The following is a 56,592-nucleotide window of genomic DNA, read 5'->3' on the forward strand; positions in this document are numbered from 1 at the left end:
ACCCCGCCGAAGCCCAAGCCGACCCGCTCGCCGTCGCACACCGGCTGCCCGCAGGGCGAGCACCAGCGCGCGGTGGAGACGTACCTCGCGCAGCTCGGCGGGTTCGGCACGCTGACCGCGGACGGCCGGCAGTCCGCCGCCGACTGCGCCGCCATCAAGAAGTTCCAGAAGCGGTACGACATCCGCCCCGCCGAGGGCCGCGCCGGCCCGACGACGTACGACGTGGCGAAGCGGCTGGCCACTACCGACACCAGCCGCTGCAAGGCCGGCTCGGGCACCACCTTCTGCATCGACCTGACCCGGCAGACCACCTGGGTGATGCGCAACGGCAAGGTGCTCGTCAAGCCCACGGTGACCCGTACCGGGATGCCCGGCTACCGCACGCCGGCCGGCACCTTCACCATCAACTACCGCAACATCAAGGAGTGGTCCAACCCGTACGAGGTCTGGCTGCCCTACTGGCAGCACTTCACCCAGGGGATGGGCTTCCACGAGACCACCACCTACCTGCACAACAAGTCGATCGGTTCGCACGGCTGCGTCAACCTGCTGCACGCCGACGCGGTCCGGTACTGGGAACTCGGCAAGGTCGGCAGCAAGGTGGTGCTGGTCGGTCGCCGCCCCGGCACCTGAGGTCGACCCGCCCCTGAGCCGGATCGGGGTCGCACATCACGTCCGATCGGGGTTTTATCCCCTGTCACTCCGGTCACCCGAGTGACACGCTGGGACGGCAGGGGCCGGACCGGACGGGGAGGGGCCGAGCATGACCGTCGACCGTGAAGCGATCCCCCAGCACGACGACGCGCCCGCCGACGAGGTCTCCACGGCCACCGTCGTCGCGTACACGCTCGCCGCGGTGGTGCTCGTCGGGTGGTTCCTCTTCGGCTGGCTCGTGCTCCAGCAGGGCTTCGTCGACTCGGTCGGCGAGTCGGCCGGCGCCGGCTTCGCGCTGCTGCTGATCGTCTCCGTGGTCGGGACGGTGCGCCGCAGCCGGCGCTGACCCCGACTACTCCTCCAGCACCGCCGCGGTGACCCGGTGCAGCGCGAAGGTGTGCAGCATCTCCGTCCGCTCGTCCTCGGCCCGCAGGTAGCCGGCCCCGATCGACACCGGCCGGACCAGCCGGGACGCGGTCGCCCCGTGCGCGTCGACGTACCCGACCCAGACCAGCGCCTTGTCCCGGACCGCCTGCTGCAGCACCGCCAGGGCGTCGCTGTGGCTGGGCACCGCCACCGGACCGGTCGGCGCGGCGCCCCGGACCACGGCCGGCGCGCGCCGGGCCGCCCGGGCCGCCGCGTCGCCGCGCCGGATCTGCTCCACCACCCCGAGCATGCGCGGCATGGACAGCTTCGGCGTGGCCAGCGGGTCGAGCGTCCGGGCGGCCACCGACACCCGGGCCGGCGCCCGCCGGGTCTTCGGCCGGGCCAGCACGGTCGCCCCGCTGGCGTCCTCCGGCACCGGCGCGTAGCCGGCGTCGCGGAGCGCGAGCAACATCCGGTTCACCTGGTACGGCGTGACCAGCACCGTCGGCGCCAGCCGGCGCAACGCCAGCGACTCCAGCCGCCGGTCGGCCAGCACCTCGGTGAGCAGCGCCTCGTCGTCGCTGCGCACGTACCCGCCGGCCGAACCGACCCGCAGCCCGCCGTGCTTGCGGGCCACGTCGTCGATCAGGTACGTCAACCCCTGCGGCACGGGCGTGCGGGAACGCCGCCGGAACAGCCCGTGCAGGTCGTCGGCCGAGAAACCGGCGTCCAGGGCGCGGCGCACGCTCGCCGTGGTGACCCGGTACACGCTGGCCCCGCCGGCCGACTCCTGCTCCGCCACCACCTCCAGTTCGGCGGCGAGCGCCGGGTCGGGCGGGCCGGGCACCACCACCGACAGGTCGGCCTGCACCAGGAAGTGGTCGACCGGGGCGGGCAGCAGGGCGTCCAGCGCGCGTACCGCCGTCGACGGCTCACCCTCCTCGGCCTCCACCCGCAGCCCGAGCGGGTCGTCCCCGCCCCGCTCGTCGCCCGCCGTCACGTCGGCCAGCAGCAGCCGCCCGTACGAGGTGAGCGCGCCGAGGCCGGTGACGCCCAGCGTGGCCGCCTCGGCCAGCACCTCGCGGTGCGCGGCCTCCCGGCCCCGGCTGCGCCGCGGCGCCCGCCAGTCCAGCAGCTCCTGCACCTCCTCCGGGGTCGGCGCGGTGGCCGGCTCCAGGTCGGCCAGCACGCCGAGCACCGACCGCCGGGCCAGCGGCGCGCCGGCCCGTTCCGCCTCGGCGGAGAGCACCGTGATCGGGCGGTCCCGGTCGTCGCGCTGCCCGACCAGGCCGACCTGCCGGGTCATGGTCAGCCACGCCCGGGCCAGCTGCTCCCAGCGCTGGGCCAGCGAACTGGCCCGCCACACCTCGTAGCCGGCCGTCGGCAGCACCTGCTGGTCGGCCCCGTACCGGGCGGTGGTCGCGCCGGGCAGGTCCATCTCGCCGAGCAGCCCGGCCGCGTACGCCACCTCCAGCAGCAGCGCCGCCGTCGGCTCGTCCGCCCCGCCGACCCGGGCCAGCCGGCGCAGCTCCCGTACGCCCAGCCCGCCGGAGCGGAGCACCGGCACCGGCTCGGCGGCGAGGTTCTCCAGCAGCGCCTCGGTGAGGCGTACCACCTCCATGGTCTGGCCGGCGCCGGCGGAGTCGGCGGCCTTCGGCTCCCGGGGCGCGGCCGTCACCGGCGGCGGGCTGGTGCGCAGCGGGCCGAGCGGGCCGGTGTCCCGGCGCAGCAGCAGGCCGATCTCCCGGGGCAGCTCGACGGTGCCGGTGCCGCCCGCGCCGCCGGAGATCCGGACCAGCAGCCGGTGGTCGACCAGCCAGCGCACCGGCGAGCCGGTCGGGGCCCCACCGTTGGTCGGGTCGGGCGGCAGCGCGTCCTCCGCGCCGACCGGCGGGGCCTGGAGCGCGCCGGGCGGCACGCTGCCCACCGGCGGGCCGGCGGCCAGCCGGTCCAGGATCGCCCGGGCCGAGGGCGGCGCGGCCAGCAGCGTGCGCCGCAGCTTCGCCGGGTCCGCGCAGAGCGCGGCCGTCCGCGGGTCCAGCTCCGCCGCCGGTCGGCCGAGCCCCGCCGGGTACGGCGAGATCTCGTCGATGCCGCCGACGATCTGCAGACCGCTCTCCGGGCCGTACAGCAGGAAGAGCGCGCGCAGCCGGTTGACCGCGGCCCGGACCGCGGTCGGGGCGGGCGGGTGCGGCCCGGCGGTGGCCATGGCGAGCACCGCCTCGGTGGAGGTGCTGCCGTCGGCCGGGTCCCGGGTCAGCCGGGCGGCGTCCAGGATCTGCAGGGTGAACTGGTCCAGCCCGTCCAGGGCGCGGGCCACCGAGACCCGCGACTGGGCCCGGATGGCGAGCGCGGAGACGTCGGCCGGCACGGGTACGACGAGGTCCGGCCGCAGCTGGAGCAGGGCGGCGAGCGACTCGTCGGGCAGCGACCGGAGGTGGTCGGCGAGTGAGGTGGTCATCGTCGTTCCACGCTAGCCCGGCCGGGGGCCGTCGCGCCCCTCGGACGTCCGGCTCGACCGGGTTGACCGGGTACCTTCTCGGCATGCCCGCACCTACGGTCGGTTTCGACCTCGACATGACCCTGGTCGACTCGCGTCCCGGCATCGCCGCCGCCTACCGGGCGTTGACCGCCCGCACCGGCGTGCCGGTGGACGCCGAGCTGGCGGTGTCCCGGCTCGGCCCACCGCTGCGCACCGAGATCGCCCACTGGTTCCCGCCGGAGCAGGTGGACGCGGCCGTCCGCACGTACCGCGAGCTCTACCCGGCGTACGCGATCACCCCCAGCGTCCCGCTGCCCGGCGCGCTGGCCGCCATCGAGGCGGTACGCGCCCACGGCGGCCGGGTGCTGGTGGTCACCTCCAAGCTGGGCCGGCTGGCCCGGCTGCACCTGGACCACCTGGGGATCACCGTCGACGAGGTGGCCGGCGACCTGTTCGCCGAGGAGAAGGCGACCGCCCTGCGGAAGCACGGCGCGACCCACTACGTCGGCGACCACGTGGCCGACATGGTGGCCGCCAAGGCGGCCGACGTGCCCGGGATCGGGGTCGCCACCGGCCCGTGCTCGGTCGACGAGCTGCGCGCGGCCGGGGCGGAACTGGTGCTCGATGATCTCACCGGATTCCCGGCGGCGCTGGACGGCATGATCCGGCTAGCCTTGGAGCAGTAGACGGTTCAACCGAAGCAGGGGATCTCAGGTGCCTACGGGTCGAGTGAAGTGGTACGACGCGGCCAAGGGATACGGGTTCGTCACCAGTGACGAGGGTGGCGACGTGTTCCTGCCGAAGGGCGCGCTACCCGCTGGTGTCACCGACCTCAAGGGTGGTCAGCGGGTCGACTTCAGCGTGGTGGACAGCCGCCGGGGCGCCCAGGCGATGGGGGTCAAGCTGCTCGAGGCCCCGCCGTCGGTGGCCGAGCTGCGCCGCCGGCCGGCCGAGGAGCTGCACGGCCTGGTCGAAGACATGATCAAGGTGCTGGAGGCGAAGGTCCAGCCGGACCTGCGCCGGGGCCGGTTCCCGGACCGCAAGACCGCGCAGAAGATCGCTCAGCTGGTCCACGCGGTGGCGCGCGAGCTGGAGGTCTGAGGCACCAGCCCGGCGTCGGCGGCCCGGCCGAGCAGCGCCTCGACGGCGGCGAACCCGGCGTCCCCCAGGTCGGCGGTGAACTCGTTGACGTAGAGGCCGATGTGCCGGTCCACCACGTCGGGCTCCATCTCCTGCGCGTGCGCGAGCACGTAGTCCCGGCTGGCCGCCGGATCGGCCCAGGCTCGGCGTACCGAGTCGCGGATCCACCCGGCGGCGGCCTCCGGGTCGACGGCGCCCCGCCGGGCCAGGATCGCGCCGAGCGGGATCGGCAGGCCGGTGTCGGCCTCCCACCACTCGCCGAGGTCGACCAGGGCGGTCAGGCCGTGCCGCGGGTAGGTGAACCGGGCCTCGTGGATGACCAGGCCGGCGTCGTACCGGCCGGCGGCCACGCCCGGCATGATCTGGTGGAACGGCACCACCTCGATCCGGGCCGGCGGGCGGCCGGCCGACCAGAGCCGGAAGAGCAGGTACGCGGTGGTCCGGTCGCCCGGCACCGCCACCGTGGCGCCGGTCAGGTCGGTGCGGTCCGGGCCGCCGGCTCCGTTGCCGTTGCCGTTGCCGTCGCCCCGGGTGAGCACCAGCGGCCCGCAACCGCGCCCGAGCGCACCGCCGCACGGCAGCAGGTGGTAGTCGTCGAGCAGCCACGGCAGCGCCGCGTAACTCACCTTGACCAGGTCGAACGCCCCGCGCTCGGCGGCGGTGTTGGTGACGTCCACGTCGGCGTAGGTCACCTCGACCGGCGGGGCGCTGGGCACCTGACCGTGCACCAGGGCGTGGAAGACGAACGTGTCGTTGGGGCAGGGCGAGATCGCCAGCGAGAGCGCCACACCCCCACCGTAGCCCGGCCCCCCGGACCGGTCGCTCGCCCGGCTGCCCGGTTGTGACGCGGACCCGCCCGTTCCGTTAGCGTGCCCGGCTGCCCGGCTGCCCGGCTGCCCGGCTGCCCGGCTGCCCGGCTGCCCGGCTGCCCGGCTGCCCGGCCGCCCGGCCGCCGGCGGGTTGTCCTGCGCCCTCTGCCGGACCATCCCACTTCCACACCAGTCGCCGTCCCGCCAAGCCCCAGAGGACTCCCGCTGCGTGACCCTTGCCGGTTGCCGGTTGCCGGTTGCCGGTTGCCGGTTGCCGGTTGCCGGTTGCCGGTCGCCCCGGTAGAGCCATCCTGCCCTTTGGAGCTGATGTCGCTAACGACTCAGAACCGCTCAGGCGCCGGGGCGTCGGCTGTCGCGTGACGGTTGCCGGTTTACCCGAGGACGACTGTCGGGTGCCGTGCCCAGACTTGGCGGCTGCCGGGCAGCCGAATGTGGCCGGTCGCCGGTAGCGGCCTTGCGCCCTTTGGAGCTGATGTCGTAAACGGTTCAGCCGTGCTCGGTGCGAGTCGGCGGGTGCGGGTAGCCGGATGTTGGGTGACCCGGAGGCTGGGTGCCGGGGCCCTGGCTGTCTGTGGCGGTTGCCGGCTGTGGCGAGTGTGTGTCGGCTGTGGGGTGGCAGGTGCCGGTGGCCGGTGCGGGTACCGGAGTGGTGCCAGACGCCGGGCGGCGGGTGCTGGATCGCGGGTGGCAGGTGCCGGGTGGTCGGTGCGGGTACTGGATGTGGTGCCGGACGCCGGATGCCGGACGCCGGATGCCGGGCGGCGGGTGCTGGTGCGCGGATGGCAGGCGGGGCGCGGCGGGGTCCGATGCGAAGCCCGTCCATCGGGTTTGATGTCGTAAACGACTCAGCTCCAAAGGGCCCGTATGAGCAGGTGGTTACGTCTGCCGCATCTGTTGTCCACAGCTTTGTCCACAGGTTGTCGCGGGGTGTTGAAGAGGCAGTCGGGCCTGGGGAATATCGACGGGTGGCAGAGCGGACGACGGCGGCCAACCTGGGCGAGACGGAGCTGGGCGGGGTGGAGCTGGGCGGGATGGAGCTGGGCGGGGTGGAGCTGGGCGGGACGCTGCGGGCCCTGCGTCGCCGAGCCGATCTGAGCCAGCGGGAGCTTGCAGCGAAGGCCGGCGTGCCGCAGGCGACTCTCGCGCGTATCGAGTCGGGGCGGGCGGCCGATCCTCGGTTCCGCACGGTGCTGCGGCTGGTCCGGGCTGCCGGGGGTGAACTCGCGGTGGGTGTCGTGGCTGATGAGAGGGCCGACGCGCCCCTCGTGCCCGTACCGCCGGTGCCCCATGACGACATGCGGGACGAGGCGGACCGCCGCTATCCGGCCCACCTCGACGTGCGGGAGGTGCGGCGGCCGCGGGACTGGCCGGGTGCCTGGTGGGCGTCGTGGTGCAATCTGCCACCGCGACTGTGGCCGTGTCCGGTGCCGGCCGCCACCTACGACCTGGACCGTGGCTATCGGGACCGCCGCCGACAACGCGAGGAGATCCGGCGGGCCGTCCGGCTGCGCCGGGTGTGGGGTGACGGCCTGCCGACCACCTCGTGGCGCTTCGTCGCTGAGCTGCCCGATGGTGAACTGGTCGGCGAGCTACGCGCCCACGAGCGGAGCCCGCATCTGTTCGACGGCGAGGAGCCGAGCGACGAACGCGAGATCGTTCTCGACGGCGTCCTCGTCGCGGCGCCCTGCCGCGGGCTGGGCATCGGTCGGCGGCTGGTCGAGCTGCTCACCGCCGAAATGGAACGGGCCGGCGTCCGGCGGGCCCATGCCGTCGCCGAGCTGGAGGGTGTCGACTTCCTGTTGGCGTGCGGCTACCAACTGGAGACGAGCCGGCCGTCGGCGTTGCGGTTCGACCTGCCGCGCCACTGACCGGGCGCCGTCCGAGGTCGGGCCGGGAGGGTGGCGGTCGGGGTCAGGCCAGGGCTGCGGCGGCGGTGGTGAGGGCGGCCAGTGCCTCGCGCATCCGCCAGGCGTCACGGTCGCGGGGGCCGATCGGGTTCGAGACGGTACGCAGCTCGACGAAGGGCAGGCCGGCGTGGGCGGCGGCGACGCCGACCCCGTACCCCTCCATGGCCTCGGCCACCGCGTCCGGGTGCCGGCGGCGCAGCTCCTCGGTGCTCCGAGCGGTGCCGGTCACCGTGCTGACCGTCAACACCGCGCCCACCGTCGCCTCGGGCAGGTTCGACTGGAGGGTGGCCAGCAGGTCGGGGTCGGCGGCGATCGCGACGCCGCCGCCGAGCAGCTCCGGCGGCATGCCGAGCTCGTCCACCGGGATGAACCCGGCGGGGGACTCGGCGCCCAGGTCGGCGGCGACGCTGCGGGTGCCCAGCACGGTGCCGCCCACCGCCACGGCCCCGGCGAAGCCACCAGCCACGCCGGCGCTCACCACGCCCTGGTACGGCCGTCCGGCGGCCTCGGCGAGCGCCAGCAACCGGGCGGTGGCCGCACCGGCGACGGCCGGGCCCACGCCCACCGGCACCACCACCATGTCCGCGTCCGGCAGGCCGGCGCGGACCGCCTCCGCCTCGGCCGGTACCGCGGTCACCACGAGCAGCCCGGTCACGACACCGGCCCCCGCGGCTCGCGTCGGGTCTCGTCGTCGGTTCCGCCCGGCCCGCCCACCGCTGACGACGGGCGGTAGATGTGGAAGCCCGGCGGGGCGAGGTCGGGGTCGTCCAGGAAGCCGGCCTGGGCGGGTGCCGGCGAGGTGGGAGCGGCCTCCGCCGGCCGGCCGTTCCGGTCGCCCTCGCCAGACTCGTCCTCGGTCAGCTCGTCGTCGCCGAGCGGGCGGCCGACCAGCCGCTCGGCGCGCAGCCGACCGGCCATCACCACGGCGCGGGCGGCGGCCAGTGCGCCCACCCCGGCCACCACCGCGATCCCGACCCGGCCCTCGAACGGCACCAGCCCGAGCCCGCCACCGGCGACGAAGGCCAGCATCAGCACCGTCTCCGAGTGCGCGAACGAACTGGCCCGCAGCCGCTCCGGGATGCGCTCCTGGATCGAGGCGTCCACGGCCAGCTTGGCGATTCCGCTGATCAGCGCGGCCACCAGGCAGAGCAGCGCGACCATCGGCAGCGAGAACTTGAGCGCGGCGAGCACCCCCACGCCGGCCACGATCACCATGCCGCTGGACTGGATGGCGGCGGGGCGGTGGATGCGCAGCCGGGTGCCGACCGCGGTGGCCAGGAAGGTGCCCACCGCGAGCGCCCCGCCGACCAGCCCCAACGCGCCCTCGGCGCCCAGGTCACGACCGAACACCACGGTGGTCAGGTCGCCGGCCTTGATGGCGAAGGCGAGGAAGAGCAGCAGGAAGCCGTAGATCGCGCGCAGCCCGGCGGCGCCGACCAGGGTGGCGATCACCAGCCGGCCGGCGGGCCGGCCCCGGCCCAGCGGGCGGTCACCGGAGCGGCCGTACAGCGCCCGCAGCGGGCGCGGCACCCGCTCCGGCGGTTCCGAGTCCGCCTTCGGCGGCAGCCGCAGGGAGATCACCATGCCGACCAGGAAGATCACCGAGGCCACCCGCAGCGGCCACTGCGGGCCGAACCAGAACGCGGCCAGCCCGATCGGGGCGACCAGCGCGCCGGCCACCGTGCCGTAGACGCTGGCCCGGGCGCCCACCTGGGACAGGCCGAGCCCCTCCGGCAGCAGCCTCGGCACGGCCGCCGAGCGGGCCACGCCGTACGCGCGGGAGAGCGCCAGCACCCCGAACGCCGCCGGATAGAGCCCGAAGCCGTGGATGTAGTCCGAGATCAGCCAGGCCAGGAACGCCCGGCCGAGCATGGTGGCGGCCAGCGCGTACCGGCGGCCGTGCCGGAAGTGGTCGAGCAGCGGCCCGACCACCGGGGCCAACATGGCGAACGGCACCATGGTCACCAACAGGTAGAGCGCGACCTTGCTGCGCGCCTCGCCGAGCGGCACGTTGAAGAAGATCGTCCCGGCCAGGCCGATGGCGATCAGCGTGTCACCGGCGCAGGAGATCGCGTGCAGGTCGAAGAGGCGGACCATGCCGACCTCGCCGCCCGCGCCCCGGGCCCGGGCCCGGCCGGCCCGCCGGGTCATCCAGCGGCCACCGCTGAACGAACCGCGCAGCAGCAGGCGTACGCCCTTGATGCCGGTACCGACGGTCCGCCCGAGGAGGGACCGCTCGGAGCGGGAGAACAGCGGCATGTGCACCATCCTCGCCCATCCGTCCGGCGTACGCCGCACCACTGCGCGAGAACGTCTGCGGGGAGTGGCTGACAGTCGCCCGTCCGGATGGGGAACAATGGTGAGGTGACCAGGCCCGCCTCCGCCCGCGCCGCCCGCCTCGACCAGGTCTGCGCCGCCGCCGTCGAGCTGGCGCGCGAAGCCATCACCGAGGTGGAGCCCAGCGACGTCGGCGACCACCTCCAGGCCGTCGCCGAGGGCGACCGGCTCGTCACCCACTACTTCGAGTGCCGGCTGGCCGGCTACCGCGGCTGGCGCTGGGCGGTCACCGTCACCCGGGTGCCCCGCAGCCGGAACGTGACGATCTGCGAGACGGTGCTGCTGCCCGGCCCGGACGCGCTGCGCGCCCCCGGCTGGCTGCCCTGGCAGGAGCGGCTCAAGCCGGGCGACCTCGGCCCCGGCGACCTGCTGCCCACCCCGCCCGACGACGAGCGGCTCCAGCCCGGCTACCTGCTCTCCGACGACCCGGGCGTCGAGGAGACCGCCTGGGAGCTCGGCCTCGGCCGGTCCCGGGTGCTGTCCCGGGAGGGGCGCAGCGAGGCCGCCCAGCGCTGGTACGACGGCGACCACGGCCCGTCCGCGCCCATCTCCACCGCCGCGCCGGCCGCGGCCCGCTGCGGCACCTGCGGCTTCTATCTGCCGCTGGCCGGCGCCCTGCGGCAGTGCTTCGGCGTCTGCGGCAACTTCTACGCCCCGGACGACGGCCGGGTGGTCAGCGCCGACCACGGCTGCGGCGCGCACTCGGAAACCCTCGTCGAGGCCACTGAGACGCCGGTCGACGAGCTGCCCACCGTCTACGACGACAGCGCGGTGGAGGCGGTGGCGGTCAGCCGGGCGCCCGGTTCGGTCGAGGCCGCGGAGCCGGCGGAGCCGTACGGGCACCCCTGACGGGTCGGTCGACGCCGCCGGTCAGCGGCCGGCGGCGCGGCGGCGGCGCCGGTTCGCGTCGTGCCGCATCATCACCGCGAGACCGGGGAAACCCCACAGAAAACCGGCCAGGCAGGTCCAGAGCCAGTTCTCCCGCCCGTGCTCGGTGAGCCAGTCACGGAAGAAGACCAGCAGCACCAGCCCGACGACCGCCCAGATCGCCATCCCGGCGAGGGCGAACGGCACCATCGGCGGGTCGAGCGGCTCCGGCCGCGGCGGTTGCTGCTTCGGCACCCGGCAAGCGTACGTGACCGACTTTCCCTGCCCGCCGGTGATCTGGGACGATGCGCGCGACAACGGAAGATCACCTGCGAGGACCTGATGGCAGTAGAGCCGCCCGAGAACGGCACACCACCCGACCCCGCTCACCCGCGTAACGGTTTCGACCGGTTCTTCGAGATCTCCGCCCGCGGCTCGACGATGAGCCGCGAGGTACGCGGTGGCCTGGCGACCTTCTTCACGATGGCGTACATCGTGGTGCTCAACCCGCTCATCCTTGGTGGTGCCGTCGACGGTGACGGCAAGTCCCTGCCCATTCCCGCGCTGGCCGCGGCGACCGCGCTGGTCGCCGGCCTGATGACCATCCTGATGGGTGTGGTCGGCCGGTTCCCGCTGGCGCTCGCCGCCGGCCTCGGCGTCAACGCGCTGGTCGCGTACGAGATCGCCCCGGAGATGACCTGGGCGGACGCGATGGGCCTGGTGGTGATCGAAGGTGTGATCATCGCCGTGCTGGTGCTGACCGGCCTGCGGACGGCGGTGTTCCGCTCGGTGCCGACCCAGATGAAGACGGCGATCGGCGTCGGCATCGGCCTCTTCCTGACCATCATCGGCCTGGTCGACGCCGGCTTCGTCCGGCGCATCCCGGACGAGGCGAACACCACCGTGCCGGTCGGCCTGGGCATCGGCGGCAAGCTGGTCAGCTGGCCGATGCTGGTCTTCGTGGTGGGTCTGCTGCTGACCCTGGTGCTGGTGGTACGCCGGGTCAAGGGCGCCATCCTGATCGGCATCCTGGCCTCCACCGTGCTGGCGGTGATCGTCGAGGCGGTGGGGAACATCGGCCCGTCCTTCGTCGACGGCAAGCCGAACCCGAAGGGCTGGTCGCTGAACGTCCCGGAGCTGCCGACGAGTTGGGTGGACGTGCCCGACCTGTCGCTGCTCGGCAAGTTCAACGTGCTCGACTCGTGGAGCCGGGCCGGCTGGCTGGTCGTGCTGATGTTCGTCTTCACCCTGCTGATCACTGACTTCTTCGACACCATGGGCACGATGGTCGCGGTCGGCCAGGAGGGCGGCATGCTCGACGAGCGGGGCACCCCGCCGCGGGCGAAGGAGATCCTGCTGGTCGACTCGATCGCGGCGGCGGCCGGTGGTGCGGCGAGCACCTCCAGCAACACGTCGTACATCGAGAGCGCCGCCGGTGTGGCGGAGGGCGCCCGGACCGGGGTGGCCAACCTGGTCACCGGCGCGCTCTTCCTGCTGGCCATGTTCCTGGCGCCGCTGGTGGTGGTGGTCCCGTTCGAGGCGGCCTCCACCGCGCTGGTGGTGGTCGGCTTCCTGATGATGACCGCGGTGCGGACCATCGACTGGTCCGACTACGAGATCGCCATCCCGGCGTTCCTCACCATCGTGCTGATGCCGTTCACCTACTCGATCTCCAACGGCATCGGCGCCGGCCTGATCACGTACGTCGTGGTCAAGCTGGCAAAGGGCAAGGCGCGGGAGATCCACCCGCTGCTGTACGGCGTGGCCGCACTCTTCGTGCTGTACTTCCTGCGCGGGCCGATCGAGTCCGTGGTGCTCTGAGGCTCCGCTCCGGGCCGGGTGACCAACCGGTCACCCGGCCCGGAGCAGGGCGAACTTCTCGTGAGCGTGGTCATATCAGGTGTCGTTAGCCAGGCTCATTAGTTAGGCTAACTATCGTGACGGAGCGGACGGTGACGGCGAAACGCGTGCCACCGGCGCAGCTGGCACCGCAGCTGCGTGATGCGATCACCCGGCTCAACCGACGGGTCCGCCAGGCCCGGCCGGTCGGCGACCTGACGGTCACCCAGCTCTCCGCGCTCACCAGCCTCAAGCTGGCGGGCGCGCTGACGCCTCGGGAACTGGCCGACATCGAGCGGGTGCAGCCGCCGACGATGACCAAGATCGTCGCGAAGTTGGAGGAGCGCGGCCTCGTGCAGCGCAGCCCCCATCCGACCGACGGTCGGCAGGTCATCCTGGCGGCGACCGAGGGGGGACGGGCGGTGCTCGACCAGTTCGAGCGGGCCCGCAACTCGTGGCTGGCCGACCGGCTGGCCGAACTCACCGAAGCCGAACGGGACACGTTGCGGCAGGCCGCGGAGATCCTGCAACAGATCGCCCGCGGCTGACCGCGCCACCTTCGCCCGCGCCGTCCGACGTCGATGACGCGTACCACGGCGAGGAGGCGCACCAAGAGTGCAGGCGAAGCTGAGCACGATGTTCCAGTCCCTACAGGTCCGCAACTACCGGCTATTCGCGTCCGGGCAGCTGATCAAACTGATCGGCGTCTGGATGATGTTCATCGCCCAGGACTGGCTCGTCCTCGAGCTCTCCGACAACTCCGCCACCGCGCTCGGCGTGGTGACCGCGCTCCAGTTCACCCCGGTGCTGCTGCTCACCCTGATCTCCGGGCGGCTGGCCGACCGCTACGACAAGCGGATGCTGCTCTTCGTCGCCAACGCGTTCTGGACCGTGCTGGCGCTCGCCATGAGCCTGCTGGTCATCACCGGCCTGGTCGAGCTGTGGCACGTGTTCGCGTTCGCCGCCCTGCTCGGTACGGCGAACGCGGTGGAGACCCCGGTCCGGCAGGCGTTCGTCTCCGAACTGGTCGGCACCTCGCTGCTGCCCAACGCGCTCTCGCTCAACGCGGCCACCTTCAACTCCGCCCGGATCGTCGGGCCGGCGCTCGCCGGCCTGGCCATCGCCGCGTTCGACGTCGGGCCGGTCTTCCTGGTCACCGCGCTCAGCTCGATCGCCCCGCTGGTCAACGTGGTCCGGATGCGTACCGCCGAGCTGCACCGCGAGGCGCTCCCGCCGCGCGACGAGCGGGCGCAGGCGAAGGTGATCGACGGGCTGCGCTACGTCCGGCGCCGCCCCGACCTGCTGCTGCCGATGGTAATGATCTCGATCATCGCGACCTCGCTGTTCAACTTCCAGCTCACCCTCGCCGCGCTGGCCAAGACGGTCTTCAACACCGGGGCGGCGTCGTTCGGCCTGTTCAGCAGCGCGCTCGCGGTCGGTGCGCTGATCGGGGCGCTGGCCGGCACCGGACGGCGCAGCCGGCCGTCGGTCTGGCTGGTGCTGGGCGCCGCCGTCGCCTGCTCCACCTTCGGCACCCTGGTCGGGCTCGCGCCCGCGTACTGGCTGGTGGTGGCGCTGCTGCTGCCGACCGGGTTCTTCATGGTGTTCTTCGCCCAGGCCGCCAACCAGCGGATCCAGCTCGGCACCGACGCCGCCTTCCGTGGCCGGGTGATGGCGCTCTGGGTGCTGGTGTTCCTCGGCACCAACCCGGTCGGCGCGCCGGTGATCGGCTGGCTCGCCGAGACCTACGGCGCCGGCGCGAGCATCTGGATCGGCGGGCTGATCTCGCTGGCCACCGCCCTGCTCGCGCTGACCTGGCAGCTGCGCCGTTCCGGGGCCCGGCTCCGGTTCCGGGTGCTGCCGATGCCCCGCTTCTACGTCACCTCCACGGACTGCTGATCCCGGCCGGCCGGTGGGAACGTACCCACCGGCCGGCCGATCCGTCCCGATACACGGATGACGCGGATGCCGCCAATCCGGTGGCGGGGCGGCACGATGCGGCCTAGCGTCTATGTGTGGAGCTCGGACGCGTGCTGCTGCTGGCACTGGCGTTCATAGCGGTGGCCAGCCTGCCGGCGGCGATCGCCCTGCTCTTCTGCGCCGACGAGATCATCGACCGGGTGGTCTGCGGCTTCGCCGAGTGGCGCGAACGCCGCCGGGAGCGGCGCACCATCGCCCGGCTGGACCGGGCGATCGAGGCCGACTCGCTCACCCGCGACATCGACCTCAGCGACTTCGACCGCACCGACCGGCGCCCGCTGGAGCAGCTCGCCGCCGACCTGCGCCGGCTGGGCAGCCAGCGGATCGGCGTGGGTGGTCGCTCGATGGTCTGGCACGGCGCGGTCCTCCAGGCGTACGACGACCGGCTCCGCCGGGCCTGCCAGGCGCTGGGCATCCCCGAGCACCTCACCGAGCTGACCGGCGTAGACCTGGAGATCGAACGGGTCCGGGTGGAGGGGCTGCTGCACGCCGCCGGGCTGGCCCTGCCCGCCGCCCGGGCCGACGACCGCCAGCGCCACCGGTGAGCGGCGGTTGAGGCTCTTCGTCGCGGTCTACCCGCCACCCGAGGCGGTCGACCACCTGACCACGCAGGTGGCCCGGCTACGGACCGGCGCGGCGGCCGCCGCCGGCATCAACGTCCGGCTCGCCGACCCGGCCCAGGCGCACGTCACCCTCGCCTTCCTCGGCGACGTGGAAGCCGACCGGCTGGTCGACGTGGAGAGTTCGCTCGGGCTGGCCGCCGAGTGGTCCCGGGACGCGCGCGCGGCGACCCCGCGACTGCGGCTGGCCGGCGGCGGCACGTTCGGGCAGGGCCGGTTCACCGTGCTCTGGGTGGACCTCCGGGGCGAGGTGGAGGCGCTGGTGGTGCTCGCCCGGCTGGTCCGGTCCCGGCTGCGCAACGCCAAACTGCCGCACGACGACAAGCCGTTCCGCCCGCACCTGACCATCGCCCGCCCCGGCGACCGGATTCCCCCGGAGGACGTCGCGGCCGACGTGGAGACGTTGCACGGCTACCAGGGCCCGGCCTGGCCGGCCACCGAGATGGTCCTCATGCGCAGCCACCCCGGCCCCAACCCCACCTACGACCGCCTCGCCGCCTGGCCCCTCTGACCCCGCCCACCCCGCCCACCCGGCAGATCCCGACCGACCCGCCCGCCCGGCCGGCCCACCGACCGGCCCCGGTGTTCAAGGGGTTCGGGTCAGCTCCGGCCGGGATCCTGACGCAAAACCCCTTGATCAACGTGGCGGTGCGGAGGTGGGGGTCACCAGGCCCAGGCTTCGGGGCCGGGGCCGCCGTTGCCGAGCGGGGGGAAGAGTTCGTCGAGGCGGTTCAGGGCGGGCTCGTCGAGGCGGACGTCGAGCGCGCCGAGGGAGCGGTCGAGCTGCTCCACGGTGCGCGGACCGATGATCGGGGCGGTCACCCCGGGCCGGGAGAGCAGCCAGCCCAGCGCCACGTCGGCCGGGTCGTGGCCCAGGTCGGCGCAGAGCTTCTCGTACGCCTCGATGGTCGGCCGGTGCGCGGCCAGCGCCTCGGCCGAGCGTCCGCTGGTGCCCCGCGCCGCGCCGCCCTCGGCCATCTTGCGCAGCAGCCCGGCGAGCAGCCCGCCGTGCAGCGGCGACCACGGGATGATGCCGAGGCCGTGGTGCTGGGCGGCCGGCACCACCTCCAGCTCGACGTGCCGGGTCAGCAGGTTGTAGATGCACTGCTCGGAGACGAGGCCGAGGAAGTTGCGCTTCCCGGCCGCCTCCTGCGCCACCGAGATGTGCCAACCGGCGAAGTTGGACGATCCGACGTAGAGCACCTTGCCCTGCGCGACCAGCGTCTCCATCGCCTGCCAGATCTCCTCCCACGGCGTGGTCCGGGAGATGTGGTGCATCTGGTAGAGGTCGATGGTGTCGGTCTGCAGCCGGCGCAGCGAGCCCTCGCAGGCCCGGATGATGTGCCGGGCGGAGAGGCCGCGCTCGTTGGGCCAGTCGCCCATCTTGCCGTAGACCTTGGTGGCCAGCACGACCTTCTCCCGCCGGCCGCCGCCCTGGGCGAACCAGCGCCCGATGATCTGCTCGGTGATCCCCTCGCCGGTCTGCCAGCCGTAGACGTTGGCGGTGTCGAAGAAGTTGATCCCGTGGTCGAGCGCCCGATCCATGATCGCGAAGCTGTCCGGCTCGCTGGTCTGCGGCCCGAAGTTCATCGTGCCGAGGCAGAGGCGGCTGACGGACAGGCCGGTGCGGCCGAGGTTCGTGTAGTCCATACGCCCCACCCTGCCACGGTGGCACTTCGAGTGCCTCGCGTCGGCCCCAACGACCGGATGGCCGCCGGAGCCGAGCGCGGGTCAGGAGGACTCGCGGGCCGCCGGGCCGCTGCCGAAGAGCACGTCGTCCCAGCTCGGCAGGCGCTTGCGCGGCTTGCCACCGGCCTCGGTGGACTCGCCGCCGGCGGCCGCCGCGGCACCCGTGCGGCGGGGCCGGAGCACCGCCAGCGACGGCACGGCCGGCACCTCCTTCGGCGCGTCCGAGTCGTCGTCGAAGGCCGAACCCTGGCCGCCGCCGAGCAGCGCCGCGGCGCCCCCGCCGACCGCCCGCTGCCGGGGCGCGTCCGGGCCGGCCAGCGCGGCCGGGGAGCGCGGGTCGAGCCCGCGACCGGAGGACGCGCCGAGCGGCCGGTCGAGCGAGGCGAGCAGGGCGTCCCGCCCGGCCCGGATCGGGTCCCGCCCGGGGCGGGCGTGCTCGGCCGGCGTCGGCAGGCCGTGCCCACCGCGACTCGGCTCGCCGCGCGACGGGCCGGGCAGCGCGTGCCCGCCCCGCTCCGGCGCCGGCTCCTGGCCGAGGATCGGCGTGGGACGCTCGGCGCAGAGGTACTGCGCCATGTCGTCGTGCGGGCTGACCGCCTGCCGGGTCTTGTCCAGATCCCAGACGGCCTGCGCGGTGGCCTTGCCCGACGGCCAGGTGGCGACGATCCGCCAGGTGCCGTCGTCGCGCCGCCAGGCGTCCCAGGAGATCTTCTCGGTGTCGATGCCGTGCTGGGCCAGCCGGCCGTTGACCACCTCGGCCAGCGGGGTGGGCTTCTCCGCGCCCTTGAGCCGGGTGCGCCGGGCGTGCTGGGCGAGCATCGCGCGCTCCTGCAGCACCGGGCCGGCGTAACGCAGCACCCGGTCGACCGGCACACCGGCGATCCGGGCGACGTCCTCGGCGGACTCGCCGGAGCGGATCCGGGCCTGGATGTCGCGCGGGGACAGGGACGGTGCCGGGTCGGCGGCGGCGGCCGGCGCCACCGTGAGCGGCGGCGCGCCGGGCTCGGCGTGCAGCACGCCGGCGACGCGCTCGTCGATCGGCAGGGCGAGCAGTCGCCCGACCTCGTCGGCGAGCACCAGGGCCTGGCCGTCCTCGGAGAGGGCGACGAAGCGTACTGGGCGCATTAGCGTTGCCTCCGTCCCGCTTCGCTGGCCGCACGCCACGAGTCGGCCACCCGGGCGTCTCGCACCACGGTACGCGGTTCCGTGCCGGGGTGGGGGATGCGACACCCCGCATGTCGCGGATGAGCAGGGGCGATGATCACAGTCGGTGGCCGCCACCGGGGGTGACGACCACCGACTGTGAAGGACGCGCTAGAGCCGCTCGACCACGTAGTCGATGGACGCGGTGAGCGCCTCCACGTCGGCCGGCTCCACGGCCGGGAAGAGCGCCACCCGCAGCTGGTTGCGGCCCAGCTTGCGGTAGGGCTCGGTGTCCACGATGCCGTTGGCGCGCAGCGCCTTGGCGATCGCGGTGGCGTCCACCCCGTCGGCGAAGTCGATGGTGGCGACCACGTTGGACCGCAGCGCCGGGTCGCTGACGTACGGGGTGGCCACCGCGGAACGCTCGGCCCAGCCGTAGACGATGGCGGCGCTCTCCGCGGTGCGCTTGGCCGCCCAGGCCAGCCCGCCCTGCGAGTTCATCCAGTCGGTCTGCTCGGCGGCCAGGAAGATGGTGGCCAGCGCCGGGGTGTTGTACGTCTGCTCCAGCCGCGAGTTGTCGATCGCGGTGACCAGGTCGAGGAACGCCGGGATGTAGCGGCCCGACGACTTGATCTCGGCGGCCCGCTCCAGCGCGGCCGGCGACATCAGCGCCAGCCAGAGGCCGCCGTCCGAGCCGAAGCACTTCTGCGGGGCGAAGTAGTAGACGTCGGTCTCGCCGACGTTGACCTCCAGCCCGCCGGCGCCGGAGGTGGCGTCGACCAGCAGCAGCGAGCCCTCGTCCGCCCCGGGCACCCGGGAGATCGGCACCGCGACACCGGTCGAGGTCTCGTTGTGCGGGGTGGCGTAGACGTCCACGCCGGCCTCGGCGACCAGGGTGGGCGCGCTGCCCGCGTCCGACTTGCGGATGGTCGGCTCACCGAGGAACGGCGCGTCCTTGACCGACTTAGCGAACTTGGCACCGAACTCGCCGAAGCTGGCGAACTGCGCCCGGTCGCGGATCAGGCCGAACGCCGCCACCTCCCAGAACGCGGTGGTGCCGCCGTTGCCGAGCACCACCTCGTAGCCCTCGGGCAGGGAGAAGAACTCGGCGATGCCGCGGCGCAGCCGGGCGACCTGGTCGCGGACCGTCTTCTGCCGGTGGGAGGTGCCCAGGTAGCTGGTCGCCACGTCGGCGAGGGCGGACACCGCCGCTGGACGGACCTTGGACGGCCCGCAGCCGAACCGCCCGTCGGCGGGCTTGATCTCGTCGGGAATCCGGATGGTCGGTGCGTCAGCCACGGTCTTCAAGATCCTTCCGCATGGGCCGGGGCCCGGTGAGCTGGCGGGCACGGACCGGCGGCGGCGTGTAAACACACGGCGGCCGGGATCCGAGCCTGGTCCGGCGGCACTGCCGAGCCCTCATCCTCCCATCCCCGGCGGGTCGCCGGCCGGTCGGTCCCAGCTCAGCGGCTGAGTCCTGCACCACACACCCGCGAGCTCCGGGTGCATATCCGTTGCTGCGCCGACGACCACAGCCGCACCCAGAGCGGCCGGGGCGGGCGCCGGAGCGGGCAGGACGGGCGCCGGAGCGGCGGGGGCGGGTGCCGGCGTGGCGGGAAGGGCGGCCGGGTCCGGCGGGAGACGCGCGAGGGGCCCCGCCCGGCATCGGACGGGGCCCCTGGGCGTACGCGGTCAGCCGGTCAGACGCCGTGCGGGATGGCGTCCCAGCCGTCGACCTCCTGCGGCTTGCGGCTGCCGGGCCCGACGTACCGGGCGGACGGGCGGACCAGCCGCTGGAGCTTCTTCTGCTCCAGGATGTGCGCGCTCCAGCCGCCCATCCGGGCACAGGTGAACATCGAGGTGAACATGTGCGCCGGCACCTCGGCGAAGTCGAGCACCACGGCCGACCAGAACTCGACGTTGGTGGCGAGCACCCGGTCCGGGCGGCGGGCCTGGAGTTCGGCCAGCGCGGCCTTCTCCAGCGCCTCGGCCACCTCGAAGCGCGGCGCGCCCAGCTCCTTGGCGGTGCGGCGGAGCACCCGGGCGCGCGGGTCCTCGGCCCGGTAGACCCGGTGGCCGAAGCCCATCAGCCGCTCGCCGCGGTCGAGCACGCCCCGGACGTAGCCCTCGGCGTCGCCGCTGCGCTCGACCGCCTCCAGCATGCTGAGCACCCGGGACGGTGCGCCGCCGTGCAGCGGGCCGGAGAGCGCGCCGATGCCGGAGGAGATGCAGGCGGCGGCGTCCGCGCCGGTGGAGGCGACGATCCGGGCGGTGAAGGTGGAGGCGTTCAGGCCGTGCTCGGCGGCCGAGATGAAGTACGCGTCGACGGCCTTGACGTGCCGCGGGTCGGGCTCACCCCGCCAGCGCTTCATGAAGCGCTCGACGATGGTGGAGGCCTTGTCGATCTCCTTCTGCGGCACGGCCGGCAGACCCAGGCCGCGGGCGGACTGGGCGACGAAGGAGAGCGCGGTCACCGAGACCCGGGCGAGGTCCTCACGGGCCTGCTCGTCGGAGATGTCCAGCAACTGGTTGAGCCCCCAGTACGGGGCCAGCATCGCCACCGCGGACTGCACGTCGACGCGGATGTCGCCGGAGTGCACCGGCACCGGGAACGGCTCGGCCGGCGGCAGGCCGGGGCCGAACCGCCCGTCCACCAGCAGCGCCCAGACGTTGCCGAAGGAGACCTGGCCGATGAGATCCTCGATGTCCACCCCGCGATAGCGCAGGGCGCCACCCTCACGGTCGGGTTCGGCGATCTCGGTCTCGAAGGCTACGACGCCTTCCAGCCCGGGTTTGAAATCGGCCATGTCGCTCTCCTGGATCTGGTCGTCGCGCCCGGGCGGGCTCTCCTCCGGCCCAGCCGGCCGAGCGCCTCAGGCGACCCCTCAGGGATGTGTTCGTGACATCTTGCCTGCTGGGTAACCGGCTCCGCGACCCGCGGCGGATGTGCCGCACGCGACATCCCCCGCCGCACGAGGCCCGGACGGACGAGGAAGACAATGTGACGTGGGTTGGCCTGCGCCGGGTGGCGCCGGCAGGCGCCACCGGGAGGGGAGAGAACGTGACGGGCGACACAGTGCCCCCGGCCGACATGCGTAACGAGTACGACGGCGACCTGGGCCTTTCCGAGGCCGAGTTGGCCGGCGACTGGCACAGCCAGTTCGACCGCTGGTTCGCCGACGCGGTGGCCGCCGGGCTGCCCGAGCCGAACGCGATGGTGGTCGGCACCGCGGACCCGGCCGGCCGGCCGAGCGCCCGGACGGTGCTGCTCAAGGGGTACGACCCGGACGGTTTCGTCTTCTTCACCAACTACGGCTCCCGCAAGGGCGTCGAACTGACCGGCAACCCGTACGCCAGCCTGGTCTTCCCCTGGTTCGCCATGCACCGGCAGGTGGTGGTCGCCGGCCCGGTGGAGCGGATCGACCGGGCCGAGACCGAGGCGTACTTCGCCAGCCGGCCGCGCGGCTCCCAACTGGGCGCCTGGGCCAGCGAGCAGTCCCGGGTGATCCCGGACCGGGCCGCGCTGGACGCCGGCTACCGGGCGGTGGCGGAGCGCTTCGCCGACGTCGACCCGATCCCGGCCCCGCCGCACTGGGGCGGGCTGCGGGTGCGGCCCGAGTCGGTGGAGTTCTGGCAGGGCCGGGCCAGCCGGCTGCACGACCGGCTGCGGTTCCGGCGCACCGACACCGGCGCCTGGACCGTGGAGCGGCTGGCGCCGTGACCCAGCTCAAGGGCTCCCGGCCGCGCGGGCTGCGCCGCTGGGCGATCGACCTGCGCCCGCTCGCCGTGCCCGCGTACCGGCGGATCTGGCTCGGCAATGGCATAGCGATGTTCGGCATGCAGTTCACCGCCGTCGCGGTGCCGGTGGAGATGTACGAACTGACCCGCGACTCGCTCTGGGTCGGGTTGATCGGCATCGCGGCGTTCGTACCGCTGCTGGTCTTCGGGCTCTGGGGCGGCGCGGTGGCCGACGCGCGGGACCGGCGCAGCGTGCTGCTGGTCACCTCGGTGCTGCTCTGGCTCTCGACGCTCGGCCTGCTGGCGCAGGCCCTGCTGCGGGTCGGCAGCCCGGTGCTGCTGCTCGCGCTGATCGCTGTGCAGTCGATCGCGTTCGCGATCAGCTCGCCCACCCGCAACGCGATCCTGCCCCGGCTGGTGCCGCTGGAGCTGGTGCCGGCGGCCAGCACGCTGAACTTCACCACCTTCACCGCGACCGCCGTGTTCGGCCCGCTGGCCGCCGGTCTGATCTTCGCCACCTGGCAGGACCCGGGGGTGGGGCTGCCGATCGCGTACGGGGTGGACGCCCTGCTCTTCACCGTCTCGCTCTGGGCCACCCTGCGCCTGCCCGCGCTGCCGCCCGAGCCGGACCCGGACGGCGACGGCACTCCGCGCAAGGCCGGGCTGGTCAGCATCGTGGACGGACTGCGCTACCTGTCCACCACCCCGGTGCTGCTGCTCTCGTTCGCCATCGACCTGATCGCGATGGTGCTGGCGATGCCCCGGGCGCTCTTCCCGGAGATCGCCGACGAGCGGTTCGGCGGTGGGGCGGCGGTGGGCTGGCTCTACAGCTCGATCGCGATCGGGGCGATGGTCGGCGGGCTCACCTCCGGCTGGATCGGCCGGTTGCACCGGCAGGGGCTGGCGCTGGTGGTCGCGGTGGTCGGCTGGGGGCTGGCGGTGGCGGCCGCCGGGCTGGCCGGCCAGCTCTGGCTGATGGTCGTGCTGCTCGCGGTGGCCGGCGCGGCCGACCTGGTCAGCGCGGTGCTGCGGCAGTCGATGCTGCTGGTCTACGCGCCGGACCGGATGCGCGGCCGGCTCCAGGGCGTGAACACGGTGGTCATCGCCGGTGGTCCGCGGCTGGGCGACCTGCGGGCCGGCGCGATGGCCGCCGGGTTCGGCGGCGGGGTCGCCTGGATCAGCGGCGGGCTGCTCTCCGCCGCGCTCGCCGTGCTGCTCGCGGTGGCCTTCCCGGCGCTGCTGCGCTACCGCGCGGCGACCGCGTCGAGCGGGGACCGGACCTGAACGGTTAGGGTCCCCCGCATGGACAGCCCCGACCGGCGCCCGCTCTCGGGCGCGCAGTGGACCATCGCCGCCGCCAGCCACGAGGCGGTCGTCGTGGAGGTGGGCGGCGGGGTGCGGGCGTACCGGCACGACGGCGTCGACTACCTCGACGGGTACGCCGAGGACGAGCTCTGCCCGGGCTGCGCCGGCCAGGTGCTGGCGCCCTGGCCGAACCGGATCCGGGACGGGCAGTACGCCTTCGGCGACCGGTCGTTGCAGCTGACGCTGACCGAGCCGGAGCGCGGGGTGGCCATCCACGGGCTGGTCAACTGGGTGCCCTGGCAGCTGCTGGAGCACTCCGCCGACGCGGTGACGCTTGGCTACGACCTGCCGGCGCAGCCCGGCTACCCGTGGCCGCTGCGGCTGCGCAGCCGGTGGAGCGTCGGCCCGGCCGGGCTGCGGGCCGAGCACGAGGTGACCAACACCGGCGGCGAGGCGGCGCCGTTCGGCTTCGCCGTGCACCCGTACCTGCGGCTGCCCGGGGTGGCGGTGGACGATCTGGCGATGCTGCTGCCGGCCCGCAACCGGCTGCTGCTGGATTCCCGGCTGCTGCCGATCGGGGCCACCCCGGTCGCCGGCACCGAGTACGACTGGACCAGCCGCCGCCGGATCGGCGCCGCCCGGCTCGACCTGACCTTCGGTGACGTGGCCCGGGACGACGACGGCGGCTCCGCGGTGAGCCTGGCCGCGCCGGACGGCTCGGCCGGGGTGCGGATCTGGGCCGACCGGGAGTTCGGCTGGTGGCAGGTGTTCACCGGCGACACGCTCACCGGGGAACGGCACCGCCGCTCGGTGGCGATCGAACCGATGACCTGCCCGCCGGACGCGTTCCGCTCCGGCCGGGACATGATCACCCTGGCGCCGGGCGAGACCTGGCGGGGCGCCTGGGGCGTCCGGCCGGGGGCCTGACGGGGGCGGCATGGAGTTCGCCGAGGTGGTCCGCCGACGCCGGATGGTGCGCAACTACGACCCGGACCGCCCCGTCCCGCCCGACGTGGTCGAGCGCCTGCTCGACCACGCGGTTCGCGCGCCGTCCGCCGGGTTCGCCCAGGGTTGGGGCTTCCTGGTGCTGGAGACGCCGGCGGACCGGGACCGGTTCTGGGCGGCGACCACGCCGGCGGGCGGCGGCCGGGAGCGCTGGCTGGCCGGCATGCGCCGGGCGCCGCTGATCGTCGTCCCGCACGCGAACCGCGACGCCTACCTGGACCGGTACGCCGAGCCGGACAAGGGCTGGACGGACCGCTCGCCGGAGCGCTGGCCGGTGCCCTACTGGTACGTCGACGCCGGCTTCGCCGCGCTGCTGATGCTGCTGACGGCGGTGGACGAGGGGCTGGGGGCGTGCTTCTTCGGCATTCCGCCGCAGCGGCTCGACGCCTACCGGGAGGCGTTCGGGGTCCCGCCGGAGTACCGGCCCGTCGGTGCGATCACCATCGGTTACCGGGCACTCGACCATCGGTCACCATCGCTGCGTCGGGGTCGGCGTCCGGTCGATGAAGTGGTCCGACGCGGCCGGTGGAGCTGACCGGTTGGTGCGGATTCGCCGGGTTGAGGAACGGACCAGCGGTAGCGAAACTGACATCAGGGAGCAGAACGCGGTGTGGTGCGGCCGGCTAGGCTGGCACGGTCATCGGTGCCGCGCGGGTCGCGGTGCCACGCCGCGACCCGGCACGGTGCCGCGGGTCGGCCCGGCCACGGGGAGGGGAGCGTGCCGTCGTGATCTTCAGAGCGGTTCGGGACGGGCGTCCCTACCCGGAGCACAACCTGACGCTCAAGCAGTGGGCGGAGATCCCGCCGCGGCCGCTGCGCCTGGACCAGTTGATCACCACCAAGCGCGAGCTGGCGCTGGACAAGCTGCTCGCCGAGGACTCCACCTTCTACGGCGACCTCTTCCCGCACGTGGTGCAGTGGAACGGCGGGCTCTACCTGGAGGACGGGTTGCACCGGGCGCTGCGCGCCGCGCTGCAGCAGCGCAACCAGATCCACGCTCGGGTGCTGGTGCTCTCCGAGCCGGTGGAGTGACCGGTCGCGGCTGAGCCTTCGTTAGGGTGGCTGCCATGAGCCCTACCGCCCCGCTCGACCTGCTCGACCTGGACTCGTCGCTCAGCGAGGAGGAGCGGCAGATCCGCGCGGTCGTGCGCCAGCTGGTGGACGACCGGGTCCGCCCGCACGTCGCCGGCTGGTACGAGGAGGGCCGGGTGCCCGCCCGCGAGCTGGCCCGCGAGTTCGGCAAGCTCGGCCTGCTCGGCATGCACCTGCACGGCTACGGTTGCGCCGGCGCGTCCGCGGTCGCGTACGGGCTGGCCTGCCTGGAGCTGGAGGCCGGCGACTCGGGCCTGCGCTCGCTGGTCTCGGTGCAGGGCTCGCTCGCCATGTACGCGATCTGGCGCTACGGCAGCGAGGAGCAGAAGCAGCGCTGGCTGCCCTCGATGGCCACCGGCGAGGCGATCGGCTGCTTCGGGCTGACCGAGCCCGACCACGGCTCCGACCCGGCGTCGATGACCACCCGGGCCCGGCGCGACGGCGCCGACTGGGTGCTCACCGGCGGCAAGATGTGGATCACCAACGCGCCGATCGCCGACGTGGCGGTGATCTGGGCCCGCACCGAGGACGGCGTGCGGGGGTTCGCCGTACCGATGGACACGCCGGGCGTGACGGCGCGGGAGATCACCCGCAAGATGTCGCTGCGCGCCTCGGTCACCGGGGAGATCTCGCTGGACGACGTCCGGCTGCCGGACGCCGCGCGGCTGCCCGAGGCGGTCGGCCTGAAGGCGCCGCTGAGCTGCCTCACCGAGGCCCGGTTCGGCATCGTCTGGGGCGCGCTCGGGGCGGCCCGGGACTGCCTGGAGACCGCCCTGGCGTACGCCGGCACCCGCACCCAGTTCGGCCGGCCGCTGGCCGGTTTCCAGCTCACCCAGGCCAAGCTCGCCGACATGGCGGTCGAGCTGCACAAGGGCTACCTGCTGGCGCTGCACCTGGGCCGGCTCGCCGACGCCGGCCGGCTGCGCCCGGCGCAGGTGAGCGTGGGCAAGCTGAACAACGTGCGAGAGGCGCTGGCGATCGCCCGGCAGTGCCGCACCATCCTCGGCGCGAACGGCGTCTCCGGCGAGTACCCGATCATGCGGCACGCCAACAACCTGGAGAGCGTGCTCACCTACGAGGGCACCTCGGAGATCCACCAGTTGGTCATCGGGCAGCAGCTCACCGGCGTCTCGGCCTTCGCCTGACCGGCGGCGGCACCCCGGCGCTCCGGCACCCCGGCGCTCCGGCGCTCCGGCGCTCCGGCGCTCCGGCGCCCCGGCATCCCGGCATCCCGGCGCCCCGGCCGGCGACCGGTCGAGCGGTGCCGCGCACCGGTGCTGAGCTGGGCGGACGAGCGGCTCGGCCGCTCGGCGAGCGCGTGTCGTACCGGGGACGTACCGTCATTTCAAGACGACCTGTCTGACGAGGACGGTGAGGGCGATGGCCCGCGACGCTGGCATCAACGAGCCCACCAGGGAGTTCCCGGGATACCCCACGGGCGACGACCTGCGCGACCGGTCGGGCGCCCCGACCGAGCCGGCCGACGGCACACCGCCGTCACCCGGTGGTCCGGCCCGTGGCCTGCTCTGGGTGCTCGGCGCGGCGGCGCTCGCCGTGGTCGTGCTGCTCGGCGTGCAGGCGACCGGCATCCTGCCGGACTTCCGCAACCCGTTCGCCAAGGAGCAGACCGACCGCAGTCAGCCGCCGCTGCTCAAGTCGATCCAGGATCTCAGCCGTTACGTGGCCGCCGAGGGCAACTTCCAGGTCGTCGTCGACCTGCAGAACGACCGGCGCAACGTGCCGGACTGGCTGCTCAACCAGCGGACGCTCTTCGTCGGGGCGGGCAGCGTCGAGGCGTATGTCGACTTCACCAAGATCTCCGAGGGTGCGGTGGTCGAGTCGGCCGACGGCAAGTCGGTGGAGATCAAGCTGCCGGCGCCCCAGCTCGGCAAGACCAACCTCGACCTGGAGAAGAGCTACGTCTTCGCCGAGCAGCGTGGCCTGCTCAACCGGGTCGGTGACCTGGTCGACGGCGACCCCAACCGCCAGCAGCAGGTCTACCAGCTCGCCGAGGAACGGATCACCGCCGCCGCCCGGGACAGCGGCCTGACCCAGCGGGCCGAGGAGAACACCCGCAAGATGCTGGAGGGCCTCCTCCGCTCCCTCGGCTACGAGAAGGTCACCGTCACCTACACCGCCCCCTGACCCCACCACCCCACCCACCCCACGCTCCCGGACCCGGCACGCCCCGCCGCACCACCCGGGTGCCGACGGGTGGGCCAGGGCGGGTGCGGGTCAGTGGCGGGTGGTGGCGAGCTAGCGGTCCTCGTTCGGCATCAGGATCCAAAGCACCAGGTAGACGACCACCTGGGTGCCGGGCAGCAGCAGCGACAGCAGGAACAGCAGCCGGACGAAGTTGGCGGACGTGCCGAACCGCTGGGCCAGGCCGGCGCAGACACCGGCGAACATGCGTCCCTGGCGGGGTCGGACCAGTTTGCGACTCATCGTCGTACTCCCACTCTGCGGCGGATCCGCCGCGTCTGACATCAACGCTAGGAACGGGGGCCGGCCCTGCCCTCGGCCTGCGGGAGGATCGGCCACCCGTTCACCCGTAGGTGGTTACCCGGCCGGGTCCGACCCGACGCGCCACCGGTCCGACGCGCCGCCGGCGTCGTGCCGGATCGTGCGCCGTCGGTGCCGGGCCGGGCGGCGGCTGACCTGGGCAGGTAGGGTGGCAGGTCGGGCGTCCACACCCTGCGATGCCCGACCGCCGCCCGACCGGGGCGGCCACCACCGGGCCGGGCCACCACCCCCGCGCGAGGCGGACGACGGCGAGGAAGAGCAGCCATGATCAGCGTTTTCGACCTGTTCAGCGTGGGCATCGGGCCGTCCAGCTCGCACACCGTGGGGCCGATGCGGGCCGCGCGCACCTTCGTCGCCGGCCTCAAGGCCGACGGGCTGCTCGCCGACACGACGCGGATCCAGGCGGAGCTGTTCGGCTCGCTGGGCGCCACCGGGCACGGCCACGGCAGCGACCGGGCGGTGCTGCTCGGGCTGGCCGGCGAGGCGCCGGAGACGGTCGACACCGACTCCGTCGAGCCGCGGGTCGCCCGGATCAGGGCGGAACGGCGGATCAGCCTGCTCGACGCGCACGAGATCGACTTCGAGCCGGACCGGGACCTCGTGCTGCACCGCCGCCGGTCGCTGCCGTACCACCCGAACGGGATGACCTTCGCCGCCTACGACTCCGCCGGCGAGCCGGTCCGGACGCGGACGTACTACTCGGTCGGCGGTGGGTTCGTGGTGGACGAGGCGGCCGCCGGGGCGGACCGCATCAAGCCCGACACCACCGCCGTGCGGTACCCCTTCTCCACCGGCGGGGAGCTGCTCGCGGTGACCCGCGAGACCGGACTGTCGATCAGCGAGGTGATGCTCGCCAACGAGCTGTCCTGGCGCAGCGAGCGCGAGGTGCGGGCCGGCCTGCTGGAGATCTGGCGGGTGATGCGGGAGTGCGTCACGCGCGGCTGCGAGCGGGACGGCGTACTCCCCGGTGGGTTGAAGGTCCGGCGGCGGGCGGCCGAGCTGTACCGCGGCCTGATGGCGGACGCGGACCCGATCCGGTCGGCGGCCGGCGCGGCGGGCCGGGGAGCGGCGGACCCGCTGCGGGCGATGGACTGGGTGACCCTGTTCGCCCTCGCGGTCAACGAGGAGAACGCGGCCGGCGGCCGGGTGGTGACCGCCCCGACCAACGGCGCGGCCGGGATCATCCCGGCGGTGCTGCACTACTACGACCGGTTCTCCCCGGGCGCCTCCGAGGACGGGGTGGTGCGTTTCCTGCTCGCCGCCGGCGCGATCGGCGTGCTGTTCAAGGAGAACGCCTCCATCTCCGGTGCCGAGGTGGGCTGCCAGGGCGAGGTCGGGTCGGCCTGCTCGATGGCCGCGGCCGGGCTGGCCGAGGCGCTCGGCGGCACCCCGGAGCAGGTGGAGAACGCCGCCGAGATCGGTATGGAGCACAACCTCGGGCTCACCTGCGACCCGGTCGGTGGCCTGGTGCAGATCCCCTGCATCGAGCGGAACGCGGTGGCTAGCATCAAGGCGATCACCGCCGCCCGGCTGGCGCTGCGCGGCGACGGGGTGCACGCCGTCTCGCTGGACAAGGTCATCAAGACCATGCGGGAGACCGGCGCGGACATGAAGGTGAAGTACAAGGAGACGGCGCGCGGCGGCCTGGCCGTCAACGTGATCGAGTGCTGACCGGGCATTCGTTCACCGACTGCTAACCTGTCGTCCGTTCACTGAGGCGGGAGGCGGCGGTGACCTCGGGCGTCGGCGCGTTGTGGTCGCACCGCAATTCGCTGCGCATCCTGGTCAGACGCGACCTCGCCGTGAAGTACCAGCAGTCCGTGCTCGGCTACCTGTGGTCGCTGATCGAGCCGCTCGGCATGGGTGCCATCTACTGGTTCGTCTTCGGCGTGCTCTACTCCCGGGACACCACCCGGCACCTGGGCGAGGCGGCCGACTCGTACCCGCTCTTCCTGATCACCGGCATCTTCGCCTGGATGTGGACCAGCTCCGCGCTGAGCGAGGCGACCAACGCGCTGACCGGCCAGTCGCGGCTGATCACCACGATGAACGTGCCGCGTCAGGTCTTCCCGATCGGCCGGGTCGCCGGCCGGTTCGCCGAGTACGCCGCCGGCCTGCCGATCCTGGTCGCGGTGGCGCTGGTGTACGCGGCGCAGGGCACGGTCACCCTCGGCTGGTCGCTGCTCGCCCTGCCGCTGGCGGTGACCGTGCAGGCGGTGCTGCTGGTCGGGCTGGCGCTGCTGCTGTCGGCGTTCAACGTGCTGATGCGGGACGTCGAGCGGTTCATGCGGCTGATCATCCGGGTGCTCTTCTACGCCACGCCGATCATCTATCCGCTGAGCCTGGTCCGCGACTCCGACCTGCCCGGCTGGCTCAAGCTCGGCTACGAGCTGAACCCGCTGGTCGGCATCTTCCAGCTGCACCACGCGATCTGGTACCCGGCCGAGTTCCCCGACGCCCGGCTGCTCGCCACCACCGTCGGCGGCAGTCTGCTGGTGCTGCTCGCGGGCTGGTGGTCGTTCCGCCGGCTGGAGCCCGCCGTGCTCAAGGAACTGTGAATGGCCGACCCGATCATCGAGGCCGAGGGCCTCGGCATCCGGTTCGTCCGCAACCGCCGCCGGCAGTTGCGGCTGCGGGAGCTGTTCATCCACCGTGGCGCCCGGGGCGCGGCGAGCGGGCAGTTCTGGCCGCTGCGCGAGGTGTCGTTCGCGATCTCCGCCGGCGAGACGGTCGGCGTGATCGGCCGCAACGGCACCGGCAAGAGCACGCTGCTGCGGCTGATCGCCGGCGTGCTGATCCCGGACGAGGGCCGGATCCGGGTCCGCGGTCACGTCGCGCCGTTGCTGGAGCTCTCCGCCGGTTTCTCCAACGACCTGACCGGGCGGGAGAACCTGTACCTGGTGGGCGGGCTGCACGGGCTGTCGTCGAGCTACCTGAAGCGGCACTTCGACGACATCGTCTCGTTCGCCGGGGAGCAGGTGGAGCGGGCCATCGACACCTCGGTGCGGCACTACTCGTCGGGGATGAAGGTCCGGCTCGGCTTCGCGATCATCTCCCACCTGCCGCACCCGATCCTGCTGATGGACGAGGTGACAGCGGTCGGGGACGCGGAGTTCCGGAAGAAGTGCTATGCGACGATCGACCGTCTGCTCGGGGAGGGGCGCACTCTGGTGCTGGTGTCACACAACGAAAAGGACCTGACCCGGTTCTGCCGTCGGGGGCTCTTCCTCGACGGCGGCCGGCTGAGCGTCGACGGGACGATCGCCGAGGCGCTGGACGCGTACCACAGCGCGGTCCCGCGGTGACCCTCGCGATCGTGCTCGCCGCCGGAGCGCCGGCCGCGAGCCTGCCCACCACGACGCCCGGCGCGGGCCTGCCCACCACCACACCGGCGGCGAGCCTGCCCGGCACGACGGGCGGGTCGCTGGCCGACCGGCTGGCCGCGCAGTTGCGCCGGGCCGGGGCGGCCGAGGTGCGGTTCGCCGCCGACCTGGACGAGCTGGCCGCGCTCGCCGACGCCGCCACCGGGCCGGTGCTCGTCACCGGCGCCGACCTGGTCGCACACACCGCCGTGCTGCGGCACCTGGCCACCAGCCCGGTCGGGCCGACCGTGGCGCTGGTGCTCACCGACCCGCCGGACGCCGGGTGGGTCGCGGTGCGCGAGGAGCGCGGCCAGGTGGTCGACGCCGGGCCGGCGGAGCGGTTGGCCGGCGAGGCCACCGGGATCTTCGGCGGCGCGCTGCGGGTCGGCGCCGACGACCTGCCAGTGCTCGCCGCCGCCGCCCGCGCGGTCGCCGCCGGCACCGCGCCGACGGTCGCCGGGCCCGCCGTGGACCGGCTCTTCGCCGGCCTCGCCGGGCTGGGCACGCTGACCTTCGCCCACCGGGTACGCCTGCTCGTCGCGCACCGGGTCACCGACGCCGCCGGGTTGGCCGCCGCGGCGGCGGCGGTGGCCGCCGTCGACGAGGACCGGGCCGAGCTGAAGCTCTCGGTCAAGGAGCGGGACGACTTCTTCACCACCTTCTTCGTCAGCACCTGGTCGCCGTACGTGACCAAGGCGGCGGCCCGGATCGGGCTCGGCCCGACCGCCGTCACGATGATCTCGGTGGCCTTCGCGGCGGCCGCCGCGGTGCTCTTCGGCGTCGGCGGCCGGCCGGCGCTGGTCGCCGGGGCGGTGCTGCTCTACCTCGGCTTCGTCCTCGACTGCGTGGACGGCCAGCTGGCCCGCTACACCCGGCACTTCAGCGCCTGGGGCGGCTGGCTGGACACGATGGCCGACCGGGCCAAGGAGTACCTGGTCTACGCCGGCCTCGGCTACGGCGCGACCCAGGCCGGGTTCCGGTACGGCTGGGCGCTGGCGATCGCCGCGATGACCCTGCAGACCGTGCGGCACATGACCGACACCTGGTACGGCGTGCTGCACGACGAGGCGGCCCGCCGTCCCCGCCCGGCGGCGGGCGCCACCGGGGGCATCGGCGGGAAGCTCGACGCCGCGTCCACCCGGGTGCAGGCGGACACCGGGTCGGTGTCGTACTGGCTGAAGCGGACGGTGGTGTTCCCGATCGGCGAGCGGTGGGCGCTGATCGCGGTGACCGTGGCGCTGTTCGGCCCGCTGGTCAGCCTGATCGCCGTACTGACCTGGGGGGTGCTGGCGTTCGCGTACACCGGCGCGCTGCGTACCCTGCGGGCCCGCTGGATGTGGGTGCCGGTGCTGGACACGGTCGACGCCACCCTGCACCGCGACGACGGCCCGCTGGCCCGCCGGCTGCCGGTGCTGCGCCCGATGGGGCCGCTCACGCTGGCCGTCGTCGCGGCGCTGGGGTCGGCGGCGCTGTTGGTGGCGGCGCTGCTCGCGGTGGACGGCGGCGACCCGGGCTGGCTGCGCTGGGTGCTGCCGGTCGCGCTGCTGGTGCTGCTGGTCGGCGGTCTCGGTGCCGGCGCGGCGCACAACGGGCCGCTGGACTGGCTGGTGCCGGCCGCGCTGCGGGCCGCCGAGTACCTCTTCGCCATCGGGGTGGGGGTGGTCGGCGGGGTGCCGGCCTGGCTGGTCTTCGGCTACGTCTTCGTGCTCACCCTGCACCACTACGACCTCACCGCCCGGCTGGAGAAGCGGCAGGCCGCGCCGCCGCTGCACCCGGCCAGGCTGGGCTGGGAGGGACGGTCGGCGCTGCTGGCCCTGGCGGCGATCGTCGGAATTGCGGGTATCGGGATGGCTACACTCGGTACGTACCTTCTCGTGGTTTTTGTGGGGAGTGTGGTCCTCGCCTGGGTTGTCCTGCCCGCCCGCGCCGCGCGGGCGACGGCGGGCCTGGTCGGTGCGGGAGGGCGCTCGCCGGGCTGACGGAGGGGCGGCCGGATGACTCTGATCAGCTTCGTCGTTCCGGCCTTCCGGGTGCAGGGCTACCTGCGCGAGTGCCTGGACTCCATCCTCGGCCAGCCGGTCACCGACATCGAGGTGATCGGGGTCGACGACTGCTCGCCCGACGACAGCGGCGAGATCCTCGCCGAGTACGCGGCCCGCGACCAGCGGGTACAGGCGATCCGGCTGACCGAGAACGTCGGGCTCGGTCCGGCCCGCAACATCGGGCTGGACCGGGCCGTCGGCGAGTACGTCTGGTTCGTCGACGGTGACGACTGGCTGGCGCCGGACTGCCTGGTCGAGGTGGCCGAGCGGCTGCGCGCCGACCGGCCGGACGTGCTGCTGGTCGACCACGTCCGGACGCACTGGAACGACACCGCCACCCGCAGCGCGATGGCCGAGGTGTTCCCGGAGCCGCCCGGCGCGGGGACGTTCCGGCTGCGGGACCGGCCGGAGACCCTGCACCTGCTGCACACCGCCTGGAACCGGCTGGTCCGCCGGCGGTTCCTGGTCGAGCTGGGGCTGCGCTTCGCGCCCGGCTGGTACGAGGACGTCTCGTTCAGCTACCCGGTGCTGATGGCCGCCGAGCGGATCGCCGTGCTGGACCGGGTCTGCGTCAACTACCGGCAGCGGCGGGCCGGTGCGATCACCCGGACCCGGGGCGACCGGCACTTCGAGGTCTTCGAGCAGTGGCACCGGGTGTTCCGGCTGATGGACTCCTGGGGGCCGGCGGTCGACGAGCTGCGCCCGGCGGTCTTCGAGCGGATGATCTGGCACTACCTGACCGTGCTCGGCAACGGCCAGCGGATCGCCCCGGAGCTGCGTCCCGGCTTCTTCCGTCAGATCACCGCCGACTACGCCCGCTGGGTCCCGCCCGACGGCCGGCCGGCCCCGGCCGGGGTGGAGGGGCTCAAGTACCGGCTGGTGGCGGCCGGGCGGTGGCGGACCTTCAGCGCGTTGCGGACCGCCAGCCAGGCCCGGGACGCGGCCCGGCGGACGGCTCGGGGCACGAAGCGGCGGGTCGCGCCGGCGGCCCGGCATAGCGCCCGGACGGCCCGGGACGCGATGCTGCGCGGGTACTACCGGGCCGAGCTGCAGCGGCCGGTCGAGGAGACGCTGGCCGTGTACGCGGCCTACTGGTACCGCGGCTACGCCTGCAACCCGGCGGCCGTCTACGAGGCGGCCCGGCGGCTGGCGCCGCAGGTGCGCGGGGTGTGGATCGTCCGTCGGGACCGGGTGCACACGCTCCCCGAGGGCGTCGAGTACGTGGTCGCCGGCACCCCCGCGTACCACCGGGTGCTGGCCCGGGCGCGCTGGCTGGTGAACAACGTCAACTTCCCGGACTTCGTCCGGAAGCGACCGGAGCAGGTGCACCTGCAGACCCACCACGGCACGCCGGTCAAGGTGATGGGGCTCGACCAGCAGCGCTACCCGCTCGGCGCGGGCGGGATGGACTTCGCCGGGCTGCTGCGCCGGGTGGACCGCTGGGACTACAGCGTCAGCTCGAACAGCTTCTCCACCCAGATGTGGGAGCGCGCCTACCCGGCCGCGTACACCACCCTGGAGGTCGGCTACCCGCGCAACGACCGGCTGGTCACCGCCACCGCCGAGGAGGTGCGGCGGGTCCGCGCCGACCTCGGTCTCGGCGACGGCGAGCGGGTGGTGCTCTACGCGCCGACGCACCGGGAGCACCTGCCCGGCTACCGGCCGCCGTTCGACCCGGACCGGTTCCTCGACGTGCTCAGCCCGACCGGCCGGCTGCTGATGCGCAGCCACTACTTCCACGACCGGGACCGGCGGGCCCGGCGGCCGGTGTACCGGGACCGGATCCGCGACGTCAGCGCCCACCCCCGGGTGGAGGACCTCTACCTCGCCGCCGACGTGCTGGTCACCGACTATTCGTCGGCGATGTTCGACTACGCCGTGCTGGACCGGCCGATCGTCGTCTACGCCCCGGACTGGGACGCGTACCGGCTGGCCCGCGGCGTCTACTTCGACGTGACCGCGGAGCCGCCGGGGGCGGTCGCGCGCACCTTCGCCGACCTGCTCGACCTGTTCCGCTCCGGCGAGTACGGCTCGGACGCCGCCGGCAAGGCCCGCCAGCAGTTCCGCGCCCGGTTCTGTGCGCTGGAGGACGGCCGCGCCGCCGAGCGGGTGGTCCGCCGGGTGTTCCTCAACGAGCCGCCGGAGAGCCGTCCGGCCTGCTGAACCATCGCTCAGGTCGATCGCCGACGCTCGATACGGCGTAATAGGTCTGTCACTGCCTGAACATGGCACGTTTACCCGATGTGCGGAGCGCATGAGTTTCGTCACAGTCATTCGGGGTTCGGCCGACGAACTGGGGGAGGAGACGGTGACCACCGTCGCGCTCAAGGATGTGACCAAGGTCTTCGCCGACGGCACGCGCGCCGTCGACAGTGTCAACCTCGACGTCAACGACGGCGAGTTCATGGTGCTGCTCGGCCCGTCCGGCTGCGGCAAGTCCACCGTGCTGCGGATGGTCGCCGGGCTGGAGGACCCGAGCTCGGGCGCCATCATGCTCGACGGGGAGCTGGCCAACGACCTGCCGCCCCGGGATCGGAAGATCGCCATGGTCTTCCAGGACTTCGCGCTCTATCCGCACATGACCGTCGGCGACAACATCGCCTTTCCGCTGCGGCTGGCCGGGATCGAGCCGGTGCCGCGCGGCGAGCGGGTCACCGACGTGGCCAGCGCCCTCGGCATCGGCGACGTGCTCGGCCGCAAGCCCAGTCAGCTCTCCGGCGGCCAGCGCCAGCGGGTGGCGATGGGCCGGGCGATCGTCCGCCGGCCCGGCCTGTTCCTGATGGACGAGCCGTTGTCCAACCTGGACAGCGGGCTCCGCGCCGAGCTGCGCGCGGAGATCTCCGGGCTCACCCGCGAGCTGGGCGTCACCACCATCTACGTCACCCACGACCAGGCCGAGGCGCTGACCATGGCCGACCGGGTGGCGATCATGCGCAAGGGCGTGCTGCAGGACGTCGGCACCCCCACCCAGGTGTACGGGCGCCCGGCCACCCTCTACGTGGCCGCGTTCCTCGGCAGCCCGCGGATGAACCTGCTGGAGGCCTCGGTCTACGTCCACCTCGACCGCTACGTCACGCTCACCCTCGGCGAGCAGGCGCTCTACCTGCCCTGGGACGACATCCGCAGCCGGGCGGTGGCGCACTACCACGGGGAGCGGATCGTGGTCGGCATGCGGGCCGAGGCGCTCACCCCGGTCGCCCCGGACAGCCCCGGCGACGTGCTGCACGGCCGGATCCGCTACCTGGAGCACCACGGGCACGAGTCGCTGGCCTTCCTGGACATCGGGGCCACCGCGATCGTGGTCGACGAGATGGGCGCCCGCGGAGACGCCGCCGACGTCGCCGGCCAGCGCGGGCTGCGCCGGTTCGGCCAGGTCATGCAGCGGCTCGCCGGGCGGGCCGGGGAGGAGCAGGCACCGAGCACGAGCGTGGGCACGCGGACCAGCGTGCTCAACGACCCCGGCCGGCACCACCGCCGTCCGGCCGAGTTGGCGGTGCGGCTCGCGCCGTACCCGGCGGTCGCCGCCGGTCACCCGCTGTCGATCGCGGTACGCATGGACGCGCTGCACTTCTTCGATGAGCGCGGCGACCGGATCGACGTGGGGTGGCGGTGATCCGCCCGGTGCCCTACCGTCAGCGCACCACAGTCCACAGAGCATCGAACCGGAAGGGGTGCGCCCGTGTCGGGTGACCGTCCCAGCCCGCTGGTCATCGAGCGCATCCTGCGCGACCGGCAGGGCATCTGGCAGCAGATCGTGGCCGAGCGTGACCTGAACGCGCTGACCGGCCGGATGCTGGTCAGCTCGGCCGTGGCGCTGGCCTGCTACGGCGCGGTGCTGGGTGCGTTCCACAGCGCGCTGATGGCGCTGACCTCGGCGGTGAAGCTGCCGCTGCTCTTCCTGGTCACGCTGGTCATCTGCCTGCCCACGCTCTACCTGTTCAACCTGGTCTTCGGGGCCCGGCTGTCGGTACGGCAGTCGGTGGCCCTGGTGATGGTGGCGATCACGGTGACCTCGATGCTCGCCGTGGCGTTCGCGCCGATCAGCCTGTTCTTCCTGATCACCGCCCCCGACTACGGTTTCTTCAAGCTGCTGAACGTGGCGATCCTGACCCTGTCCGCGGTGGTCGGCCTGCGCTTCCTGACCGGTGGCATGCAGGTGCTCAACGAGCACGGCCTGCTCGCCCCGGCCACCGCCGGTCAGGCGGCGAACGCAGCCACGCCCGCCGCCCAGGCGGTGCCCGCCCAGGCGGCGCCGACGTCGGTCGAGGCGGCGCAGCCGGCCCCGGCGGTCGCCGAACCGGTGCCGGCGGGTGCGGCGGTCAGCGGTACGGCGGTCGCCGCGAACGGCAGCACGCCGGCCGCCGACGGATCCGCACCGGCCACCACCCAGCCGGCCCCGGCGCAGCCCGCCCCGGTCGCGCAGCCGGCGCTGGTCGGGCAGCCGGCGCTCGTCCCGGCGGGGTACCCGGCCGGGATGCTGCCGCCCGGCTACCCCCAGCGGCCCTGGGGCACCCCGCCGGCGCGGCGCGGCGAGCCGGGCCAGCGCCCGGCCAGCATGACCCTGCTCTACATCTGGATCCTGCTCTTCGGCTTCGTCGGCACCCAGCTCGCCTGGACGCTGCGCCCGTTCTTCGGCGACCCGGGCCAGGGCTTCGCGCTGTTCCGCAGCATCGACGGAAACTTCTACGCCGAGATCCTCCGCACCATCGGCAACCTCTGACCCGCCACCACCCCGACGCGCCCCGCCCCCGCTCCCGGGGCGGGGCGCGTCGGAGCTTCGGGTGCATCTGTGGTTGCTCCGACGACCACAGATGCACCCGAAACGCGCCGGCCCTCGCGGGGGACCGCCGGTGGCGGGCGGTGGCGCAGCTTGCTGATGGACGGGCGCAGGCGCTTGCCCGGGAAGTTACTGGCGAGTAGCGTCCGGGTATGACCATCGACTCGCGCCAGGTGGCGGCGGCCATGCTCGAGGCCGTGCCGTTCGCCCGCACATTGAATCTCGAGTTCGTCGAGGTGGCCCCCGAGGCGGAGGGTGGCGTGCGGGCGGTCGTCCGGCTGCCCGACACGCCGGCCACCCACAACCACGTCGGCGGCCCGCACGCCGGGGCGATGTTCACGCTCGGCGAGACCGCCTCCGGAGCGGTGGTGATGGCGGCGTTCGGGCAGGTGCTCGACCGGGCGGTACCGCTGGCCGTCCGCGCCGAGATCGCGTACCGGAAACTGGCCATGGGTCCGGTGCTGGCCACCGCCCGGCTCGGCCGCCCGGCCGCCGAGGTGCTCGCCGAGCTGGCGGCCGGCCAGCGACCGGAGTTTCCGGTGCGGGTGGAGATCGCCACCGAGGCGGGCAAGCCCACCTCGGAGCTGACCGTGATCTGGACGCTGCGGCCGAACTGAAGCCCCGGCGGCGCGGAAACAGGTTTTTCCCGGCGGCGGTCTGGATAGATTCGTACCGTGCTGGGCCTGCCTGCTCACGTGACCGCCTGTCTCTTCGACCTGGACGGTGTGCTGACGCAGACCGCCCGGGTGCACAACGCCGCCTGGAAGGCGACCTTCGACGAGTTCCTCCAACGGCACGCCGCGATCAGCGGCGAGCCGTTCCGCCCGTTCGATCCGGGGCCCGACTACAACCGGTACGTCGACGGCCGGCCCCGCGCCGACGGGGTGCGGGCCTTCCTCGCCTCGCGCGGCGTGGTGCTGCCCGAGGGGGCACCGGACGACCCGCCCGAGGCCGAGACGGTCAACGGGGTCGGCAACCGGAAGAACGTCCGGCTGCTGCAGGAGCTGCGCACCCACGGGGTCGACGTCTACCCCGGCTCGGTCGACTACCTGCAGGCGGCCGCGGCGGCGGGGCTGCGCCGCGCGGTGGTCACGGCCAGCGCCAACGGCGGGGAGGTGGTCGCCGCCGCCGGCATCGAGCCGCTGCTGGAGGCGCGGGTGGACGGCCTGGTGGCGCGCGCTCAGGGGCTGCGCGGCAAGCCGTACCCGGACACCTTCCTGGCCGGCGCGAGGCTGCTCGGGGTGGAGCCGGCGCAGGCCGCCGTGTTCGAGGACGCGCTGGCCGGGGTCGCCGCCGGGCGGGCCGGCGGGTTCGGCTACGTGGTCGGGGTCGACCGGGTCGGGCAGGCCGACGAGCTGCGGGCACACGGCGCGGACGTGGTGGTCGGCGATCTCGCCGAACTGCTCGACGAGGGGCGGAGCGCATGATCAGGGAACGGGCCTATCCGGTCGAGCCGTGGCACGTCCGGGAGACCCGGCTGGACATGGACGTGCTCGCCCAGTCCGAGTCGGTCTTCGCGCTCTCCAACGGTCACGTCGGGCTGCGCGGCAACCTCGACGAGGGCGAGCCGCACGGCCTGCCCGGCACCTACCTCAACTCCTTCTACGAGCTGCGCCCGCTGCCGTACGCCGAGGCCGGGTTCGGCTATCCCGAGTCGGGTCAGACCATTGTCAACGTGACCAACGGCAAGCTGATCCGGCTGCTGGTCGACGACGAACCGCTGGACGTCCGCTACGGCGAGCTGATCTCCCACGAGCGGATCCTCGACATGCGCGCCGGCACCCTGCACCGGGAGCTGCACTGGCGCTCCCCGGCCGGCCGCGAGGTCAAGGTACGCAGCACCCGGCTGGTGTCGTTCACCCAGCGGGCGGTCGCGGCGATCGACTACGAGGTGGAGGCGGTCGACGGGCCGCTGCGGCTGATCGTCCAGTCGGAGCTGGTGGCGAACGAGACGCTGCCGCCGCAGAGCAAGGACCCGCGGGTGGCGGCGGTGCTCGAGTCGCCGCTGCTCGCCGAGGAGGAGCTGACCACCGATGACGGCGGCGTGCTCATCCACCGCACCAAGGTCTCCGGGCTGCGGGTGGCCGCCGCGATGGACCACGAGGTGCAGGCCCCCACCCGCACCACCATCGAGTCCGAGGGCTACCAGGACTGGGTCCGTACCACCATCGGGTGCGTGCTGGAGCCGGGCCAGAAGCTGCGCGTGATCAAGTACCTGACGTACGGCTGGTCCAGCCGGCGGTCCCTGCCGGCGCTGCGCGACCAGGTCAACGCGGCCCTCGCCGGCGCCAAGCTGGACGGCTGGGAGGGGCTGCGCCGGGAACAGCGGGAATACCTCGACGAGTTCTGGGACGCCGCCGACGTGGTGGTGGAGGGCGACCCGGAGGTGCAGCAGGCCGTGCGCTTCGGCCTCTTCCACGTGCTCCAGGCCGGCGCGCGGGCCGAGCGCCGGCCGATCGCCGCGAAGGGGTTGACCGGTACCGGATACGACGGGCACGCGTTCTGGGACACCGAGATGTTCGTGCTGCCGGTGCTCACCTACACCCATCCCGCCGCGGTGCGGGACGCCCTGCACTGGCGGCACCGCACGCTGCCCTACGCTCGCGAGCACGCCCGGACGCTGAACCTGGAGGGTGCGGACTTCCCCTGGCGGACCATCGAGGGGCCGGAGTCGTCGGGTTACTGGCCGGCCGGCACGGCGGCCTTTCACGTCACCGCCGGCATCGCCGACGCGCTGCGGCGCTACGTGCTGGCCACCGGGGATGTCGAGCTGGAACGGGAGATCGGGCTGGAACTGCTGGTGGAGACCGCCCGGCTGTGGCGCTCGCTCGGCCACCACGACCGGCGCGGAAAGTTCCACATCGACGGGGTCACCGGCCCGGACGAGTACACCGCGGTGAAGAACGACAACATCTACACCAACCTGATGGCGCAGCGGAACCTGCTCAGCGCCGCCGACGCGGTGATGCGGCACCGGGACGAGGCGCTCCACCTCGGCGTCACCGACGAGGAAGCGGCCGCCTGGCGGGACGCGGCGATGGACATGCACATCCCCTACGACGAGGAACTCGGCGTCCACCAGCAGGTGGAGGGCTTCACCCGGTTGCAGGAGTGGGACTTCGCGCACACCCCGGCGGAGAAGTACCCGCTGCTGCTGCACTACCCGTACTTCGACCTGTACCGCAAGCAGGTGGTCAAGCAGGCCGACCTGGTGCTGGCCATGCACTGGCGGGGTGACGCGTTCACCCCGGAGCAGAAGCTGCGCAACTTCCTCTACTACGAGCGTCGTACCGTGCGGGACTCGTCGCTGTCGGCCTGCACCCAGGCGGTGCTGGCGGCCGAGGTGGGCCATCCCGAGCTGGCGCACAGCTACCTGCGCGAGGCCGCGCTGATGGACCTGCACGACCTGAGCGAGAACACCCGCAACGGCGTGCACATGGCGGCGCTGGCCGGGGCGTGGATCGCCCTGGTGGCCGGCTTCGGCGGGCTGCGCGACCACGACGGGATGCTGTCCTTCTCGCCCCGGCTCTCCAGCCGGCTGAGCCGACTGGAGTTCTCGCTGCAGTGGCGGGACATGCGGTTGCGGGTCGACGTGCGGCCGCACCAGGTGACGTACGCGCTGCGTCACGGCGACCCGGACGACGTGCTGGAACTGCGCCACCACGGCGAGAAGGTGCGGGTCACCTGCGACGAGCCGGCCACCGTGCCGGTGCCGCCGCTGGAAGTCACCGGCCCGGCCCCGGAGCAGGCCCCCGGCCGGTCGCCGCTGCTGCGGCTGCCCGAGCACGAGCCGTAGGCCGCGCGGGCGCGTCCCGGGACGCGGAGGTTCGTGACTTCCGCCGTACCCGGGAAGGATCCGGACGGACGGCGCCGCCGGCCCGCGACGCGGCGGACCGGCGGCGACCGGTCAGATCGGTTCGCCCTGGGACGGTCGGCCCGCGGCGTCACGTGGCGCCATCGCCCGCGGATCGTCGGCGACCCGCGCCTTCGCGGCCTCGTCGCCCCAGTCCCGGCGGCGTTCCTCGTCCTGTTCCCGCCGTTCCCGCTCGGCGGCCTGCGGTCGGGACCCTCGCTGCTGCTGCGCCATGGCGATCCTCGCGATCCGTCGGGGCGCCCTCGCGCCGGTACGGTCTGCGGTCACCCGCCGGCTACCCGACCACCCAGCCGGCAAACGCCGGCGTGCCGGGCGCGGTGCCGGGTAAGTCCGGTGACGCAGCCGGCGGTCCGGCCGGCGGGGGTGGAGGTCGAGATGGACGTGCGCAGCAGTGAGGTGACGATCCCGGCGGAGGCGGTGGAACTCACCGCCGACCTGCTGGTGCCGGCGGAACCCACCGGGGTGGTGCTCTTCGCGCACGGCAGCGGCAGTTCCCGGCACAGCCCGCGCAACGTCGCGGTGGCCCACGCGCTCAACGAGCGGGCGCTCGGCACGGTGCTGGTGGACCTGCTCACCGCGACCGAGGACCAACTGGACGCCCGCACCGCGGAGCTGCGCTTCGACATCGGCCTGCTCGCCGGCCGGCTCGCCGCCATCGTCGACTGGCTGGCCACCGAGCGTCCCTTCGGCGCGGCGCCGATCGGTCTCTTCGGCGCGAGCACCGGGGCGGCCGCCGCCCTGGTCGCCGCGGCGGCCCGGCCCGACCTGGTGCGCGCGGTGGTCTCCCGGGGTGGCCGACCGGACCTGGCCGGCCCGGCCCTGGACCAGGTACGCGCGCCGGCGCTGCTGCTGGTCGGTGGCCTGGACGAGCAGGTGATCGCGCTGAACGAGCAGGCCCGCGCCGCGCTGCCGGGCACCGTCGAGCTGAGGATCGTTCCCGGCGCCACCCACCTGTTCGAGGAGCCCGGCGCGCTGGAGCAGGTGGCCGACGCCGCGGCCGGATGGTTCACCACCCACCTGCGCCATCCGATCCCCTCCTGACCGACCGGCCCGCCGACCGGGCGCCGGGTGGCCGCAACAACCGGTGCGCGTCAGCCGGCGACGGAGGACTCCCGTTGCTGCTGCACGGTGTCCACGATCCGCCAGATCACGGCGGTGACCGGTACCGCGACGAAGGCGCCGGCGATCCCGCCGATCAGGGTGCCGGCGGTGACCGCGACCAGGATCACCGCCGGGTGCAGGCGGACCTGGCGCTTCATGATCAGGGGTTCGAGCAGGTTGCCCTCGATCTGCTGGACGGCGATGACGGCGGCCAGGGTGAGCAGCGCGGTGACCGGCCCGTTGGCCGCGAGCGCCACCAGCACCGCCACCGCGCCGGTCACGGTGGCCCCGATGATCGGCACGAACCCGCCGAGGAAGACGATCAGCGCGAGCGGCAGCGCCAGCGGGACGCGGAGCACCACCAGGGCCAGCCCGATGCCGATCGCGTCGATGGCCGCGATCATCATCGTCCCCCGGCTGTACGCGCCCAGCGTGCGCCAGCCGATCCGGCCCGCCTCGGCGGCCACCGCCCGGTTCGGCCCGGTCGCCCGGTCGAGCACCCAGTGCCACATCGACCGGCCGTCCTTGAGCAGGAAGAAGAGGAGCACCAGGGCCAGCAGCGCCGAGCCGAGCACCTCGCCGACGGTCCGGGCGCCGGACACCGGGTCCAGCGAGCCCTGGCTGAGCGCCTGGCGGCCCTGGTCGATCAGCCGGTCGAGCTGCTGGTCGCTCACCGGCAGGGTGGAGGTGACGAAGTCCCGACTGCGTTGCAGACCGCGCTGGAGTTCCTCGCTCAGCTCGCTGAACTGGCTGGCGGTCAGGTTCCACACCAGCGCGCCGACCCCGACCAGGATGCCGAGCAACAGCAGCACGGTGAGCAGGGCGGCCAGCGCGGCGGGCAGCCGCAGCCGGCGCAGCCGGAGCAGCACCGGGTCGAGCAGCGCGGTCAGGAAGACGGTGGCGGCCAGCGCGATGGCCAGCGGCGCGAGCAGCACCGCGATCCGGCCGACCAGGTAGAGCCCGGCGGACACCACCACCAGGCACGCACTCCACAAGACCGCCGTGCGGACCAGCCACGGCAGCCCCGCCCAGGCCTGCCGAGGGCTGCCGTCCCGGCTGGTCGTCTCGGGCGTACGCCCGGCACCGTCGTCACTCACGTCGGCCCTCCTCGATCTCCGGCGTGGTCGGTACCCGGCCGGCGTCCGTCCGACACCCGTGCCCACGCTAGGCAACCGGCCGGCCGTCGGGGAGCGGTTCCCCGTTCCCGGTGGCCCGGCCGCTGCTGGTCACCGCCAGCGGCGGGTGGGCGAGCCGAGTGGACGGGCCGGCGACCGTCCACGGTGGTGCCGGGCCGGCCGCCGGTGGCGCGGTTCGGCCGGCGCGTCGTGTCCCGTCCGTGGCGTTCTGTCCGGTCGGCGTTTGCGCCCCTGGCCGGGGGGAACGCAGGATGCCCGACTTCGAGTTGAGGAGAACCCTGATGAGCGACTTCATGGACAAGGCCAAGGACTTCGCCGACAAGCACGACAAGCAGGTCGACCAGGGGCTGGAGAAGGGCGGCGAGATGGCCGACAAGCGCACCGGCGGCAAGTACGACGAGCAGATCGACAAGGGCGTCGACCAGGCCCAGGCGCGTACCGGCGAGGGCGACCAGGCGCGCTGACCCCGGCACCACCGTCCCGGGTCGCCGTACGCGGCGGCCCGGGACCGTCCTTTCCGGAGCCGGCTCAGTTCTGCCGGTCGCGCAGCTCGGCCGTCGAGGTGGTGCGGCCGCTGAGCGCGTCGCGCATCCGGTCGACCAGGCCGGTGCCCGGGTTGAGCAGCCGGTTCGCTGGCGGGTGGTCCGGTGCGGCCGGGTGCGGCCGGGTCGGTGCCGCCTTCTTGGCAGCGGTCACCTTGCCGGCCAGTTCCACCAGTTCCTCCCGGGCCACCGCGGCGCGCAGCCGCGGGAACAGGTCGCTCTCCTCGTCCTGCACGTGGTGGCGGATGGTGCTGGTCAGGTGGGTCAGCAACGGGTCGAAGCGGGGGTCGGAGGGGTCCAGCGACTCCAGCTCCTTCATGGTCCGTTCGGCGTCGGCGTGCTCGCTGATCTCGTGTTCGGCGAGCTGGTCGCCGTCCGGCAGCGCCTTGCGGGCCAGCGGGTAGACGTACATCTCCTCGGCGACGGCGTGCCTGATCAGCTCGGCGATCACCACGTCGGCCAGCTGCCGGCGGTGCTCGGGGGTGCCCTGCCGGGTCTCCAGTTCGACGAAGAGCGTCTCCACCTCGCGGTGGTCGGCGGTCAGCACGTCGACGACGTCCTGGCCGGCGGCGGTCTGTGTCTCGGTCATGATGGCCCCTTACCGGTTGCGGAAACGGTCGGTTGACCGGCCTGGTACCCCAGGGCGGGCGGGCGAACCCACCACAGCGGAGCCCCGGGTCGCACCGCCGTCTCCGCGTCCGGTCAGGGCCGTTCGTCGAGGAGCGCGTGCAGCGTGGCCGCTCACCGGCTCGCCGGGGATCCACCGGTACGCCGTCCACGGACCCGGTTAGCCCTCGCCCGGTTCGCCGAGGGCCAGCGGCTCCGGCACCGCCAGCGGCACGTACGCGGCGACGCGGCGGGCGAACCGCGCGATTCACCCGCTGCGGGCCGGGTAACCGCCGCCGTGGCCGAGAATCGCCCGACGACCGACTCCGCCCGGTCACCGCTGGACGCGGTCCGCGTGCGGGGCGGTCGGGCGGTGGCCGAGGTGCGCCAGCGCGGCGCGCAGGCGGGCCGGCTGCGGCTGCGGCAGTTGGAGGTCACCCTGATGATCGCCCTCCAGGCGGGGTTGGCCGCAGCGCTGGCCGCGCTGCTGGCGCAGCAGCTGCTCGGCGCCGGCCCGCACGTCTTCGCCCCGGCCGCCGCCGTCGGCACCATCGCCGCCGCGATCGGGCAGCGCGCCCAACGGACGCTGGAGCTGCTGATCGGGGTGGCGCTCGGCATCGTCACCGGCGACGTCCTGCTGTTCTGGCTCGGCTTCGGCCCGTGGCAGACCGGCCTGGTGGTCTGTCTGGCGATCGCGGCGGCGCTGCTGGTCGCCGGCCGGAGTGGATCCCTGGTCGGGCAGGCGGGCGGTACCGCTGTGCTGATCGCCACGCTCTCCCCGTCCGAGCGCAACCTGGAGGTGCCCCGGATCCTCGACGCGCTGATCGGCAGCGTGGTCGGGCTGCTGGTGGTGGCGCTGCTGGTGCCGATCAACCCGATCCGGGTGCTGGACCGGGCCGCCGCCCCGATCTTCACGCAGCTCACCGAGCTATTGCACGAGGTCGCCCGCGGCCTCACCCGGCGGGACGCGGACCGGGTGGTGCGGGCTCTGGAGCAGCTGCGTGGCCTGGACGCCGACATCGGGCGGCTGAACGAGTCACTCAGCGGAGCCGAGGAGGTGGTCACGGTGGCGCCGGTCCGGTGGCGCCGGCGGCAGGACTTCCACCGCTACGCCCGCAGCGCCCAGCACCTGGAGCGGGTGGTGCTCGACAGCCGGGCGTTGGCCCGCCGGTCGGCCACCCTGCTCCAGTACGGCGAACCGGTCCCGCCACAACTGCCGGACGCCGTGGCGCGGCTGGGCGACGCGGTGCGCGAACTGCGGCGGGAGTGCCAGGGCGGCGGGTCGACCGAACGCACCCGGCGACTGGTGCTGGAGGCCACCGAACTGGCCGGCCGGGCCTGGGCGGACGGGGTCGGCAGTTTCGGCGACACCGTGGTGACGGACCTGCGTACCGCCGCCAGCGACCTGCTCCGGTCGGTCGGCTGCGAGCCGGACGAGGCCAACCGGCTGGTTCGCCGGGCGGCTGGCGCCGCCGAGTTCGCCGGGCGACCACCGGCCCGGGGCCGGATGGAGCGCCGGGTCACACCGACCAGGTCCCGCCGTGCCCGCGACCGGCAGCGCGGACGCCGACGGGCCGGCCTCCCCGAACGGGGGAGACCGGCCCGTTGATGCCGTCGGTCAGGACGAGTAGCCGCGCTCGGCGATCCAGTTGGCGACCTTCTCCAGGGTCATCCAGTACTCCGCGACCGGGCTGGCCGGGTCGGCGACCCGGATCAGGTCAGCGCCGTCGCGGTAGCCGACCAGGGTCAGGTAGTGGCCACCCTCGTACGAGTGCGGGCTGCCGTCGGTGTCCACCGCGGTGCCCTTGACGTTGGCCACCACCGGCCGGCCGGCGTCCAGCGCGGCCAGCACGTCGGCACGCAGCCGGTCGATCTCCTCCGGCTTGGCGACCGGGCCGGGGATCTCGGTAGTCTTGTACCGGCCACCGGTCAGCTCGTTGAGCACCCGGGTGGTGTCCAGCGCCGAGTCGGTGCCGGCCTCGGTGGTGCCCAGCCGCTTCGCGACCTCGTCCTGGGACAGCGCCTTGCCCTGCGCGGACAGCGCGATCCGGGTCGCGGCCGGGCCGCAGTAGTAGAAGTTGGGCTGCGCCTGGTACTCGATGCCCACCATGCGCTCGGCCCGCTTGTCCGCCCGACCGCCCTTGTCGGTGTGCGGCGAGGCGACCGGTGCCGTGCCGGCCGGCGCGGCCGGGGCGGCCATCGCGGGGCCCGCGACGCACCCGCCGGCCACCAGCAGCCCGGCGACGGACAGATAACTCTTCTTCATGATCGGATTCATGGGTCGGGCTCCAATCGGGGGGTTGTCGGCTCCGGATCGGGGCCGCAAGCACCGGGAAAGGCGCTCGGCTCAAGGGATCTCGCACCGCCCGGACCGCGTGGGCCACGGGCGTACCGGGGATGTAACGGTCCTGCTCCGGCCGGCATTCCGCCCGGCCGGTCGGGCTCCCACGGCGGTACGACCAGGTGCAACGGCGGCAGCAGCAGCCGGATTCCGGTGGCGGCCGCCGGATCCCTACCGATCTTTCAACCCGGATGAAACGGTCATCGAGAATGCACGCGACGTAACCGCGCGATCGGCCGGGTGGTACCCGGATCGGACGATCCCGCGCCTGCCCGGGTCAGAGCGCGCCGAGGACCCGGGTCACGGTGATCTCGATGACCACCCGCTCCGGGTTCGCCCTGGGCGTCCGGTAGCGCTCGGCGTACCGGCGTTCGGCCTCGGCCACGGCCGCCGGATCCGACCGGAGCAGGGCCCGCCCCTCGACGGTCAGCCAGCGGCGCCCGTTCACCTGGCAGACGGCCACCGGCGCCCCGTCGGGGCCGGCAGCGGCGACGTGCCGGGCCTTGTGCGAGCCGCCGCTGGTGATCACCCGGGCCAGTCCCGCCACCGGGTCGACGGTGACCCCGACGGGCACCACGTGCGGGCTGCCGTCGGCGCGCAGGGTGGTCAACGTGGCCAGGTGCCGCTCCCGGCAGAACGCGACGACCCGCTCGTCCCGAAGGTCCAACCGATGCGCGTCCGGCATGCCCGTCCCCCGTCTCCCGGTGCGGCACCGATCATCACATGCGGCACCGGCTGCGGGTCAGGAGACCGGCCGCCGGGCCCGGCCCGGATCGGGTGGCGTGCCCGGTCGCCCGGGCAGCGGCCGGCCCGCGGCCCGGCGCTTGCCGACCAGCCGGGTGAGGTAGATCAGCGCGCCGGCCAGCACGCCGATGTCGTCGAGGTAGATCGGGTCGGGGAGCAGATCCACCGGGAAGATCGCGTAGATCAGCGCGCCGTAGAAGGCGACCTTGCCGCCGCCGCCCAGCTCGCCGAGCATGCGCCGGACCCGGACCACCCGTACGGCCAGCAGTACGGCGCCGGTGAGCATGGCGACCACCAGGACGCCGACGACCGCCACCACGAGCCACGCCTCACTGGACATACGCACACGCTAGCCCGGCCCGCCCAACGTCGCCCGACCAGGAAGCCGGTTCAGTACGCGGCCACCGCGGCCCGGCCCCGGGCGACCGGGGGCAGTTCCCGGGTCTGCTCGCTCGCCGAGCTGCGCGGGCTCTCGGCCAGCGGCAGCACCGACGGGGCCTCCTCGGCCGGGCGGCGGGTCGCGGCGAACGCCTCGTCGCGCAGGCTGCGCGCCGCCGCGGCGGCCAGCTCGGCGGCGCGCCAGGCGGCCTGCTCCCGTTCCCGGGCCGCCTGCTGCCGGGCGAGCAGGTTGTCCCGCACCGCCCGGCGTAGCACCAGTTCCTGCTCCACCGGGTGCCGTCGCGGGTCCCAGCCGTTGCGGTGCGCGAAGACGTCGCTGAGCTGCTCCACCGACAGCTCCCGCCGCCAGTACGCGTCCAGCGCGGTGCGGTGCAGGTAGCGCTCGCGGTCGGCGTACTCGGCGGGGGTGCGGGCGGTGCGGGGCAGCGGCAGCGCCGCGGCCGCCGCCAACCGCCGGACGTCCGCCTCGGCGGCCTCGTACGCCTGCCAGACCTGCTCGACCTCTTCCTGCGCGGCCAGCCATTCGGCCCGGCGGCGGCGCGCGGTGGCGGTAGCCCGCTCGGCGGCCACCGCGACCTCCGCCGCGTAGCGGGCCCGCTCGCGCTCCTCCTCGGCCAGTTCGAGTTGGCTCGGCATCGCCGCCTGCCGGATCCGGGCGCCGGCGTCGAAGCGCAGGCGGCCCGGCCGCAGCAGCAGGCCGGCGACGATGACGGCCACCACGCCGAGCAGGCTCAGCCAGATCGCGGCGGCCCGGGGGACGTCGGGCAGGACGGCGGAGAGCACGGTTCGCATCAGCAGCACCTCACGGCGGCAGGGGAAGGGTCGACGGTCACGGGCCCGGTCTCTCGGGGTGCGGCGGGCGTCGCCGGCGGTGGGCCGGCGGGTCGCGCACCCTCAGCCCGTCGGCCGGGTGGGCACCAGGGCGGCGACGGGGCTGACGGTCAGACCGTGGGTGGACCGCGCCGGGCCGGCACCCCGCGGCCGGGACCCGTGGCCGGACCGGCGACCCGGTCGGCGGCCACGACATCGGCGGTGACCGGGGCGGCGGCTTCGTCGGCGCCCGGCTCAGCGGCCTCGGTCGCCGGTGCCGCCGCGCTCGTCGGGGCGTCCGGGCGCAGCGCGTCGACCCGGCTCGTCACGGCGAGCGGCCGGAGCTGGGCGGCGGTGGTGGCCGGTTCGGTGGCGGCCGCGGCGGTCACCCCGCCGAGACCGACGACGAGCACCAGCGCGGTCGCCGCCAGGCGGGTCATCGTCCGCAGCGCGCGCAGCGTGACCGACCACAACGGGTGGGCGGACGCTACGGATGGCACCAGACAAACCTATCGTCCGGTTCGGGTGGTCGCAGCACGGCGACGGGGACGGTGACCGACGCCACGTGAGTGCGGTGTGGACGGTCGCCGCGAGAGGGAGATCGAGCGCTCCCGGATTCGGGCGGCGCACGGTCGGCGGCTGCCGCTCAGCCGGGGCGGACACGACGACGGCCCACCCGGTGGTCGCCCCCCGGATGGGCCGTCGTGTGCGTGTCGCCGGTCAGCGATCGGTGCCGAGCACCGGCGGCGCGGCGTCCGCGCCGTCCTGCCAGACCATGTCGTCCTCGGTGAGCCAGGTCAGTCGGTCGTCCGAGGTGTCGTCGTCGTGCTGCCCGCGGCCGCCGAGGACGCCCGCCCGGTTGGCGGCCCGCCCCTGCCGGGCGGTGGCGGCGTCGCGGGCCGCGCCGTCGCCGCGCCGCCCGTCCATGCCGCGCCCGACGCCGCTGGCCGACCTGGTCTCGGCCGCCGCCGTGCCGCCGGTGGGCCGGGCCACGGTGGTCGGCGAACTGCTGGCCGAGCCGGCCAGCGCGCCGGTGCCGATCAGCCCACCGCCCGCACCGCCGAGCAGCGGACCGAGCCCGGCGCCGGCCGAGGCGGTCATCGTGCCGCCGCCCACGCCGGCCGGTGGCGCACCGCCGAGCACCGGGGTGCTGGTCAGCGGGCCGGCTCCGGCGAGGGAGGTGCCCAGGTCGGGGTCGGTCGTGCCGCCGATGGTGCCGGGGGTCGTGCCGCCGGAGCCGCCCGAGCCGGAGCCGGTGCCCGGGCCGGACCCGACCTGGTCGGGCGTGGTCACGGTGTTCCCGCCGGTCTGCGGGGTGAGGCCGGTGCTGGTCGGCGCGGCCGTCGGCGTGGTCGCGCCGGGGCCGCCGCGCGGCGTCGTGGTGCCGCCGGTGGTGGGGCGCGGGGTGCCATCCGGCGGGGGCGGCGGCGGGACCATCCGGCCGTACGCCGAGAGGTCGTAGCCGGCGGCCAGCTCGGCCACCACATTGACCATCCGCTGGTGCGCCTTCTCCTGCTCGGCCTTGTCCTGCTGGTGGCCGAGCAGCCCGCCGACGATCGCGCCCGGCAGGCCGAACGCGGCGCCCTTCATCGCACCGGAGACAGCCTTGTCGTGGTCGTCGGTCTTCTCCGGGCTCTCCGCCTCCTTGTGCGCGGTGCGCAGCTGGTCGGCCATCAGGGTCAGCGCCCGGCTAAGGTCGGCCATCCCCTCGCCGAGGGTGTCGGCGTAGGACACGATGAAGTCCAGCCGGCGCTGGAACTCCTGCCCGGCCTCGCCCGTCCAGGTGTTGGCGAGCTTGTCGAGGTCGCCGCCGAGCTCCCGGCCGAGGCCGTCCAGGATGCCCTTGAGCGAGGTCCAGTCGGCGGCGAGGTCGTCGATCTGGCTCGGCTTGCCGGCCATCACGGCGGTGTACAGCTCCTCGTGGCTCACGCCCTGGTAGCGCGCGGTGTACTCAGACACGCCGGTCCTCCTGCGGCTTCAGCGCGTTGTCGACGCCGGTCAACGCCGCGGCGATGTCGGCGGCGTTGGCCGCGTTGCGCGCCTCCGCCGTGCGGTAGTTCTCCAGGATGGTGGCGGTGGCGCTCTGCGCCGCCTCGACCGCCTCGCGCAGCCGGCCGACCTTCTCCACATAGGACAGGTGGATGTCGGAGTACTTGCGGGCGTTGCTGGTGGCGTCGGCGAAGGTGCCCAGCGCCGGGGGCCGGCACTGCATCTCGGTGTTGAGCTTCTTCAACACCGTCTCCGCCTGGGTCAGCCGGTCGGCCAACCGCTGGTGGAAGTCCTCCAGGGACATCAGGTCGACTGTCGTGCGCCCGGTCATGGCAGCATCCCCGTACGTCTGGTCGATAACCGTTGCCGATGTTCAGGTTAGTCGACGGCCGCGAGCCGGGCGACCCGCCGTTCGCCCAGCGGACACCGTCAGCCGCCGGCGTTCGGCGACGCGGATCCGGTCGTCGCCGAAGGAGTGGCCGACGGTGTGGCCGAAGGAGTGGACGACGCCGTCGGCCGCGGCGGCGCCGGCGCGGCCGACGACCCCTTGGCGCCGGGCTCGAAGAAGGACAGCGCGTCCTCCCGTTCCAGGGTCGGCCCGGTGGGGATCAGCGCCAGCAGCGACGCCGGCACCGCCAGCGGGGTGACGCCCCCGTAGCCCAGGGCGGTCATCGCGTCGCCGGACCGGGTGCCGAGCGGGTAGCGGACGCCCTGGGCGCTGATCAGGTAGACGGTGGAACCGGGCGCGGCCGTACCGCTCTCCCCGGCGCCCGGGGCCGCCTGGACCAGCACGCCCTTGCCGCCGGGGAGCAGCACGCCGTCGGCCGTCCGGACCGCGTCGCGGCTGCCCTGCCGGACCGGCACCGGGCCGGCCTGGGTCGCGGTCAGCTCGGCCGGGGCCCGGTCGAAGACCTCCAGCGTGGTGGTGGGCGGCCCGCCGCCGGCGCCCGCCCGGTAGGTCGCGCAGAGCACCGTCTGACCGGCGCGGACCGGATACAGCGCGGGCAGCGCCTGCGGCATCCCGGCCTCCTCCACCCGCTCCTCGGTCAGCAGTCGGCCGGCCTGGTCCGGGGTGATGTCGGTGACCGAGCCGCCGTCGCTGAGCAGCAGCAGCGCGCTCGGTTCGCCGATCGAGGCCAGGCCCTCCCGGGTGAGCACGTAGTGCCTGCCGGCGGCCCGGAAGACCTGACCGATCCGGGCCGGCTCGCCGCCGACCTGGGCGGTGCTGCTCTCGTCCTCGCCGGCGATGGCGGGCTTGCGCAGGGCGGGACCGGCCGGCACCGCGTTGACCAGTTGCTGGCCGACGGTGAGGGTGGCCGCGCCGGCCATCCGCAGCGCGGCGATCGCCGGGTCGCCGCCGACCACCTGGAGCCGGGCGTCGCCGGTGAGCAGGTGTCGCTCGCCGTCGACCGACACCAGCACCGCGCGGTCGCCCAGCGACGCCCCGCCGGGCAACGGCCGGTCGATCACCACCCGGGTGCTGGACCGGCGCGGGTCGGCCGGGTCGGGGACGTCGCAGACCGACCACGGCAGGCCGGTCAGCGACTTGCGGTCGGGCACCGCGTCCGGCGCGCCGACGATGCCGACCGTACGCCCGCGCGGGCGGTCCCGGATCGACGCCTGGGACATGGTCCGGATCTGCGGATCCGCCGTGTTCAGGATCAACCGGGCGGAGGCGTAGTTGAGCGTCGGGTAGAGCTGCCCGTCGTCGAGGTAGACGTACGTCGCGCCGGTCTCCCGCTCGATTACCAGGGTGTTCGGCTCCAGCGGCGCGGCGTTGCCGGTGAGCTGCCCGTACGCGCCGGCTCCGCCGAGCACCACCGCCGCGGCGATCACGCTGCCGAAGACCGCCATGCCGAGCCGCCGCATCGGCAGGTTGCTGGTCTCGGGGTCGCCCGACAGCAACGCCGAGACGATCCGGCGGGTGACGAAGCGGTACGCCTGCACCTGATCGCGGCGGGTCCGCATGACTTACCTCCGGCGGGGTGGATCCGCGACGATCAGGTCCGAGTCGTGTCGCGGGCTTCCCTACGATAAGGGGCCGTCGACGGGTCACCGGGACCAGCGCCCCGGGCCCGGTCACGACGGCATGCCGCACCGTCCAGAAGGGACTGCCACCGATGACGCAGGTTCAGGCGCCACCCGGCCGTACTGCCACGGACCCGTCCGGCGGCGCGGAGCGCCCGGTCACCCCGGCCGACCGGCGCGAACGCGGGCGGCTCGGCCCGGTCTTCGTCGGGCAGCTGGTGGTGGTGGAGCTGTGCGCCGTGGCCGTCTGGGCGGCGCTGGGCGGGCCCACCTGGCTGGCCGGCACGGTCGCCTCGCTGGCCCTGCTGGTGGTGGTCGCCGTCTTCGCCCGGCGGGGCGGCCGCTGGTGGTACGAGGACCTGATGCTGCGGCGCCGGCTGCGCCGCCGGCGGGAGCAGGCCCGCAGCACGGTCGCGGCCGGCGGCGGCGGGGATCCGCGGCTGGCCGCCCTCGCCCCGGAACTGTCTGTGATTGAACTCACAGACCGCGGCACCCGGCTCGGCATCGGCCAGGACGGGCAGGGCTGGTTCGCGGCGGTGGCGCTGCAGGGCCGGCCGGGCGCGCCCGCCGGCTCGGTGGAGGCGTCGGTGGTGGACCGCGCGCTGCGGGTGCTCGCCGACTTCAGCGGACCGGTCACCCTCGCCCAGGTGGTCTCGCACACCCTGGTCTGGTACCCGGCGCCGGGTGCGCCGCCGGCGGCCCACCGTACGGTCTGGGTGGCGCTGCGGCTCTCCGTGCGGGACGCCCGGGTGGAGGCGGTCAGCCGGGGCGGCGGGATGCCCGGCGTGCACCGCACCCTGGCCGCCGGCATCGGCCGGCTGGGCAAGGCGCTGAATTCCGCCGGGCTGGCGCACCGCGCGCTCGGCCGGGACGAACTGCGCGCCGCGGTGGTCTCGGCCGCCGGGCTGGACCTCGCCCCGGCCCCGCCCGCGGAGACCTGGACCGGCCTGCGCGGCGGCGGCTGGACGCAGCGCTGCCTCGCCCTGCGGGCCCGGGCCGGCGCCTCGTTCGGGGCGCTGGTGGACGCGGTGACCGCGACCTCCGCGCCGTCGCACACGCTGGCCGCCGCGGTGCTGCCGGGTGGCCGGACCGCCCCGCTGCTGCGGGTGGCGGCGCTGGACAACCACGTCGAGGCGCTGGTGAAGGTGGTCCGGGACGTGGCCCGCCGCAGCGGCGCGCCGGGCCGCCCGCTGGACGGCCAGCACGCGCCGGGCGTCTACGCCACCGCCCCGGTCGCCGCCACCGTCACCACCACCCGCTGACCCGCCACGCACACCGGTGGACAAGGGCTTCGCGTCGCCGCGAGTCGGACATCCGACACGAACCCTTGATCGCCGGGTGCCGCCCCGGGGTCAGGGGCGGAGGTTGACGATCCAGCCGTAGAGGCCGAGGACCCAGACGGCCAGCGGGACCAGCGCGATGATCAGCATGATCTCCACGATGTCCAGCAGCCGGCCCCAGACCGGGGAGATTCGCTTGCCGGCCACGGTCAGCCCGTAGATCAGGCTCACCACGGCCGCCAGCAGCAGCCCGCCGAGGACCACCCCGAGGCGTACCGCCAGCGAGCCGCCGGCGAACGCGGCGGCGGCCGCCAGGCCCAACCCGGCGGTGCCGGTGACCAGCACCGGGGTGCGCTGGGCGCGGCCGAGGAACGGCCGGGCCCGCAGCAGCGACAGCAGGGCCAGCACGAGGCAGAGCAGCACCGCCGCCAGGCCGCCGTCGAGAGCGAGCACCACCTGGGCGCCGAGCACCAGCAGCGACACCGTCCACAGCAGACCGGTCAGGAACGCGTCGGCCCGCTCGCTGAGCTGGAGCACCCGGCGGCCGTCCACCGACTCGGCGTCGGTCTTCAGATCGTCGGGGCCGGTGGGGATGGACGGCACGGGCAGCCGGGCCAGCCGGTAGGCGGCCATCGGCAGCGCCGGCACGGCGCCGAACGCGACAGCGGCGACCACGGCCGCGGCGGCCGGCGCGTCGATGCCGAAGGCGAGGGAGAGCAACGCCCCGAAGCCGACCGCGGCGCCGACGCCGACCGCGCCGAAGAAGAGCGGCAGCCGGTCACCGACCGCGAGCACCGCCACCGCGGCGCAGACCACCACCGCGGTGGCGGCCAGCAGCACGTGCGGCGCGGCCAGGTCGGACAGCGACCGGTCGCCGGCGAGCAGCAGCAGGCCGCCGACGGCCGCGTGGCCGAGCCCCACCGCCCCCAGCACCGCGCCGGTGCCGCTGTCGCCGGCCGCCCGGGACAGCACCGCGGCGGTGACCAGCAGGGCCACCGCGACGACCAGCGCGGCCAGCGCGCCGGGCAGGTGCGGCGGACCGAGGAAGAGCGCGGCCAGCGCGCCGGCGCCGAGCGCCGCCGCGGCGAACAGCACCGCGAACGACCGGGTGGTGCCGACCTGCCAGGCGCCCGGGCGCTGGTTGGTGGCGGTCGCCACCGCGTCCACCACGTCGTCGAAGACGATCTCCGGAGCGGCGGCGGCGCGCGGGTTGAAGTAGAGCACCTCGCCGTCGCGGATGCCGAGCTGCGCGGGCGTACGGCCGCCGTTGAGCGGCGGACCGCCGAGCCGGGACAGGCTCCAGCCGCCGTGCCGCACGCCCTCGTCGGCCAGGTCCTCGCCGGCGTACCGGAGCAGCGTGGGGAGCAGGTCGGCGAGCGGTACGTCGGACGGGAGCGCGAGATCCATCCGGGTCCGCGGAGCCACGATGGTGATCCGGCTCAGGCCGCCGGTCGCCGTTTTCGTCGCCACTGTGGCCTCCTCGCGCTCTTCTACGATGACCCGGGGCCGGCACGTCGTCCCCGTGGGTCCCTGACGCCCACGGGAGATTACCTACGATGGCGGGCACGTACGATGCCCACCCGACGACTCTGGTCGTTCGCAGGTGCTTCGTCAGGCCGCTTCTGGGGAGGAGACAGCCGTGAGCACGGTGGTGTTCCGCCGGCTCCCGCGTCAGCCGGGACCGGCCCTACCGCGTGGTGAGCTGCTGCTGGAGTCCCCACCGGAGCTACCGGAGCCGACGCCCCGCGGGATGGGGCAGCTGCTGATGATCCTGCCGATGGTCTGTGGCGTGGGCGCGATGGCGTTCCTCTACGCCGGCCGCGGCGGCGGGATGATGACGTACGTCGCCGGTGGGCTCTTCGGCGTCTCGATGCTGGGCATGGCGATCGGCTCCCTCAGCCACGGCAACAACGACAAGGCCGAGCTGAACGCCGACCGGCGCGACTACATGCGCTACCTGGCCCAGATGCGCAAGCGCACCCGGCGCGCGGCCGAGCAGCAGCGGGCCGCGATGGCCTGGCGGCACCCGGAGCCGGACGCGCTC

Annotated in this window: 55 protein-coding genes (2 of these 55 only partly in view); 33 read left to right on the forward strand and 22 right to left on the reverse strand. The window is 74.1% G+C overall.

Features of this window, described 5'->3' with window-relative positions; translation table 11 throughout:
* On the forward strand, positions 1-633 hold the 3' portion of the coding sequence (locus GA0070609_RS31345; RefSeq protein WP_088997124.1) for a L,D-transpeptidase family protein. The gene continues 240 nt to the left of window position 1, outside the view; the window shows 633 of its 873 coding nt (coding positions 241-873); its start codon lies beyond the left edge, outside the window; it ends in the stop codon at positions 631-633.
* 130 nt (positions 634-763) lie between these two features.
* A complete protein-coding gene (locus GA0070609_RS31350; protein WP_088997125.1) occupies positions 764-1,000 on the forward strand; it encodes a hypothetical protein in 237 nt (78 codons plus the stop codon).
* A 6-nt stretch (positions 1,001-1,006) separates the two neighbouring features.
* Here the strand turns inward: GA0070609_RS31350 and GA0070609_RS31355 are convergent, their stop codons facing one another.
* Positions 1,007-3,481: a helicase-associated domain-containing protein gene (locus GA0070609_RS31355; protein WP_088997126.1), complete on the reverse strand. Its 2,475-nt coding sequence runs from the start codon at positions 3,479-3,481 to the stop codon at positions 1,007-1,009.
* Positions 3,482-3,564: 83 nt separating this feature from the next.
* On the opposite strand from GA0070609_RS31355, the gene GA0070609_RS31360 reads away from it, so the two are divergent.
* Together GA0070609_RS31360 and GA0070609_RS31365 are read left to right on the forward strand one after the other, a co-directional pair.
* The gene (locus GA0070609_RS31360) at positions 3,565-4,188 is read left to right on the forward strand and encodes an HAD family hydrolase (RefSeq protein ID WP_088997127.1); all 624 of its coding nucleotides are present in this window, start codon (positions 3,565-3,567) and stop codon (positions 4,186-4,188) included.
* 28 nt (positions 4,189-4,216) lie between these two features.
* Positions 4,217-4,603: a cold-shock protein gene (locus tag GA0070609_RS31365; protein WP_088997128.1), complete on the forward strand. Its 387-nt coding sequence runs from the start codon at positions 4,217-4,219 to the stop codon at positions 4,601-4,603.
* Here GA0070609_RS31365 and GA0070609_RS31370 read toward each other — a convergent pair.
* On the reverse strand, positions 4,564-5,430 hold the full coding sequence (locus tag GA0070609_RS31370) for a 1,4-dihydroxy-6-naphthoate synthase (protein WP_088997129.1): 867 nt from the start codon (positions 5,428-5,430) through the stop codon (positions 4,564-4,566). The two genes, GA0070609_RS31365 and GA0070609_RS31370, sit on opposite strands and share 40 nt — an antisense overlap.
* 1,007 nt (positions 5,431-6,437) lie before the next feature.
* Between GA0070609_RS31370 and GA0070609_RS31375 the strand changes: the two genes are divergently transcribed.
* Entirely contained in the window at positions 6,438-7,340 is a 903-nt protein-coding gene (locus tag GA0070609_RS31375; RefSeq protein ID WP_231928469.1) for a GNAT family N-acetyltransferase, read from the forward strand.
* A 43-nt stretch (positions 7,341-7,383) separates the two neighbouring features.
* Here GA0070609_RS31375 and GA0070609_RS31380 read toward each other — a convergent pair whose 3' ends face one another.
* The gene (locus GA0070609_RS31380) at positions 7,384-8,034 is read right to left on the reverse strand and encodes a futalosine hydrolase (RefSeq protein ID WP_088997130.1); all 651 of its coding nucleotides are present in this window, start codon (positions 8,032-8,034) and stop codon (positions 7,384-7,386) included.
* Complete coding sequence (locus GA0070609_RS31385) at positions 8,031-9,638, reverse strand: MFS transporter (RefSeq protein WP_088997131.1); 1,608 nt, start codon at positions 9,636-9,638, stop codon at positions 8,031-8,033. The genes GA0070609_RS31380 and GA0070609_RS31385 overlap by 4 nt, the downstream gene beginning before the upstream one ends.
* Before the next feature lie 87 nt (positions 9,639-9,725).
* Here GA0070609_RS31385 and GA0070609_RS31390 point away from each other — a divergent pair, with 87 nt between their 5' ends.
* The gene (locus GA0070609_RS31390; RefSeq protein ID WP_088997132.1) at positions 9,726-10,565 is read left to right on the forward strand and encodes a DUF3027 domain-containing protein; all 840 of its coding nucleotides are present in this window, start codon (positions 9,726-9,728) and stop codon (positions 10,563-10,565) included.
* Positions 10,566-10,586: 21 nt separating this feature from the next.
* Here the strand turns inward: GA0070609_RS31390 and GA0070609_RS31395 are convergent, their stop codons facing one another.
* The gene (locus tag GA0070609_RS31395) at positions 10,587-10,838 is read right to left on the reverse strand and encodes a DUF2530 domain-containing protein (protein ID WP_088997133.1); all 252 of its coding nucleotides are present in this window, start codon (positions 10,836-10,838) and stop codon (positions 10,587-10,589) included.
* Positions 10,839-10,925: 87 nt separating this feature from the next.
* Between GA0070609_RS31395 and GA0070609_RS31400 the strand changes: the two genes are divergently transcribed.
* From GA0070609_RS31400 to thpR, 5 genes are all read left to right on the forward strand, one after another.
* Complete coding sequence (locus GA0070609_RS31400; RefSeq protein WP_088997134.1) at positions 10,926-12,404, forward strand: NCS2 family permease; 1,479 nt, start codon at positions 10,926-10,928, stop codon at positions 12,402-12,404.
* A 116-nt stretch (positions 12,405-12,520) separates the two neighbouring features.
* Entirely contained in the window at positions 12,521-12,970 is a 450-nt protein-coding gene (locus GA0070609_RS31405) for a MarR family winged helix-turn-helix transcriptional regulator (RefSeq protein WP_172899439.1), read from the forward strand.
* Positions 12,971-13,037: 67 nt separating this feature from the next.
* Entirely contained in the window at positions 13,038-14,321 is a 1,284-nt protein-coding gene (locus GA0070609_RS31410) for an MFS transporter (protein ID WP_088997136.1), read from the forward strand.
* 116 nt (positions 14,322-14,437) lie between these two features.
* Complete coding sequence (locus tag GA0070609_RS31415; protein WP_088997137.1) at positions 14,438-14,947, forward strand: hypothetical protein; 510 nt, start codon at positions 14,438-14,440, stop codon at positions 14,945-14,947.
* Between the two features lie 7 nt (positions 14,948-14,954).
* Complete coding sequence (gene thpR / locus GA0070609_RS31420; protein ID WP_088997138.1) at positions 14,955-15,533, forward strand: RNA 2',3'-cyclic phosphodiesterase; 579 nt, start codon at positions 14,955-14,957, stop codon at positions 15,531-15,533.
* 152 nt (positions 15,534-15,685) lie between these two features.
* Here the strand turns inward: thpR and GA0070609_RS31425 are convergent, their stop codons facing one another.
* From GA0070609_RS31425 to GA0070609_RS31440, 4 genes are all read right to left on the reverse strand, one after another.
* Complete coding sequence (locus tag GA0070609_RS31425; protein WP_088997139.1) at positions 15,686-16,672, reverse strand: aldo/keto reductase; 987 nt, start codon at positions 16,670-16,672, stop codon at positions 15,686-15,688.
* An 81-nt stretch (positions 16,673-16,753) separates the two neighbouring features.
* Positions 16,754-17,836: a septation protein SepH gene (gene sepH, locus GA0070609_RS31430; protein ID WP_088997140.1), complete on the reverse strand. Its 1,083-nt coding sequence runs from the start codon at positions 17,834-17,836 to the stop codon at positions 16,754-16,756.
* Between the two features lie 189 nt (positions 17,837-18,025).
* A complete protein-coding gene (gene serC / locus GA0070609_RS31435) occupies positions 18,026-19,153 on the reverse strand; it encodes a phosphoserine transaminase (protein ID WP_088998081.1) in 1,128 nt (375 codons plus the stop codon).
* A gap of 401 nt (positions 19,154-19,554) precedes the next feature.
* A complete protein-coding gene (locus GA0070609_RS31440) occupies positions 19,555-20,661 on the reverse strand; it encodes a citrate synthase 2 (protein ID WP_088997141.1) in 1,107 nt (368 codons plus the stop codon).
* Positions 20,662-20,945: 284 nt separating this feature from the next.
* On the opposite strand from GA0070609_RS31440, the gene pdxH reads away from it, so the two are divergent.
* From pdxH to GA0070609_RS31475, 7 genes are all read left to right on the forward strand, one after another.
* On the forward strand, positions 20,946-21,575 hold the full coding sequence (gene pdxH / locus GA0070609_RS31445; protein ID WP_172899567.1) for a pyridoxamine 5'-phosphate oxidase: 630 nt from the start codon (positions 20,946-20,948) through the stop codon (positions 21,573-21,575).
* The gene (locus GA0070609_RS31450) at positions 21,572-22,876 is read left to right on the forward strand and encodes an MFS transporter (protein WP_088997143.1); all 1,305 of its coding nucleotides are present in this window, start codon (positions 21,572-21,574) and stop codon (positions 22,874-22,876) included. The genes pdxH and GA0070609_RS31450 overlap by 4 nt, the downstream gene beginning before the upstream one ends.
* Positions 22,877-22,894: 18 nt before the next feature.
* Positions 22,895-23,824: an aldose 1-epimerase family protein gene (locus GA0070609_RS31455; RefSeq protein ID WP_088997144.1), complete on the forward strand. Its 930-nt coding sequence runs from the start codon at positions 22,895-22,897 to the stop codon at positions 23,822-23,824.
* A gap of 10 nt (positions 23,825-23,834) precedes the next feature.
* A complete protein-coding gene (locus tag GA0070609_RS31460; protein ID WP_088997145.1) occupies positions 23,835-24,437 on the forward strand; it encodes a nitroreductase family protein in 603 nt (200 codons plus the stop codon).
* Positions 24,438-24,628: 191 nt separating this feature from the next.
* Complete coding sequence (locus tag GA0070609_RS31465) at positions 24,629-24,934, forward strand: type II toxin-antitoxin system VapB family antitoxin (RefSeq protein ID WP_076470742.1); 306 nt, start codon at positions 24,629-24,631, stop codon at positions 24,932-24,934.
* Positions 24,935-24,969: 35 nt separating this feature from the next.
* Complete coding sequence (locus GA0070609_RS31470) at positions 24,970-26,139, forward strand: acyl-CoA dehydrogenase family protein (protein WP_088997146.1); 1,170 nt, start codon at positions 24,970-24,972, stop codon at positions 26,137-26,139.
* Positions 26,140-26,374: 235 nt separating this feature from the next.
* Positions 26,375-27,139, forward strand: a complete 765-nt coding sequence (locus GA0070609_RS31475) for a DUF4230 domain-containing protein (protein WP_088997147.1) — start codon at positions 26,375-26,377, stop codon at positions 27,137-27,139.
* 111 nt (positions 27,140-27,250) lie between these two features.
* Here GA0070609_RS31475 and GA0070609_RS31480 read toward each other — a convergent pair whose 3' ends face one another.
* Positions 27,251-27,439 (reverse strand): PspC domain-containing protein, encoded by a 189-nt coding sequence (locus tag GA0070609_RS31480; protein ID WP_088997148.1) that lies wholly within the window; start codon positions 27,437-27,439, stop codon positions 27,251-27,253.
* A 342-nt stretch (positions 27,440-27,781) separates the two neighbouring features.
* On the opposite strand from GA0070609_RS31480, the gene GA0070609_RS31485 reads away from it, so the two are divergent.
* The 10 genes from GA0070609_RS31485 (at position 27,782) to GA0070609_RS31530 (ending at position 41,494) form a co-directional block, all read left to right on the forward strand.
* Complete coding sequence (locus tag GA0070609_RS31485) at positions 27,782-29,188, forward strand: L-serine ammonia-lyase (protein WP_088997149.1); 1,407 nt, start codon at positions 27,782-27,784, stop codon at positions 29,186-29,188.
* Between the two features lie 59 nt (positions 29,189-29,247).
* The gene (locus GA0070609_RS31490) at positions 29,248-30,075 is read left to right on the forward strand and encodes an ABC transporter permease (RefSeq protein ID WP_088997150.1); all 828 of its coding nucleotides are present in this window, start codon (positions 29,248-29,250) and stop codon (positions 30,073-30,075) included.
* Complete coding sequence (locus GA0070609_RS31495) at positions 30,076-30,822, forward strand: ABC transporter ATP-binding protein (protein WP_088997151.1); 747 nt, start codon at positions 30,076-30,078, stop codon at positions 30,820-30,822.
* 68 nt (positions 30,823-30,890) lie between these two features.
* The gene (locus GA0070609_RS31500; protein WP_408630689.1) at positions 30,891-32,858 is read left to right on the forward strand and encodes a DUF5941 domain-containing protein; all 1,968 of its coding nucleotides are present in this window, start codon (positions 30,891-30,893) and stop codon (positions 32,856-32,858) included.
* Positions 32,859-32,873: 15 nt separating this feature from the next.
* Positions 32,874-35,084, forward strand: a complete 2,211-nt coding sequence (locus GA0070609_RS31505) for a bifunctional glycosyltransferase/CDP-glycerol:glycerophosphate glycerophosphotransferase (protein ID WP_088997152.1) — start codon at positions 32,874-32,876, stop codon at positions 35,082-35,084.
* A gap of 91 nt (positions 35,085-35,175) precedes the next feature.
* Complete coding sequence (locus GA0070609_RS31510) at positions 35,176-36,534, forward strand: ABC transporter ATP-binding protein (RefSeq protein WP_231928470.1); 1,359 nt, start codon at positions 35,176-35,178, stop codon at positions 36,532-36,534.
* A 66-nt stretch (positions 36,535-36,600) separates the two neighbouring features.
* Positions 36,601-37,641: a hypothetical protein gene (locus tag GA0070609_RS33985; RefSeq protein ID WP_088997154.1), complete on the forward strand. Its 1,041-nt coding sequence runs from the start codon at positions 36,601-36,603 to the stop codon at positions 37,639-37,641.
* Positions 37,642-37,850: 209 nt separating this feature from the next.
* On the forward strand, positions 37,851-38,315 hold the full coding sequence (locus GA0070609_RS31520; RefSeq protein ID WP_088997155.1) for a DUF4442 domain-containing protein: 465 nt from the start codon (positions 37,851-37,853) through the stop codon (positions 38,313-38,315).
* A 57-nt stretch (positions 38,316-38,372) separates the two neighbouring features.
* Positions 38,373-39,125: an HAD-IA family hydrolase gene (locus GA0070609_RS31525; RefSeq protein ID WP_088997156.1), complete on the forward strand. Its 753-nt coding sequence runs from the start codon at positions 38,373-38,375 to the stop codon at positions 39,123-39,125.
* Complete coding sequence (locus GA0070609_RS31530; protein ID WP_088997157.1) at positions 39,122-41,494, forward strand: glycoside hydrolase family 65 protein; 2,373 nt, start codon at positions 39,122-39,124, stop codon at positions 41,492-41,494. Before GA0070609_RS31525 ends, GA0070609_RS31530 begins: the two co-directional genes overlap by 4 nt.
* A gap of 111 nt (positions 41,495-41,605) precedes the next feature.
* Here GA0070609_RS31530 and GA0070609_RS31535 read toward each other — a convergent pair whose 3' ends face one another.
* The gene (locus GA0070609_RS31535; RefSeq protein ID WP_088997158.1) at positions 41,606-41,785 is read right to left on the reverse strand and encodes a hypothetical protein; all 180 of its coding nucleotides are present in this window, start codon (positions 41,783-41,785) and stop codon (positions 41,606-41,608) included.
* A gap of 162 nt (positions 41,786-41,947) precedes the next feature.
* On the opposite strand from GA0070609_RS31535, the gene GA0070609_RS31540 reads away from it, so the two are divergent.
* Positions 41,948-42,613 (forward strand): dienelactone hydrolase family protein, encoded by a 666-nt coding sequence (locus GA0070609_RS31540; protein WP_088998083.1) that lies wholly within the window; start codon positions 41,948-41,950, stop codon positions 42,611-42,613.
* Positions 42,614-42,663: 50 nt separating this feature from the next.
* Here the strand turns inward: GA0070609_RS31540 and GA0070609_RS31545 are convergent, their stop codons facing one another.
* The gene (locus GA0070609_RS31545; RefSeq protein ID WP_088997159.1) at positions 42,664-43,770 is read right to left on the reverse strand and encodes an AI-2E family transporter; all 1,107 of its coding nucleotides are present in this window, start codon (positions 43,768-43,770) and stop codon (positions 42,664-42,666) included.
* Positions 43,771-44,090: 320 nt separating this feature from the next.
* Between GA0070609_RS31545 and GA0070609_RS31550 the strand changes: the two genes are divergently transcribed.
* Positions 44,091-44,273, forward strand: a complete 183-nt coding sequence (locus GA0070609_RS31550; RefSeq protein ID WP_088997160.1) for an antitoxin — start codon at positions 44,091-44,093, stop codon at positions 44,271-44,273.
* Between the two features lie 64 nt (positions 44,274-44,337).
* On the opposite strand, the gene GA0070609_RS31555 is transcribed toward GA0070609_RS31550, so the two are convergent.
* Positions 44,338-44,940 (reverse strand): hemerythrin domain-containing protein, encoded by a 603-nt coding sequence (locus GA0070609_RS31555; protein WP_088997161.1) that lies wholly within the window; start codon positions 44,938-44,940, stop codon positions 44,338-44,340.
* 144 nt (positions 44,941-45,084) lie between these two features.
* Here GA0070609_RS31555 and GA0070609_RS31560 point away from each other — a divergent pair, with 144 nt between their 5' ends.
* Positions 45,085-46,566: an FUSC family protein gene (locus tag GA0070609_RS31560; RefSeq protein ID WP_231928471.1), complete on the forward strand. Its 1,482-nt coding sequence runs from the start codon at positions 45,085-45,087 to the stop codon at positions 46,564-46,566.
* Between the two features lie 9 nt (positions 46,567-46,575).
* Here GA0070609_RS31560 and GA0070609_RS31565 read toward each other — a convergent pair whose 3' ends face one another.
* From GA0070609_RS31565 to eccB, 8 genes are all read right to left on the reverse strand, one after another.
* Positions 46,576-47,235, reverse strand: coding sequence for a C39 family peptidase (locus tag GA0070609_RS31565; RefSeq protein ID WP_088997162.1), 660 nt, complete (start codon positions 47,233-47,235; stop codon positions 46,576-46,578).
* Between the two features lie 340 nt (positions 47,236-47,575).
* Entirely contained in the window at positions 47,576-47,983 is a 408-nt protein-coding gene (locus tag GA0070609_RS31570; protein ID WP_088997163.1) for a pyridoxamine 5'-phosphate oxidase family protein, read from the reverse strand.
* A gap of 57 nt (positions 47,984-48,040) precedes the next feature.
* Entirely contained in the window at positions 48,041-48,382 is a 342-nt protein-coding gene (locus tag GA0070609_RS31575) for a YkvA family protein (protein WP_088997164.1), read from the reverse strand.
* Positions 48,383-48,432: 50 nt separating this feature from the next.
* The gene (locus tag GA0070609_RS31580) at positions 48,433-49,233 is read right to left on the reverse strand and encodes a hypothetical protein (protein WP_088998085.1); all 801 of its coding nucleotides are present in this window, start codon (positions 49,231-49,233) and stop codon (positions 48,433-48,435) included.
* Positions 49,234-49,382: 149 nt separating this feature from the next.
* Positions 49,383-49,751, reverse strand: a complete 369-nt coding sequence (locus GA0070609_RS31585; RefSeq protein ID WP_157748347.1) for a hypothetical protein — start codon at positions 49,749-49,751, stop codon at positions 49,383-49,385.
* Between the two features lie 220 nt (positions 49,752-49,971).
* On the reverse strand, positions 49,972-51,210 hold the full coding sequence (locus GA0070609_RS34975; protein WP_088997166.1) for a WXG100 family type VII secretion target: 1,239 nt from the start codon (positions 51,208-51,210) through the stop codon (positions 49,972-49,974).
* Complete coding sequence (locus tag GA0070609_RS31595; RefSeq protein ID WP_088997167.1) at positions 51,203-51,571, reverse strand: hypothetical protein; 369 nt, start codon at positions 51,569-51,571, stop codon at positions 51,203-51,205. The genes GA0070609_RS34975 and GA0070609_RS31595 overlap by 8 nt, the downstream gene beginning before the upstream one ends.
* A gap of 98 nt (positions 51,572-51,669) precedes the next feature.
* On the reverse strand, positions 51,670-53,208 hold the full coding sequence (gene eccB / locus GA0070609_RS31600) for a type VII secretion protein EccB (RefSeq protein ID WP_088997168.1): 1,539 nt from the start codon (positions 53,206-53,208) through the stop codon (positions 51,670-51,672).
* Positions 53,209-53,360: 152 nt separating this feature from the next.
* On the opposite strand from eccB, the gene GA0070609_RS31605 reads away from it, so the two are divergent.
* A complete protein-coding gene (locus GA0070609_RS31605) occupies positions 53,361-54,530 on the forward strand; it encodes a type VII secretion protein EccE (protein ID WP_088997169.1) in 1,170 nt (389 codons plus the stop codon).
* A 90-nt stretch (positions 54,531-54,620) separates the two neighbouring features.
* Here GA0070609_RS31605 and eccD read toward each other — a convergent pair whose 3' ends face one another.
* Positions 54,621-56,018: a type VII secretion integral membrane protein EccD gene (gene eccD / locus GA0070609_RS31610; protein WP_088997170.1), complete on the reverse strand. Its 1,398-nt coding sequence runs from the start codon at positions 56,016-56,018 to the stop codon at positions 54,621-54,623.
* Between the two features lie 169 nt (positions 56,019-56,187).
* Here eccD and eccCa point away from each other — a divergent pair, with 169 nt between their 5' ends.
* Positions 56,188-56,592 carry the 5' portion of a type VII secretion protein EccCa gene (gene eccCa / locus GA0070609_RS31615; RefSeq protein ID WP_088997171.1) on the forward strand. 3,558 nt of this gene lie beyond the right edge of the window, so 405 of the gene's 3,963 nt are visible here — the first part of the coding sequence; its start codon is at positions 56,188-56,190; its stop codon lies beyond the right edge, outside the window.

It is taken from the genome of Micromonospora echinaurantiaca (assembly GCF_900090235.1).
In the GTDB taxonomy this organism is placed as follows: domain Bacteria; phylum Actinomycetota; class Actinomycetes; order Mycobacteriales; family Micromonosporaceae; genus Micromonospora; species Micromonospora echinaurantiaca.

Bases quoted from the DNA above. Each gene is read 5' to 3' on its own strand.
- GA0070609_RS31350 (WP_088997125.1), top strand. From the start codon at position 764: ATGACCGTCGACCGTGAAGCGATCCCCCAGCACGACGACGCGCCCGCC.
- GA0070609_RS31355 (WP_088997126.1), bottom strand. From the start codon at position 3,481: ATGACCACCTCACTCGCCGACCACCTCCGGTCGCTGCCCGACGAGTCG.
- GA0070609_RS31360 (WP_088997127.1), top strand. From the start codon at position 3,565: ATGCCCGCACCTACGGTCGGTTTCGACCTCGACATGACCCTGGTCGAC.
- GA0070609_RS31385 (WP_088997131.1), bottom strand. From the start codon at position 9,638: ATGCCGCTGTTCTCCCGCTCCGAGCGGTCCCTCCTCGGGCGGACCGTC.
- GA0070609_RS31390 (WP_088997132.1), top strand. From the start codon at position 9,726: ATGGGGAACAATGGTGAGGTGACCAGGCCCGCCTCCGCCCGCGCCGCC.
- GA0070609_RS31400 (WP_088997134.1), top strand. From the start codon at position 10,926: ATGGCAGTAGAGCCGCCCGAGAACGGCACACCACCCGACCCCGCTCAC.
- GA0070609_RS31425 (WP_088997139.1), bottom strand. From the start codon at position 16,672: ATGGACTACACGAACCTCGGCCGCACCGGCCTGTCCGTCAGCCGCCTC.
- sepH (WP_088997140.1), bottom strand. From the start codon at position 17,836: ATGCGCCCAGTACGCTTCGTCGCCCTCTCCGAGGACGGCCAGGCCCTG.
- GA0070609_RS31440 (WP_088997141.1), bottom strand. From the start codon at position 20,661: ATGGCCGATTTCAAACCCGGGCTGGAAGGCGTCGTAGCCTTCGAGACC.
- pdxH (WP_172899567.1), top strand. From the start codon at position 20,946: ATGCGTAACGAGTACGACGGCGACCTGGGCCTTTCCGAGGCCGAGTTG.
- GA0070609_RS31455 (WP_088997144.1), top strand. From the start codon at position 22,895: ATGGACAGCCCCGACCGGCGCCCGCTCTCGGGCGCGCAGTGGACCATC.
- GA0070609_RS31460 (WP_088997145.1), top strand. From the start codon at position 23,835: ATGGAGTTCGCCGAGGTGGTCCGCCGACGCCGGATGGTGCGCAACTAC.
- GA0070609_RS31470 (WP_088997146.1), top strand. From the start codon at position 24,970: ATGAGCCCTACCGCCCCGCTCGACCTGCTCGACCTGGACTCGTCGCTC.
- GA0070609_RS31475 (WP_088997147.1), top strand. From the start codon at position 26,375: ATGGCCCGCGACGCTGGCATCAACGAGCCCACCAGGGAGTTCCCGGGA.
- GA0070609_RS31480 (WP_088997148.1), bottom strand. From the start codon at position 27,439: ATGAGTCGCAAACTGGTCCGACCCCGCCAGGGACGCATGTTCGCCGGT.
- GA0070609_RS31485 (WP_088997149.1), top strand. From the start codon at position 27,782: ATGATCAGCGTTTTCGACCTGTTCAGCGTGGGCATCGGGCCGTCCAGC.
- GA0070609_RS31495 (WP_088997151.1), top strand. From the start codon at position 30,076: ATGGCCGACCCGATCATCGAGGCCGAGGGCCTCGGCATCCGGTTCGTC.
- GA0070609_RS31505 (WP_088997152.1), top strand. From the start codon at position 32,874: ATGACTCTGATCAGCTTCGTCGTTCCGGCCTTCCGGGTGCAGGGCTAC.
- GA0070609_RS31510 (WP_231928470.1), top strand. From the start codon at position 35,176: ATGAGTTTCGTCACAGTCATTCGGGGTTCGGCCGACGAACTGGGGGAG.
- GA0070609_RS31520 (WP_088997155.1), top strand. From the start codon at position 37,851: ATGACCATCGACTCGCGCCAGGTGGCGGCGGCCATGCTCGAGGCCGTG.
- GA0070609_RS31530 (WP_088997157.1), top strand. From the start codon at position 39,122: ATGATCAGGGAACGGGCCTATCCGGTCGAGCCGTGGCACGTCCGGGAG.
- GA0070609_RS31535 (WP_088997158.1), bottom strand. From the start codon at position 41,785: ATGGCGCAGCAGCAGCGAGGGTCCCGACCGCAGGCCGCCGAGCGGGAA.
- GA0070609_RS31540 (WP_088998083.1), top strand. From the start codon at position 41,948: ATGGACGTGCGCAGCAGTGAGGTGACGATCCCGGCGGAGGCGGTGGAA.
- GA0070609_RS31550 (WP_088997160.1), top strand. From the start codon at position 44,091: ATGAGCGACTTCATGGACAAGGCCAAGGACTTCGCCGACAAGCACGAC.
- GA0070609_RS31555 (WP_088997161.1), bottom strand. From the start codon at position 44,940: ATGACCGAGACACAGACCGCCGCCGGCCAGGACGTCGTCGACGTGCTG.
- GA0070609_RS31565 (WP_088997162.1), bottom strand. From the start codon at position 47,235: ATGAATCCGATCATGAAGAAGAGTTATCTGTCCGTCGCCGGGCTGCTG.
- GA0070609_RS31570 (WP_088997163.1), bottom strand. From the start codon at position 47,983: ATGCCGGACGCGCATCGGTTGGACCTTCGGGACGAGCGGGTCGTCGCG.
- GA0070609_RS31575 (WP_088997164.1), bottom strand. From the start codon at position 48,382: ATGTCCAGTGAGGCGTGGCTCGTGGTGGCGGTCGTCGGCGTCCTGGTG.
- GA0070609_RS31580 (WP_088998085.1), bottom strand. From the start codon at position 49,233: ATGCGAACCGTGCTCTCCGCCGTCCTGCCCGACGTCCCCCGGGCCGCC.
- GA0070609_RS31595 (WP_088997167.1), bottom strand. From the start codon at position 51,571: ATGACCGGGCGCACGACAGTCGACCTGATGTCCCTGGAGGACTTCCAC.
- eccB (WP_088997168.1), bottom strand. From the start codon at position 53,208: ATGCGGACCCGCCGCGATCAGGTGCAGGCGTACCGCTTCGTCACCCGC.
- GA0070609_RS31605 (WP_088997169.1), top strand. From the start codon at position 53,361: ATGACGCAGGTTCAGGCGCCACCCGGCCGTACTGCCACGGACCCGTCC.